Annotated in this window: 53 protein-coding genes and 2 tRNA genes (2 of these 55 cut by a window edge); 17 read left to right on the top strand and 38 right to left on the bottom strand. The window is 65.0% G+C overall.

Going from position 1 to position 57671, the window contains the following annotated elements; all coding sequences use genetic code 11:
• The 4 genes from EWU68_RS05380 to EWU68_RS05365 form a co-directional block, all read right to left on the bottom strand.
• A protein-coding gene (locus tag EWU68_RS05380) for a glycosyltransferase family 4 protein (RefSeq protein WP_129315085.1) crosses the window boundary here: on the bottom strand, positions 1-947 show its 5' end (the start). 1267 nt of this gene lie to the left of the window's left edge; 947 of the gene's 2214 nt are visible here — the first part of the coding sequence; it begins with the start codon at positions 945-947; its stop codon lies off the left edge, out of view.
• Between the two features lie 133 nt (positions 948-1080).
• The gene (locus EWU68_RS05375) at positions 1081-2064 is read right to left on the bottom strand and encodes a ribose-phosphate diphosphokinase (RefSeq protein ID WP_129315084.1); all 984 of its coding nucleotides are present in this window, start codon (positions 2062-2064) and stop codon (positions 1081-1083) included.
• Positions 2065-2067: 3 nt separating this feature from the next.
• Positions 2068-3543 (bottom strand): bifunctional UDP-N-acetylglucosamine diphosphorylase/glucosamine-1-phosphate N-acetyltransferase GlmU, encoded by a 1476-nt coding sequence (gene glmU / locus EWU68_RS05370; protein ID WP_129315083.1) that lies wholly within the window; start codon positions 3541-3543, stop codon positions 2068-2070.
• Between the two features lie 51 nt (positions 3544-3594).
• A tRNA-Gln gene (locus EWU68_RS05365) sits at positions 3595-3665 on the bottom strand.
• 97 nt (positions 3666-3762) lie between these two features.
• On the opposite strand from EWU68_RS05365, the gene EWU68_RS05360 reads away from it, so the two are divergent.
• Entirely contained in the window at positions 3763-5580 is a 1818-nt protein-coding gene (locus EWU68_RS05360; RefSeq protein ID WP_129315082.1) for an ABC-F family ATP-binding cassette domain-containing protein, read from the top strand.
• A 99-nt stretch (positions 5581-5679) separates the two neighbouring features.
• On the opposite strand, the gene EWU68_RS05355 is transcribed toward EWU68_RS05360, so the two are convergent.
• The 8 genes from EWU68_RS05355 to rsmI form a co-directional block, all read right to left on the bottom strand.
• Positions 5680-6384, bottom strand: a complete 705-nt coding sequence (locus EWU68_RS05355) for a DUF1868 domain-containing protein (RefSeq protein ID WP_162421421.1) — start codon at positions 6382-6384, stop codon at positions 5680-5682.
• Positions 6381-8186, bottom strand: coding sequence for a glycerophosphodiester phosphodiesterase family protein (locus tag EWU68_RS05350; protein ID WP_129315080.1), 1806 nt, complete (start codon positions 8184-8186; stop codon positions 6381-6383). The genes EWU68_RS05355 and EWU68_RS05350 overlap by 4 nt, the downstream gene beginning before the upstream one ends.
• 51 nt (positions 8187-8237) lie before the next feature.
• Positions 8238-9356 carry an ABC transporter ATP-binding protein gene (locus EWU68_RS05345; RefSeq protein WP_162421419.1) on the bottom strand — a complete coding sequence of 373 codons (1119 nt, stop codon included), beginning with the start codon at positions 9354-9356 and terminating at the stop codon, positions 8238-8240.
• Between the two features lie 2 nt (positions 9357-9358).
• On the bottom strand, positions 9359-11050 hold the full coding sequence (locus tag EWU68_RS05340; protein WP_129315079.1) for an ABC transporter permease: 1692 nt from the start codon (positions 11048-11050) through the stop codon (positions 9359-9361).
• A gap of 78 nt (positions 11051-11128) precedes the next feature.
• On the bottom strand, positions 11129-12136 hold the full coding sequence (locus EWU68_RS05335; protein WP_156265424.1) for an ABC transporter substrate-binding protein: 1008 nt from the start codon (positions 12134-12136) through the stop codon (positions 11129-11131).
• Positions 12137-12277: 141 nt separating this feature from the next.
• On the bottom strand, positions 12278-13144 hold the full coding sequence (gene rsmA, locus EWU68_RS05330; RefSeq protein ID WP_129315077.1) for a 16S rRNA (adenine(1518)-N(6)/adenine(1519)-N(6))-dimethyltransferase RsmA: 867 nt from the start codon (positions 13142-13144) through the stop codon (positions 12278-12280).
• 62 nt (positions 13145-13206) lie between these two features.
• A complete protein-coding gene (locus tag EWU68_RS05325) occupies positions 13207-14277 on the bottom strand; it encodes a TatD family hydrolase (protein ID WP_129315076.1) in 1071 nt (356 codons plus the stop codon).
• Between the two features lie 43 nt (positions 14278-14320).
• The gene (rsmI, locus tag EWU68_RS05320) at positions 14321-15214 is read right to left on the bottom strand and encodes a 16S rRNA (cytidine(1402)-2'-O)-methyltransferase (protein ID WP_129315075.1); all 894 of its coding nucleotides are present in this window, start codon (positions 15212-15214) and stop codon (positions 14321-14323) included.
• 95 nt (positions 15215-15309) lie between these two features.
• Between rsmI and EWU68_RS05315 the strand changes: the two genes are divergently transcribed.
• Entirely contained in the window at positions 15310-16977 is a 1668-nt protein-coding gene (locus EWU68_RS05315; RefSeq protein ID WP_129315111.1) for a dolichyl-phosphate-mannose--protein mannosyltransferase, read from the top strand.
• A 162-nt stretch (positions 16978-17139) separates the two neighbouring features.
• Here the strand turns inward: EWU68_RS05315 and EWU68_RS13260 are convergent, their stop codons facing one another.
• The 4 genes from EWU68_RS13260 to EWU68_RS13405 form a co-directional block, all read right to left on the bottom strand.
• On the bottom strand, positions 17140-18225 hold the full coding sequence (locus tag EWU68_RS13260) for a TIGR01906 family membrane protein (protein ID WP_129315074.1): 1086 nt from the start codon (positions 18223-18225) through the stop codon (positions 17140-17142).
• Positions 18226-18307: 82 nt separating this feature from the next.
• Positions 18308-19588 carry a L,D-transpeptidase gene (locus tag EWU68_RS05305; protein ID WP_129315073.1) on the bottom strand — a complete coding sequence of 427 codons (1281 nt, stop codon included), beginning with the start codon at positions 19586-19588 and terminating at the stop codon, positions 18308-18310.
• Between the two features lie 68 nt (positions 19589-19656).
• On the bottom strand, positions 19657-19959 hold the full coding sequence (locus EWU68_RS13470; RefSeq protein WP_420852873.1) for a DUF3499 family protein: 303 nt from the start codon (positions 19957-19959) through the stop codon (positions 19657-19659).
• Between the two features lie 80 nt (positions 19960-20039).
• Positions 20040-20561, bottom strand: a complete 522-nt coding sequence (locus tag EWU68_RS13405) for a WhiB family transcriptional regulator (RefSeq protein ID WP_129315071.1) — start codon at positions 20559-20561, stop codon at positions 20040-20042.
• A 178-nt stretch (positions 20562-20739) separates the two neighbouring features.
• Here EWU68_RS13405 and EWU68_RS05290 point away from each other — a divergent pair, with 178 nt between their 5' ends.
• A complete protein-coding gene (locus EWU68_RS05290; RefSeq protein WP_129315070.1) occupies positions 20740-21516 on the top strand; it encodes a TIGR03089 family protein in 777 nt (258 codons plus the stop codon).
• A gap of 63 nt (positions 21517-21579) precedes the next feature.
• On the opposite strand, the gene EWU68_RS05285 is transcribed toward EWU68_RS05290, so the two are convergent.
• Positions 21580-22185: a GtrA family protein gene (locus EWU68_RS05285; RefSeq protein ID WP_129315069.1), complete on the bottom strand. Its 606-nt coding sequence runs from the start codon at positions 22183-22185 to the stop codon at positions 21580-21582.
• Positions 22186-22453: 268 nt separating this feature from the next.
• On the opposite strand from EWU68_RS05285, the gene EWU68_RS05280 reads away from it, so the two are divergent.
• The 4 genes from EWU68_RS05280 to EWU68_RS05265 all read left to right on the top strand — a co-directional run bounded on the left by EWU68_RS05280 (position 22454) and on the right by EWU68_RS05265 (position 26977).
• Positions 22454-23596, top strand: a complete 1143-nt coding sequence (locus tag EWU68_RS05280) for a 5-(carboxyamino)imidazole ribonucleotide synthase (RefSeq protein ID WP_165162103.1) — start codon at positions 22454-22456, stop codon at positions 23594-23596.
• 35 nt (positions 23597-23631) lie between these two features.
• Positions 23632-24258 carry a 5-(carboxyamino)imidazole ribonucleotide mutase gene (purE, locus tag EWU68_RS05275; RefSeq protein ID WP_129315067.1) on the top strand — a complete coding sequence of 209 codons (627 nt, stop codon included), beginning with the start codon at positions 23632-23634 and terminating at the stop codon, positions 24256-24258.
• A gap of 83 nt (positions 24259-24341) precedes the next feature.
• Entirely contained in the window at positions 24342-25958 is a 1617-nt protein-coding gene (locus EWU68_RS05270) for an LCP family protein (protein ID WP_129315066.1), read from the top strand.
• A gap of 17 nt (positions 25959-25975) precedes the next feature.
• A complete protein-coding gene (locus EWU68_RS05265; protein WP_129315065.1) occupies positions 25976-26977 on the top strand; it encodes a lipid II:glycine glycyltransferase FemX in 1002 nt (333 codons plus the stop codon).
• A gap of 128 nt (positions 26978-27105) precedes the next feature.
• Here the strand turns inward: EWU68_RS05265 and glpX are convergent, their stop codons facing one another.
• Positions 27106-28098 (bottom strand): class II fructose-bisphosphatase, encoded by a 993-nt coding sequence (gene glpX / locus EWU68_RS05260; protein WP_129315064.1) that lies wholly within the window; start codon positions 28096-28098, stop codon positions 27106-27108.
• 214 nt (positions 28099-28312) lie between these two features.
• On the opposite strand from glpX, the gene EWU68_RS05255 reads away from it, so the two are divergent.
• The 5 genes from EWU68_RS05255 (at position 28313) to EWU68_RS05235 (ending at position 33965) form a co-directional block, all read left to right on the top strand.
• Entirely contained in the window at positions 28313-29014 is a 702-nt protein-coding gene (locus EWU68_RS05255; RefSeq protein WP_129315063.1) for a DUF4245 domain-containing protein, read from the top strand.
• A gap of 74 nt (positions 29015-29088) precedes the next feature.
• Complete coding sequence (locus EWU68_RS05250) at positions 29089-29727, top strand: carbonic anhydrase (protein WP_129315062.1); 639 nt, start codon at positions 29089-29091, stop codon at positions 29725-29727.
• A 64-nt stretch (positions 29728-29791) separates the two neighbouring features.
• The gene (locus EWU68_RS05245) at positions 29792-31198 is read left to right on the top strand and encodes a class II fumarate hydratase (protein ID WP_129315061.1); all 1407 of its coding nucleotides are present in this window, start codon (positions 29792-29794) and stop codon (positions 31196-31198) included.
• Between the two features lie 167 nt (positions 31199-31365).
• The gene (locus EWU68_RS05240) at positions 31366-32037 is read left to right on the top strand and encodes a TetR/AcrR family transcriptional regulator (RefSeq protein ID WP_129315060.1); all 672 of its coding nucleotides are present in this window, start codon (positions 31366-31368) and stop codon (positions 32035-32037) included.
• Positions 32038-32099: 62 nt separating this feature from the next.
• Positions 32100-33965: an MDR family MFS transporter gene (locus tag EWU68_RS05235; protein ID WP_156265453.1), complete on the top strand. Its 1866-nt coding sequence runs from the start codon at positions 32100-32102 to the stop codon at positions 33963-33965.
• A gap of 101 nt (positions 33966-34066) precedes the next feature.
• Here the strand turns inward: EWU68_RS05235 and EWU68_RS13000 are convergent, their stop codons facing one another.
• Complete coding sequence (locus tag EWU68_RS13000) at positions 34067-34222, bottom strand: hypothetical protein (RefSeq protein ID WP_165162101.1); 156 nt, start codon at positions 34220-34222, stop codon at positions 34067-34069.
• A gap of 475 nt (positions 34223-34697) precedes the next feature.
• Here EWU68_RS13000 and EWU68_RS05220 point away from each other — a divergent pair, with 475 nt between their 5' ends.
• Positions 34698-36443 carry a pyruvate dehydrogenase gene (locus EWU68_RS05220; RefSeq protein WP_129315056.1) on the top strand — a complete coding sequence of 582 codons (1746 nt, stop codon included), beginning with the start codon at positions 34698-34700 and terminating at the stop codon, positions 36441-36443.
• A gap of 186 nt (positions 36444-36629) precedes the next feature.
• Here the strand turns inward: EWU68_RS05220 and EWU68_RS05215 are convergent, their stop codons facing one another.
• Positions 36630-37229 (bottom strand): TetR/AcrR family transcriptional regulator, encoded by a 600-nt coding sequence (locus EWU68_RS05215; RefSeq protein WP_129315055.1) that lies wholly within the window; start codon positions 37227-37229, stop codon positions 36630-36632.
• Positions 37230-37296: 67 nt separating this feature from the next.
• Here EWU68_RS05215 and EWU68_RS05210 point away from each other — a divergent pair, with 67 nt between their 5' ends.
• Positions 37297-37935, top strand: a complete 639-nt coding sequence (locus EWU68_RS05210; RefSeq protein WP_178980172.1) for a hypothetical protein — start codon at positions 37297-37299, stop codon at positions 37933-37935.
• Here the strand turns inward: EWU68_RS05210 and EWU68_RS05205 are convergent.
• From EWU68_RS05205 to EWU68_RS05195, 3 genes are all read right to left on the bottom strand, one after another.
• The gene (locus EWU68_RS05205) at positions 37866-38351 is read right to left on the bottom strand and encodes an NUDIX hydrolase (RefSeq protein WP_129315054.1); all 486 of its coding nucleotides are present in this window, start codon (positions 38349-38351) and stop codon (positions 37866-37868) included. The two genes, EWU68_RS05210 and EWU68_RS05205, sit on opposite strands and share 70 nt — an antisense overlap.
• Before the next feature lie 63 nt (positions 38352-38414).
• A complete protein-coding gene (locus EWU68_RS05200) occupies positions 38415-38936 on the bottom strand; it encodes an A24 family peptidase (protein ID WP_129315053.1) in 522 nt (173 codons plus the stop codon).
• A 3-nt stretch (positions 38937-38939) separates the two neighbouring features.
• Positions 38940-39701 carry an isoprenyl transferase gene (locus tag EWU68_RS05195; RefSeq protein WP_129315052.1) on the bottom strand — a complete coding sequence of 254 codons (762 nt, stop codon included), beginning with the start codon at positions 39699-39701 and terminating at the stop codon, positions 38940-38942.
• A gap of 194 nt (positions 39702-39895) precedes the next feature.
• On the opposite strand from EWU68_RS05195, the gene trhA reads away from it, so the two are divergent.
• Positions 39896-40615 (top strand): PAQR family membrane homeostasis protein TrhA, encoded by a 720-nt coding sequence (gene trhA / locus EWU68_RS05190; protein ID WP_129315051.1) that lies wholly within the window; start codon positions 39896-39898, stop codon positions 40613-40615.
• A gap of 25 nt (positions 40616-40640) precedes the next feature.
• Here the strand turns inward: trhA and EWU68_RS05185 are convergent, their stop codons facing one another.
• Both EWU68_RS05185 and mca read right to left on the bottom strand, forming a co-directional pair.
• Positions 40641-41042, bottom strand: a complete 402-nt coding sequence (locus tag EWU68_RS05185) for a hypothetical protein (protein WP_129315050.1) — start codon at positions 41040-41042, stop codon at positions 40641-40643.
• Positions 41039-41956: a mycothiol conjugate amidase Mca gene (gene mca, locus EWU68_RS05180; RefSeq protein WP_238692336.1), complete on the bottom strand. Its 918-nt coding sequence runs from the start codon at positions 41954-41956 to the stop codon at positions 41039-41041. Before mca ends, EWU68_RS05185 begins: the two co-directional genes overlap by 4 nt.
• 201 nt (positions 41957-42157) lie before the next feature.
• Here mca and EWU68_RS05175 point away from each other — a divergent pair, with 201 nt between their 5' ends.
• Together EWU68_RS05175 and greA are read left to right on the top strand one after the other, a co-directional pair.
• Positions 42158-42571 carry a DUF4307 domain-containing protein gene (locus tag EWU68_RS05175; RefSeq protein ID WP_238692333.1) on the top strand — a complete coding sequence of 138 codons (414 nt, stop codon included), beginning with the start codon at positions 42158-42160 and terminating at the stop codon, positions 42569-42571.
• Positions 42572-42746: 175 nt separating this feature from the next.
• A complete protein-coding gene (gene greA / locus EWU68_RS05170; protein ID WP_129315048.1) occupies positions 42747-43247 on the top strand; it encodes a transcription elongation factor GreA in 501 nt (166 codons plus the stop codon).
• A gap of 128 nt (positions 43248-43375) precedes the next feature.
• On the opposite strand, the gene ilvA is transcribed toward greA, so the two are convergent.
• From ilvA to EWU68_RS05105, 13 genes are all read right to left on the bottom strand, one after another.
• Positions 43376-44626 (bottom strand): threonine ammonia-lyase, encoded by a 1251-nt coding sequence (gene ilvA / locus EWU68_RS05165; protein ID WP_129315047.1) that lies wholly within the window; start codon positions 44624-44626, stop codon positions 43376-43378.
• 55 nt (positions 44627-44681) lie between these two features.
• Positions 44682-46040 (bottom strand): AI-2E family transporter, encoded by a 1359-nt coding sequence (locus EWU68_RS05160; protein ID WP_129315046.1) that lies wholly within the window; start codon positions 46038-46040, stop codon positions 44682-44684.
• Positions 46041-46146: 106 nt separating this feature from the next.
• Positions 46147-46998, bottom strand: coding sequence for a Bax inhibitor-1/YccA family protein (locus tag EWU68_RS05155; RefSeq protein ID WP_129315045.1), 852 nt, complete (start codon positions 46996-46998; stop codon positions 46147-46149).
• Positions 46999-47163: 165 nt separating this feature from the next.
• Positions 47164-47237: transfer RNA gene (locus EWU68_RS05150), tRNA-Leu, on the bottom strand.
• Between the two features lie 79 nt (positions 47238-47316).
• Positions 47317-48702 (bottom strand): NAD(P)/FAD-dependent oxidoreductase, encoded by a 1386-nt coding sequence (locus EWU68_RS05145; RefSeq protein WP_129315044.1) that lies wholly within the window; start codon positions 48700-48702, stop codon positions 47317-47319.
• Positions 48703-48801: 99 nt separating this feature from the next.
• Entirely contained in the window at positions 48802-50247 is a 1446-nt protein-coding gene (locus tag EWU68_RS05140; protein ID WP_129315043.1) for a S8 family peptidase, read from the bottom strand.
• A 3-nt stretch (positions 50248-50250) separates the two neighbouring features.
• Positions 50251-51222 (bottom strand): Ppx/GppA phosphatase family protein, encoded by a 972-nt coding sequence (locus EWU68_RS05135; RefSeq protein WP_129315042.1) that lies wholly within the window; start codon positions 51220-51222, stop codon positions 50251-50253.
• Between the two features lie 15 nt (positions 51223-51237).
• Positions 51238-51840 (bottom strand): DUF501 domain-containing protein, encoded by a 603-nt coding sequence (locus EWU68_RS05130; RefSeq protein ID WP_129315041.1) that lies wholly within the window; start codon positions 51838-51840, stop codon positions 51238-51240.
• 42 nt (positions 51841-51882) lie between these two features.
• Positions 51883-52521 carry an FtsB family cell division protein gene (locus tag EWU68_RS05125; protein ID WP_129315039.1) on the bottom strand — a complete coding sequence of 213 codons (639 nt, stop codon included), beginning with the start codon at positions 52519-52521 and terminating at the stop codon, positions 51883-51885.
• 111 nt (positions 52522-52632) lie between these two features.
• Entirely contained in the window at positions 52633-53925 is a 1293-nt protein-coding gene (eno, locus tag EWU68_RS05120) for a phosphopyruvate hydratase (RefSeq protein ID WP_129315037.1), read from the bottom strand.
• 146 nt (positions 53926-54071) lie between these two features.
• Complete coding sequence (locus EWU68_RS05115; RefSeq protein ID WP_129315035.1) at positions 54072-54893, bottom strand: nucleoside triphosphate pyrophosphohydrolase; 822 nt, start codon at positions 54891-54893, stop codon at positions 54072-54074.
• Positions 54890-56131, bottom strand: a complete 1242-nt coding sequence (locus EWU68_RS05110) for an adenosine deaminase (RefSeq protein ID WP_238692332.1) — start codon at positions 56129-56131, stop codon at positions 54890-54892. The genes EWU68_RS05115 and EWU68_RS05110 overlap by 4 nt, the downstream gene beginning before the upstream one ends.
• A gap of 39 nt (positions 56132-56170) precedes the next feature.
• A protein-coding gene (locus tag EWU68_RS05105; RefSeq protein WP_129315033.1) for a hypothetical protein crosses the window boundary here: on the bottom strand, positions 56171-57671 show its 3' portion. 293 nt of this gene lie beyond the right edge of the window; 1501 of the gene's 1794 nt are visible here — the last part of the coding sequence; its start codon lies off the right edge, out of view — the gene reads right to left on this strand; it ends in the stop codon at positions 56171-56173.

The following is a 57671-nucleotide window of genomic DNA, read 5'->3' as shown; positions in this document are numbered from 1 at the left end:
TCGCGGTTGCCGCCGACGTCGGTCGCGACGACGGCCACCCCGGCCGCCACCGCGTCCAGAAGGGTGTAGGAGCAGTTCTCCCACTCGGAGACCTGCACCAGCACATCCGTCCATGCCAGCGCGGCCTCCGGCTCGAGAAAGCCCGTGAAGTCGACGGACTTTTCCACGCCGAGGTCCCGGGCCAGGGCCACCAGGTCGTCCTCGGCCGGTCCTTCTCCCGCGATGCGAAGCACCGCGGAAGGTTCCTGCGCCGCGACGACCGCGAAGGCCCGGATCACGGCGTCGATCCTTTTCTCGGGTGCGAGCCTGGACAGCGTCAGATACCGGGGCCCGCGAACGCGCGGGATCCGAGCACGTTCACGGTCCACGGCCTCACGCACGGCGGGGACGTCGATGCCGTTGCGCACCACCCGTACGTGACGCGCACGCCATGTCTCGACCATGAGGCGACGAGTCGATGCGGAGACCGCGATCGCCCCATCGGTGACGCGCAGTCTGGCCGTGTGGAACAGGTTCATGATGCGTGCTCGCCGGAAGGACGTCTGGTAGGTCGTGCCCCGGGGCGCTATGCCGTGTTCCGTGGACACGAGTGCCGGTGCCGGACGGACCCCGGGCATGACCGCGGCAAGTTTCATCCCGCCGATCACGGCCGCGGCGACGACGTCGGCATAGGCGAGGTGGGTGTGGACCACGTGAGGCCGGAGCCCACGGACGATGCGATGCAGGGTTCGCGCCGAACGGAGGAAGCCCGCTCGCGGACCGAATGCACCGGCGATGACGCGCGACCCCTGGTCGCGCAGGCGGGTTGCCAGCTCCCCCTCGGGGCACAGCACCGTGACGTCCCATCCCGGCAGACCGGCCCGGGCGACGTCGAGCACGTGCCTGGCCACTCCTCCGTACTCCGACACGGGAACAATCCAGAGGACCCGCGGCACGCCTACAGCCATGGCTCCGGCCGATCAGGAGCCGCCCTCCGGTGTCCAGATCCCCCGCAGACACACTTGTTGTGCATGTTCCCCCACCATGACACGATCAGTACCGGCGGAACGGGCCCATATCCCGTGACACCGGTCGAGCTTCCTAGCCGACTCCGCCGAACAGGCTCGTGACCGAGCCGTCCTCGAAGACCTCCTTGATGGCGCGCGCGATCAGCGGCGCGATCGAGAGCACCGTGAGGTTCTCGAACTGGCGCTCCTCCGGCACGGGGAGCGTATTGGTCACCACGACTTCGTTGGCGCCCGAGTTCTCAAGACGTTCGCAGGCGGGACCGGAAAAGACCGGGTGCGTCGCTGCGATGATCACGTCCTTGGCCCCGGCGTCCTGCAGGACCTTCACGGCGCCCGAGATGGTTCCGCCGGTGTCGATCATGTCGTCGATCAGCACGCACGAGCGGCCCTCGATGTCTCCGACGACCGTCTTGGACATGGCCTGGTTCGGCACCGAGATGTCCCGTGTCTTGTGCACGAAGGCCAGCGGTGCGCCGCCCAGCATCTCCGACCACTGTTCGGCCACACGTACGCGGCCGGTGTCCGGGGAGACCACGGTGACGTTGTTGAGGTCGACACGCGTCTTGACGTAACCGACGAGCAGCGGGATGGCCATGAGGTGATCGACCGGGCCGTCGAAGAAGCCCTGGATCTGGGCCGTGTGCAGGTCCACGCTCATGATGCGGTCCGCGCCGGCGGTCTTGTAGAGGTCGGCGATCAGGCGAGCCGAGATCGGCTCGCGGCCCTTGTGCTTCTTGTCCTGACGCGCGTACGGATAGAACGGAGCGATGACCGTGATCCGGCGGGCCGAAGCCCTCTTGAGAGCATCGATCATGATGATCTGCTCCATGAGCCACTGGTTGATCGGTGCCGGGTGGGACTGCATCACGAAACAGTCCGCGCCGCGCACGGAATCCTCGAACCTGACGTAGGTCTCGCCGTTGGCGAAGTCGTAGGCCGACGCGGGAAGAAGGTCGCATCCGAGCTCGTCGGCGACGGACTCCGCGAGATCGGGGTGCGCCCTTCCCGTCACCAGGACGAGCTTCTTTTCCCCTGGATTCGTCATGGTCTGGGTCATGGGCTAGCCTTCCTCGCTGCTGTTCGCATCGGTGTCGCGCGCTTTCCGCGCGGCTTCCGCCGCCGGCGTGCCTGCACGCTTCTTTTCGACCCAGCCCTCGACATTGCGCTGGGGAGCTTCGTTGATGACCAGGGCGCCCGGCGGGACATCCTCGCGGATCACCGTGCCGGCACCCGAATATGCACCGTCGCCCACGTGGAGAGGGGCCACGTACATGTTGTCGGATCCCATGCGGACGTTGGATCCGATGACGCTGCGGTGCTTGTTGACGCCGTCGTAATTGACGAACACCGAAGCCGCGCCGATGTTCGAGTTCTCGCCGATCTCGACGTCGCCGGCGTACGTCAGGTGAGGAATCTTGGAGCCGTCACCGATGTCGGCGTTCTTGGTCTCGCAGAACGTGCCGATCTTGCCCTCTTCCCCGAGGACCGTCCCCGGACGCAGGTACGCGAAGGGACCGACGGTCGCTCGTGCACCGATCCGTGCACCCGAGCCGTGCGTCCGGACCACGCTGGCGCCCTCACCGATCACGACGTCGGTCAGCGTGGTGTCCGGCCCCACGGTGGCACCGGTTTCGATCACCGTCTGCCCGTGCAATTGCGTCCCGGGGAGGATCGTGACGTCATTGGAGATGTGCACCGTGGTATCGATCCAGGTGGTCGCGGGGTCCACGATCGTGACGCCGTTGCGCATGTGCTTCTCGGTGATCCGCTGGTTGAGCACGCGCCCCAGTTCCGAGAGTTGCACGCGGTCGTTCGCGCCTTCGACCTCCCAACGGTCCTCGACCGTCAGGGCGGAGGTGCGGCGCCCGTTGACGCGGGCGATGGAGAGAACATCGGTCAGGTACTTCTCGGCCTGGGCGTTCTCCGTGGTGACCGCCTTGAGGGACTCACGGAGAGCGGCGGCGTCGAAAGCATAGATCCCCGAGTTGACCTCGGTGATGGCCAATTCTTCCGGGGTCGCGTCCTTCGCCTCGACGATCGCGGTCACTTCGCCGCCCTCGTTGCGCAGGATACGGCCGTAGCCACCGGGTTCCTCCAGGTTCGCGGTCAGGACCGTCACTGCGTTGCCCTGTTCGCGGTGGTACGTGGTCAGATCGCCGATGGTCGACGAGGTCAGGAGCGGCACATCGCCGTAGGTCACGACGACGGTCCCCTCGATCTCGCCCTGGCCCAATCCGTCCAGGGCGTCGACGGCGACCTCGACCGCCCGGCCCGTCCCGGGGATTTCGTCCTGGTCGACCACGAGCACGTTCTCGTCGAACCCCGTCACGTGGTCAACGACACGGTCCCGTTGGTGCCGGACGACCACGGCGAGGTGGTCCGGCTGGAGTTCACGGGCGGTGGCGATCGCGTGTTCGACCATGGACCTGCCGCCGATCGAGTGCATCACCTTGGGCAACGAGGACTTCATGCGAGTGCCGGCACCGGCGGCCAGAACGATGACCGCTGAGGGCGCTTCCTGAATACCAGAGGTCAAGAGAAGTGGACTCCTTGTTGTGGAGGCTGCCGGCGCGGATGCGCCAACTCGTTCCGCCTCTAGGATTCGAACCTAGACAAACGGCTCCAAAGGCCGCTGTGCTGCCATTACACCAAGGCGGATTGTTCCCTGGGGCGCGGCCCCTCGAACGGTTTTCTATCGTATCAAAGCATGCGCGCAGTTCTTCGCGCGAGTCAGGGAGCACGTAGGCTTAACACCGTGGCACATCTACTCGGAGGCGAAGCGCTTCACATCGAATTTCCCACCCGGACCGTATTCGAGGGAGTCACGGTCGGCGTGTCCGAAGGCGACCGCATCGGCATTGTCGGGAGGAACGGAGACGGAAAATCCACTCTCCTCTCCCTGCTGGCCCAACGCATTCAGCCGGATTCCGGCCGAGTCACGGTGCGGTCCGGCGTCCGCATCGGCTACCTGGATCAGTCCGACGTTCTCAACGATGACCACTCGGTCGGTTACGCCCTCGTCGGCGATACCCCCGAATACGAGTGGGCCTCCAACGCCAAGATCCGCGACATCATCTCCGGCCTGGTGCAGGACCTCGACTGGGATGCGCCCGTCAATTCCTTGTCCGGCGGACAACGTCGCCGCGTGGCGCTCGCGGAACTGCTCGTGGGCGACTGGGACGTCCTGATGCTGGACGAGCCCACGAACCATTTGGACGTCGGCGCCATCACGTGGCTCGCGGGCCATCTGAAGAACCGGTGGCCGAAGTCGCAGGGCGGACTGCTGACCGTGACACACGATCGGTGGTTCCTCGATGAGATCTGCACCGAAACCTGGGAGGTGCATGACGGCGTCGTCGAGCCCTTCGAGGGCGGCTACGCCGCATACATCCTGCAACGCGTCGAACGCGACCGCCAGGCCGCAGCAGCCGAGGCCAAGAGGCAGAACCTGATGCGCAAGGAGCTCGCCTGGCTCCGCCGCGGCGCACCGGCCCGCACCTCCAAGCCCAAGTTCCGCATCGAGGCGGCGAACGAGCTCATCAACGACGTCCCGCCGGTCCGCGACACCGTGAAGCTTTCCCAGATGGCCGTGTCGCGCCTGGGCAAGGACGTGGTGGACATCGAGGACGTCTCGGTCTCCTACCCCCTCCCCTCGGGTGGGGAGAAGCCCGTGCTGGACCATGTCACGTGGCTCATCGCCCCGGGCGAGCGGACCGGGATCCTCGGGGTCAACGGTGCCGGCAAGTCGACCCTGCTGGGGCTCGTGACGGGCGACGTCGCCCCCTCATCGGGTCGCGTGAAGCATGGGAAGACCGTCCGGGTCGCCACCCTGACCCAGCAGCTGGACGAGCTGAAGGATATCCAGAACGACAGGGTCTCGGACGTGATCGGCCGCAAGCGCACGAGTTACGTCGCGGATGGCAAGGAAATGACCCCCGGGCAGTTGCTCGAGCGGCTGGGTTTCACGAATGCCCAGCTCTCGACGCCCGTACGCGATCTGTCCGGCGGCCAGAAGCGCCGGCTGCAGCTCCTGCTGATCCTGCTCGACGAGCCGAACGTGCTGATCCTGGACGAGCCGTCCAATGACTTGGACACCGACATGCTCGCCGCGATGGAGGATCTCCTGGACACCTGGCCGGGAACGCTCCTGGTCGTCTCGCACGACCGCTACCTCATGGAGCGGGTGACCGATCAGCAGTTCGCGGTCATGGACGGTTCCTTCCGACACATGCCGGGCGGTATCGACCAGTACCTGCGGGAGCAGGAGCAGGCCGAGTCCAGGGACCGTGGGAAGCCCGCACCTGCTCCCTCTTCCTCTTCGTCTTCCTCCTCTGCGCCCGCGCCCACCCGTTCCGGTGCCGAGATCCGCGATGCCCAGAAGGAAATGAAGGCCATCGACCGGAAGCTGACCCGCCTCAGCGAGTCGAAGAAGGACCTCCACGAACAGATGGCCGCCCACGACCAGTCGGATTACGAGGGACTCGCCGACTTCGGACGGCGCGCCCAGGAGATCCAGGACGAGATCGACGAACTGGAGATGCGCTGGCTCGAGCTGTCCGACGTCGTCGGCTGATCAGGACGTCTGCAAACCCTCGGGCCGATGTGAGGTCGTCGGCCGATTCCCGCGACATCGAGGTTCCGCCGCCCACATGCGGGGCCGAAACGGCGAGCCTCAGAAACGCAGGATGGGCGGGAAAGAGACCATCGAGTCGATCACGCAGAAGGCAGGAGCCTCGAGGTCGAAAAGCGTGCCCTGGGGAACGTACTCCTCGACCTCGGAGTGCACGTCGAGGCTGTCACCGCTCGGCGGATCCGGTTGCTTGAGCCGATACGCGAAGGTGAGGTGGAATCGATAGTCCTCGTGTCCTTCAGGGGCCCAATCCAGCGCGGTCCGGACGGCGTCCCGGAAAGCGACCACCCGCTTTCTCTGGTCCTCCTCGGGCAGTGACAGTTCGACCCGCACTTCTCCCTTGCTCGACCCGACCCCCTCACTCCGCACGGACAGAGGGCCCACGGGCGGGGGCGACGCCGCCTCGATCCGGCGCAGGCATTCACGGTTGATCGTGAGGATGTCGTCCGCGGCGGTGAGCCACTTCGGCAGCGTCTCGGGGTTTTGCAGGTCTCGTTCCGCGAGACCCGGAAAGATCGTCATGTGAAGGCTGTTCGCCGGCTGGTAGGACCATGTTCCCGGTACGGCGTCATGGTGAAGACAGTCCATGACGTCGTCGACGTGGGAGAGCAACGGGGAGTCCTGAGGCACGTGACAGACGATCGTCCATCCCCTGAACCGCCGCGGTTCTGTGGGTGTCTTCCATTTCTGCTTGGCGTCGTCAGAGACCCACGGTCCTGGGCCCAGGGGACGATCGAGTGGTTTCATACGTCGAAGCTCCAGTGACTCCACGGATTGTCCTGTTTGTCGGTCAGCCAGAGATAGGCCCACGGGACTCCCCACGAATACCGATCCTGCCAACTGAAGGTGAGGAAGTGGCCGTCCGCATCCATGTACTGGTCTCCGGGCAGGCGCGTCCATCTGGACCGTGGGCTGTTGCAATCGTCCGTCCAATACACGTAGCTCAGGTCATCGGGTTTGGACATCAGGCATTGCTGGTCCAGCTGATTCTTGATTCTCATGTAGTGGTCGTCCACCACGGAGATCTCCATCTCCCAGGAGTACCCGGACTGTTTGTTGTAGAGACACGAAGTAGCCCAGGCCGGATGGTCTCGCCAATTGAAGATGCATACCTGGCCCTGCCAGATTGCTGACGAGCCTCCGCGCCATGCTTTGAGAGAGACCATCTGTTCGTTCGGAATGGGCATCCCGAGCAGCTGCCAGTACAACCACGATCTGCTGGCCTCGATCTGTCGCTGCGGATTCGTGACCGATTTCTTGTCCAGCACCCCCTGATCGGAAAGATATGTATGGACCGAGTCCGAGTCGTCGACCGTAAATATCCTGACCCCCATCGCACTCTGCCACGCAATGTTCTCACGGAGGTCGGACTTTTCCTGTCCGTACGGAGAGGGCGAGAGCTTGTCGGCGAGGTTGTAGCAGCACCGGCCGTCAGCGTTGTAGAACGCGTCAGTGACGTTGAACGGTCGGCGGTCGCCTCCGACATTCGGCACCGTGTATCCCGAATACGTCTTGTTCTCCCACAACATTCGGTCCGGTATCGGCACGAAATTTCCCAACGGCTTTCCGTACGAGGAGACGATGAATGCCATTGCGGCCATCGTCCCGTTCTCGGCATTGTCCGGATCTCGACTGTGCGGAGCCTCGTATGTGCCGAACGGACTGCTTTCCTGGTGCTTCTCATGCACATCAGAAGAATCCTTCACCAACACTTCCACGGTGGGAGCTTCAGCGGCCGGCGCCGCGGCCCACGCGGACAGGGACTCAATCGACAGTCCTGCGTGCCCCGATGTGTCGAGGCTCGCGGCCGTGCCGGGATTCATCATGGGGATCACCATGATGGTCCGTTTGACGCCGGCCCGGTCCAGTGACGATTTCCAGTCCGATGGCCGCGGAAACTCATTGATCGGTATCTTGAGCGCGACCCGCTGCGTCATGTGGGAGTCAGGGTGGGACGTTTCGTAATCGTCGATCACCCGGGCGATCCTGATGGCCTGGTCAGGTTCCTTGACATCCAGATGCATCAGCGTGGCGGCCTGAGTCACGTCTGCGGTCGACAACAGCTGAGTCAGGGTCGGAACTTCGAATTCCGTGGGACGCCGGTCCTTGGTCAGCAGCTTCTTCGTGACCAGGTCAGCGTAGTCCACGCTGGACAGGGCCGGATTCGGTCCTTGCCCAGTATCCGGGTCGAACCCCTGCTCGAGGGCCAAACCGGTATTCGTATCGTGGAAGAGGACCAGCTGGCCGTCCCTCGTGGTCCGCACGTCCGTTTCGATAGCCGGTTGGCACAGAGCGAAGGAGCGCCGAAAGGCTCCCAGGCTGTTGCCCGGAACGTCGGTGGAGAAGGCTCCTCGGTGCTGTACGGCAAAACCGAGACGGTTCCCGACCAGACCGTCGACGAACTGGTGATACATCTCCCGGTATCCCGGGCATGGGGCCACATCCGGCTCCCCTGCGCGTGCAGGGTTGACGCTGATCAGAGAGAGAACCATCGCGAGCGCCACCAGGAGGGCAGCGCCTGAGGCCTTGTTTCGCCGCCTCGGCTTCATTCCTTCGCGTTCGCTTCTTGCAATCCGGGTACTCAACGAACCTGCCTTCCGTCAGTCCCTGATCAGGCGGGAATCCTCGGCCACGATGGATACCCGGCATGCGTCCCCCGCGTCGAAATGATGGCCGTGGCCGTACATGCGGGATTCCAGGACCAGACCGTCGACCTCGCACTCGACGCGGACGTGGTCACCGAAATATTGGTATCCGCGAACGCGGGCCTCGACGTCGTGGGCACCGGCGGATGCTTCATCCTCGTGCCGGACTCGCACCGACTCCGGTCGGATGAGGACCTTCCACGAGTGGGACGGGTCCCAAGGCCTGCCCGTGGTTCGAATCGGCATCCTGGTGCCCAGGACCGGCACGAGCACCTCGTTGTCTCCTGCGCCGAGCTCCACGGCGGAAGCGTCCACCTCGAGAAGGTTCGAGGAACCGATGAAATCCGCGACGAATGCGTTGGCCGGCTCCTGATAGATCTCCTGAGGGTTGCCGACCTGTTCGATCCGGCCGTCTCGCATCACGACGATGCGGTCGGAGATACTCATCGCTTCCTCTTGATCGTGAGTCACGAAGATCGAGGTGATACCCAATTCGGACTGAATGCGGCGGATCTCCGTCCTCATCCGCACCCGTAGCTTGGCGTCCAAATTGGAGAGCGGTTCGTCGAAGAGGAGCACTCGGGGCTCGGTGACTATCGCGCGTGCCAGGGCCACCCGCTGCTGTTGGCCACCCGACAGTTCGTGCGGGGCCCGCTTCGCGTACTGGCTGATATTCATCGATTCCATCGCGGAATCGACGAGTTCCTGGATCTTGTCCTTCGGTTCATGCCGCAACTTGAGGCCGAAGGCCACGTTCTCCCGAACGTTCAGGTGCGGAAACAGGGCGTATGACTGGAAAACCATGGAGATCGGGCGCCGGTGGGGCTCGATATCATTCACGCGCCGGCCCGCGATGGTCAGCTCGCCGTCGGTGATCTCCTCGAAGCCGGCGACCATCCGCAGTGTCGTTGTCTTGCCGCATCCTGAGGGGCCGAGGAAGCTCACGAGCTCTCCGGGTTCGATCGAGAGGTTGAACCCCTCCACGGCAGTGACGGACCCACGTCCGGTTTTGTAGCGTTTGGTGATGTTCGTGAAGCGGACCGACGACGGTTCCGCATGCAGGTCGATAGTCATGGTCAGACAGTTTCCTTCGAGGTGTGCGATCGGCGGCTGACCAAACGGTTGAGCAGCTCCGTCGCGATCAGAATGGCCAGTACGAGGCCGATAAGAACGGTGCAGTATGCGAAAGCGTTTCCGAATCGGCCGGCGTCGACCTCGTCGAGGATCTGGCCGGCCATGACCTTGGTCTCGGGCGTCACGATGAAGATGATCGCGGTGATCACGGTCATGGAACGCGTCACGGTGTAGGTGAAGCCGGTGAGCATCGACTGAGCGATCAGCGGCGCCGTGACCTTCCTCAGCACGGCCATCGGACCCGCTCCCAGGCTCGCCGCCGCCTCTTCGAGGCTGACGCTGACTTGTCGCAGAGCAGCGATCGACGACTGCTGGCTTGCCGGCACGCCACGGGCGACGTAGACCATGATGATGCCCACGGCCCCGCCCAGGACCGAGCCGCCGGCGGCAATCGCGGGCAGCAGCTGATGGCCGAACAGCCATGTTGGCGAGGAGTACGCGATCGCGTACCCCAGACCCAGGATTGTGCCCGGCACGGCCAACCCGAGAACACCGATCAGGTCGAGGATTCCCGCGCTCTTCTTGAGCCGACGCACCACGAGCCAAGCGGTCAGAGAACCAATGATGACCGCGATGGGAGCAGCAACCAGGGTCATGCTCACCGTCGTGGTGATCGCATCAGACCCCAGCCGGAAAATGAACCGGTAGTGCTCCAGGCTGAGCGTGTTGTCCACACCCAGGATGGAGGCAAAGCCGCCGACGGCGATCGTCACGTACATCAGGACGATCAAGGTCATCCAGGCCCCGGCCAGGACAGCGATCGGAGCTTTGATCCACGGGGAGCTCAGAGGCCTGGGTTCTCCTGCCGGTTTTCCGGACACGGAGACCACGGACTTCTTGCCGACCCAGTAACGCTGGATGAAGAACACCGAGACCGAAGGAATCAGCAGTGCCAGCGCCACCCCAGCCGCATATGCCACGTCCCCGTTGCCGGCCACCGCAAAGTAGATTTCGCTGGCCAGAACGTGGAAATCCCCGCCCAGGGCCAAGGGGTTGGCAAGGTCCGCCGCGGCTTCCACGAAAAGCAACAGAAAGGCCGTGGCGAAGCCCGGCAGGAGCATCGGAAGGATAACTTTGGTCAACGTCTTGATATGGCTGGCACCCAATGATTGAGCGGCTTCTTCCAGCGTCGGATCCAAATTGCGGATCATGCCGCAGAAATTCATGTAGGAGACCGGCGTGAAGCTCAGTGCCAACACGATGACCAACCCCGGCAAGCCATAGACATCGACTTCCAGGCCGAGCAGCTTGTCGGTAATGATTCCGCGTTTGCCGAAGAGAGTCACCGTGGCCGTGGCGATGGCGAAGGGCGGCGAGATCAGCGGAAGCATTGCGATCCAGTGGAAGAGTCGCTTGCCGCGGAAATTCAATCGGGTGCGTGCCATCGCCAGCACAAATCCCCCGATCATTCCGAGGAGACCAACCAGCACGCCCAAGATGACGGTGTTCAGCAGAACGTTCTGGTCGCCTTGTCCGCCTTGGAGCGACGTCGTGAACCCTTCCAACCCGCGCGAGCTGAAGGCCTGACCCAGCAACCGGAGCGTGGGGAACAAGACGATGAAATACAGCGCCAGCACGACGGCGGCCGTCAGCGCCCAAACGTGCCAGCTGCTTCTGGTGATGAAATTTTTCATTGTTTCTACCGATCGGTGTCGGCCCACCCTTCGGTGGTAACGAGGGCGAGCCGACACATCAGATGGGTGATCGGCCCCCTACTTCGCCTCGCCCGAGCTCTTGACCTCTGATTCGAAGAGCGAGTTCAGCTCCTGGCGCTTGTCCGCGGCCTGAGAGACGTCCCAGGTCACCTTGTTGACGGACTTCTGGTCCGGGACATCCTCGCCGAGCTTCGCGTCCGGATGGGTCGGCGCCGCGAACGAAGGAACGTCACCGAATTGGTCCTGAGTCTGCTGGGAGAGGATCCAATCGAAGTACTTCTTGGCCTGCTCGACGTTCTTGGCCCCCTTGAGCAAGGACACGGCGCCAACCTCGTAGCCAGTACCCTCCGAGGGGTAGGTGTTCTTCAGATCGGAGAAGCCCTCGTGCTTGGCCTGGGCACAGTCGGAGTCCAGAGCGATACCGACCGCGGCCTCCCCGCGACCGACCATCTGGGTGCTGGTCGCCGCCGACTTGGAATACTGAACGATGTTGTTGTTCAGCTTCTTCATGAAATCGATGGTCTTGCCCTGGTCGCCGTCGAACTTCTGAAGAACCGTGTAGAGGACCATGTATCCCACCCCTGCTGTCGCCGGGTGAGGCATCGAGATCTTGCCCTGGAATTTCGGGTCCAACAGGTCATCCCACGATGTCGGAGCCTCGGCTCCGATCCGATCCAGCTCCTTCTCGCTCGAGCAGAACCCGATGGAGTCGGTGTAGAACCCGGACCACGCACCGTCCCCGCTGTTGAACTCAGCAGGCAGCTTCGACGCGGCATCAGAGACGTACGGTTCTACATTGCCTTCACGCTGGGCGATCAGATGGTTCTCCGCCTGACCGCCGGACCACACGTCGAACTCGCCCTTGTTGGTCTTCAAGCGAGCAAGAACCTCACCGGCCCCCAACCGGACGTGGTTCGCCTTGATCCCCGTTTCCTTGGTGAACGCCTCCGTCATCTTCTGGCAGAAGGCTTCCTGCTGCGAGCAGGCGATCTTCAGTTCGCCGCTGCCACCGGCCGACCCGCCGTTGCTCTGCCCCTCGGGCGCCCCGCACGAGCTGAGAACCAAGGACGTTACCGCCGCCACTAGCACAAATGCCGTTTTCTTCACAATGCCCCCAAACACTGTCGATCAATAAAGCCAAGTGGACTGTACAAAATCGCGTGAGAAAAGGCACACTTCGACCCCAGGGGTCGTCTTTTTGACGGATTATTTCGTTGCGTCGGGGTGGATGTCCGCGGCCTGGGCGATCCGGATGAATTCCTCAATGCCCAGCTTCTCCCCTCGCAGCCCGGGGTCGATGCCGGCAGCCTCCAGAATCTTGCCCGAGCGCTCCGAGGATCCGGCCCAGCCGGCGAGCGCGGCCCGAAGTGTCTTGCGGCGCTGGGCGAAGGCGGCGTCGATCGCGGCGAAGAGGGTGGTCCGGTCGACGTCGGCCAGGGGTTCCGCACGGCGGGCGAACGAGACGAGGCCGGAACGGATCTTGGGGGCGGGCCAGAAGACGTTCGTCCCGATGATTCCCGCTTTTCGCACGTCGGCATACCATGCGGCCTTGACCGACGGAACCCCGTAGATCTTGGACCCCGGTTGGGCGGCGAGCCGGTCTGCGACTTCGTCCTGGACCATCACGAGCCCGTGGCGTATCGAGGGAAAACGATCGAGCAGGTTCAACAACACCGGCACGGCAACGTTGTACGGAAGGTTCGCCACGACGGCGTCTGGGGCCACGGGCAGCTCTCGGACCTTCAGCGCGTCGGCAAGGACGACGTCGAGCCGATTCGCGCTCTCTGGGCGGTAGCGGGCGACCGTGTCCGGCAACTGCGCGGCCAACGGCGGATCGATTTCGACGGCGACCACGCGTTCGGCGACGTCGAGGATCCCCAGAGTGAGCGACCCGAGCCCGGGGCCGACCTCGAGCACGGTCTCCCCCGGACCGATCTCGGCGGTCGCGATGATCCTTCGGATCGTGTTCGGGTCGATCACGAAGTTCTGGCCGAGAGTCTTGGTCGGTCGGATACCGGCCCGGTCCGCGAGGTCGCGAATCTCGGCGGCACCCAGGAGAGCTGTTTCGTTCACCCGAAGGATTCTACAGGTGCCGCGTCACGGGTCATCGGTTCCCGGGCTACCCCATCGGGAGCTCAGCGGCCCCGGTCAAAGCCGGGTATGCCCCAGGAGCCGTAGACGTCCAGGGAATTCTCGCGAATGCGGTCGCACAGGCCGGCCAAATCGTCTCCCCGACGCTCGGCCATGTACCTCACCGTGTAATTGGTCATGTAGGAGGCATTCGGGCGGCCCCTGTACGGGTGCGGGGTCAGGAAGGGAGCATCCGTCTCGGCCAGAATGAGTTCGGGCCGGGCCATCTCCAACGATTCCTGGATCCCGTGCGAGTTCTTGAACGTCACGGTCCCGGAGAAGGACATGTACCACCCGTTGCGGTTGCAGATCTCCGCGAGGTCCGGACCTCCGGAATAGCAATGGAAAACAGTCCGGTCCGGGGCTCCTTCCTCCCGAAGGATTGCGACGACGTCGTCGTGCGCGTCCCGGTCGTGGATCTGAAGGGCCAGCCCCAGCTTTTTGGCGAGCCGGATGTGGAGGCGGAAGCTCTCCCGCTGGGCGTCGCGTCCGTCCTCGTCGGTACGGAAATAGTCCAACCCGGATTCGCCGATCGCGCGGACTCTGGCGGATCCTGCCATGTCCTCCAGCATGTCCAGGGCATCACCGAGCCCGCCCTCGGCCGCAACCCCGGGAGCCTCGTTCGGGTGGATCGCGACTGCGGCGAGTACGCGGGGGTCGGTTTCGGCGGCCGTGACTGCGTAGGCCGAGGACTTCAGGTCGCAACCAACCTGCACGATGGCACCGATCCCCGCGGCCGCCCCGGTGTCCAGTGCGTCCTGCGCGGAGATCTCGACCTCGCCGTCGAGCAGGTCCATATGGGTGTGGTCGTCCACGACCGGGGACGGCAGGGGCTCCGGGGCCGGGGGAAAAATCAGGTTCCGCGAGCGACCGTCGTCTCCTGAGGCGCTCCGACGTCGCGTACCCTCCCCGGACGCCTCGTCAGCGATGCCCGTGTACCGCTCGGCCTCGTAAGCCGGTGGGGTCTCCCCCGGAACGAATTCAGGACGTGCGCTCGGCTCGGGCCAGAGGGACCTGATCAGCTCCTGCGCGTCGGGCGCGAGGTCGTGCCACGTGGGGTTGGCATGCGTGCACATGGGTGGTGTTGCTCCTGGTGATCGGGGGTGGTGACGGTGGGCTTCAGGCATCGTCCTCGGCGCGGCGCGCGAGCACGGCCTCGTAGAGTTCCCGCTTGCTGACCTGGTGGGTGGCAGCGATCCGGTTCACGGCCTCTTTGAGACGCACGCCGTCGGCCACGAGCTGTTCGGCCTCGCCGGTCAGCGAATCGGCGCTCTGGGCCTCGGGTTCCGGGGCACCCTCGACGACCACGGCGATCTCGCCCCTGACCTGGTGGTGGTCGGCCCACATGAACAGTTCGCCCAGCGTTCCGCGGATGACCTCCTCATGCAGTTTGGTCAGTTCGCGGGCGACGACGCCGCGTCGCTCGTCCCCGAAGCTCTCGACCAGTGCGCCCAGCATCGGGGCGAGCCGATGCGGAGCCTCGTAGAAGACCATGGTTCGGCGTTCGTCGATCAGTTCGGCCAAACGAGCCCGGCGCTCGGATGCTTTGCGGGGAACGAAACCTTCGAACGCAAAACGGTCCGACGGCAGACCCGAGACCGCGAGCGCGGAGAGGACCGCCGAAGGCCCAGGGGCACAGGAGACCGTCAGGCCTTCCTCGACGGCTCTTTCCACCACCCGAAATCCCGGGTCGGAGACCGTGGGCATCCCTGCATCCGACATGAGAAGAACCGTCTGCCCCGACCGGACGGCCTCGACGAGTTCCTCGGCACGACGCTGCTCATTGTGGTCGTGGTTGGTGACGATCCGGCCGTGGACGCTCACCCCCAGCCCGCTCGTGAGCTTGCGGAGTTTGCGCGTGTCCTCCACGGCGATGACATCGGCACTGGTCAGGTACTCCTTGAGTCGCTCGCTGGCGTCCTTGAGATTGCCGATGGGCGTGGCGGCCAGAACGAGGATCCCCGCATCGGACGTGCTCGGGGACGGTTCGGAGACTTCCGGTTTCGTGTTCACCCGTCCAGACTAGCCAATACGCGGCCGCGGCGAGGTGCCGGAACCCGCGAGGCATCATCATGGACTCCCCCCTTTCCCGGGGCCGCTCCCGTACCATGGGTCGGGTGAGAAACACCGACTCAGGGACCACGGACCCCGGATCCACCGCTTCCGCGCACCGCCACGTCGACCGCGACCCGGTGTTCCCACGCGGTGCGTTCCGCCTTGATGCACTTCTCGACCGGCTCCGGGTGGCCCCGGTCCATCTGCCTCGGTACTGGTGGGTTGCGCCCGCCGTCGTCCTGATCCTGGCCGCTCTTCTGCGGATCGTGGGCCTTGCGCACCCGAATGCCATGGCCTTCGACGAGACCTATTACGCCAAGGACGGCTACTCGTTGCTGCATTTCGGCCACGAGCGCCAATGGCCCCGGGATGCGAATGCCTCGTTCCTTTCGGGCGACCCCGTCCAGCCCTCGGCGATGGCCGAATATGCGGTGCATCCTCCCCTGGGGAAGTGGATGCTCGCCCTCGGAATGCTGCTCTTCGGCGACGACAACCCCTTTGGGTGGAGGTTCGCCGCAGCGCTCTTCGGAACGCTCTCCATTGGCCTGCTCATGTGGGTCGCATGGATGATGTTCCGGTCGATCACCCTGTCGAGCATCGCCGGATTCCTGATGGCCATCGACGGGCTGCACATCGTCCAATCGCGTCTGGCGCTGTTGGATATCTTCCTGATGTTCTGGCTGGTCCTGGCCTTCGCGTTGTTGGTGGCCGACCGCATCTCGACCCGGCGCAAGCTCGCGCGCGCGGTCAGTCGTGCCGGAGGCGACGGACCCTCCGGTGCACCTTCCTCACGGTTCCTGGCCTACGGCCCCTGGCTGGGGATCAGGTGGTGGCGCATCGCCGCCGGAGTCGCCTGCGGCGCCGCCGTGGGGGTGAAGTGGAATGCCCTATTCTTCGTGGCCGTGTTCGGCATCCTGACGGTCCTGTGGGACATTTCCGCGCGACGCGTCGTCGGGATCCGCGGATGGTTCACAGGCGCGTTGCTCAAGGATTCCTGGCCCGCCGCCCTGTCGGTCCTGGGCATCGGACTCATCACGTACCTGATCACCTGGACGGGCTGGTTCGTCTCCGACGACGCCTACGACCGGCACTGGGCCGAAGAGCACCCGGGCGAGGGCGTGACGTGGCTGCCTCCCGCCTTGCGCAGCCTGTGGGAGTACCACGGGCAGGCCTACAGCTTCCACACGCACCTGGATTCGCCGCACACGTACATGTCCCCGGCGTGGCAGTGGCTCATCCTCGGGCGCCCGACGTCCTACTACTACGAATCCTACGATTCGGGCCAAGCCGGCTGTGCTGCCTCGCGCTGCTCGGAGGCCATTCTGAACGTGGGCAACCCCCTGATCTGGTGGGCGGCCGCCGCCTCCATGCTCTTCGTCCTGATCTGGTGGATCATCAAGAAGGACTGGCGCATGGGTGCGATCTTCATGGTCTTCGCCGTCGGATATCTCCCGTGGTTCGCGTATCCGGATCGCACGACGTTCTACTTCTACGCCTTGTCCTTCCTGCCCTGGCTGATTCTGGGACTGACGGCCGTCCTGGGTCTCGGCCTCGGCAGGCCCGGGGACTCGGTGCGACGACGACGCCTCGGGCTGGCGGTGGTCGGAACCTTCCTCGTCGCCGCGCTGCTCATCACGAACTTCTTCTGGCCCATCTGGAGCGGGCAGATGGTTCCGTACGAGCACTGGCGGTGGCGCATGTGGTTCGACGCCTGGATCTAGCGGGCGTCGCGCGTCGAGGTGGCAATCGTGTGCGATTCATCCCGCGAGGTGGCACCCACGTGCAGTTTTGGGCGCCAAAACCGCACGTACTTGCCGCCTCGGCCCGAAAACCGCACGTGGGTGCCACCTCGAGCCCAGGGGCCGACCGAAGAAGGCAGCGAGTCAGCGGCTCAGGCGGTCGCGGATTTCCTGCCGATCGTGGGCGGCCTTGAGTGCGCGCTGACGCCGGTAGGCCGTGGGCCAGGTGCTGATGAGCAACACGGCACTGACCACGACGCCGAAGATCGCGATCCCCACGGCGGCGTCGACCCAGAACTGCTCGGGGAACAATCGGATGAGGCTGTCCGACTCTCGGAATGCCCAGTTCCCTCCGGAGAAGAAGACCTCGTGGAAGCCCGTGAACAGGGCTTGCCATCCCAACGCCCCGAAGATTCCGAGAACCACGAGCACGACCAGGGTCAACCAGGCGCCCCAGAAGATGCTCTTTCGGATCGCCCCTGGGGCACGGCGCCTGAGGCCCTTCATTCCCACCAGGGCAAGAAGGCAGAACAGGACGACGCCGACCAGGGCCCACAACATCACGTGCTTGACGTCCGTCATGTGCGAGACCTCGGCCGGGATGAAGATGGACTGCCCGTCCGGCGTCGTCAGGTCGCCGAGGTAACGGCTCGGCGCCGTATTGAGAACGTATTCCAGGCCGTAGGACCCGTAGGTCATCCGGTCGTCGGTCGAGAACCCGAAGGAGTCCTTCGGGAAACCCGGCCGATGGTACTCGAGCCACAGGAAGGCCGGCGTCGCGATCGCACGGACGCCGAGCATGAGGGTGGCCAGCGGAACCGCGATGGTTATCAGGGCCCGGCGCAACCCGAGGGCTCGGGGCCTGTCCTCGATCGCCGCGTCGTGGGCGGCCGTGGCCCGAGCCTCCGTCCCCCGCTGAGCCTCCGTCCCCCGCTGAGCCTCCGTCCCCCGCTGAGCCTGCGCCTTGTTCTGCCGCGTCGTCTCGCCGTGGCCGGCGGGCTCCAGCAGTCCGTTGCCACGGTGGCCCTCGCGCCCCGCAGCCGCAGCGTCCCTCCGGATCCCCGCGGCCCCCTGCTCCTCAGAAGCCCGCCTTTCATCGGAGGACCGCCGGGCCTCAGGAGCATTCGTCGCGGCCTCCTGGGAGACGGCGGGGAGAAGGTTGTCCCAGTCCTGCTCGGGAGATTCCGCCCAGGGTGTGTCTTCTCCCTGGGGCCGGGACGTGGAGGACATGCTTCTCCTTACTCGATATGCGGCGGCCGGCAGGCCTCACACGCCCGGAATCCAGGTCCGCTCGTGTGAGGTCTGCCCGGGGTCACCAGTTTCCGTGCCAGCTGGTATCCGTGTAGTGCTCCCACGGGATGTTCCAGTCCCCGTACCCGTTGTCGGGGTTGGCCTGGCCATAGTCGGTGTTCTGGGTTTCGACGATGTCTCCGACCTCGAACGTGTCGTAGAAGAATTCGGCGTCGTCGGGCAACAGGCCGATGCAACCGTGGGAAATATTGGCCACGCCAACCACGTTGTAGGCCGAAGGCTCCGCCTGGTGCACGAATGCGCCGCTATCAGTCAGGCGACTGGTATTGGTCGCCTCGAAGGGCTCGTACCAGTGCTCGTCGCCCTTCTTGAGCCCCAGGGTCTTCGCATCGAACTTGTATTTCTTGGCCTGCTCGAGGATCACCAGCTTGCCGGTCACGGAGGGCCAGTCCTTGCTGCCCAAGGTCACCGGCGCTTCTCGCACCATGTTGTCGTTGACGTACATCTTCATGCTCTTCGTGTTGTTGTCCACGAAGGCATAGTGCTTCTCGCCGATCTTGAAGGTCACCTTGTAGTTCTGGTTGCCGATCTGGCCGTTGCCGAGATCCTTCCCCAGAATGTTGGCTTCGATGGTCACCTCGGAATTCGGCGCCCAGAGGTCCTGCGGGCGGTACCGGACCATGGTGTCCGAGTACCAGCGGAAAAGGCCGGGCGCGGCCCCGCCCCCGGTGACCGTGATGGACTTCTCGATATCGTCCTTGTTGGTCACGGGCTCCGAGAAATCGATTTGGATGACCTGGCCGGTGCCGTAGGTCTTCCCCTCCTGGACGTTGATCTTGGCGTCGGCCTCATTGGCGGCCACGACGGTCGCGAAGGAACTCTGCGACTGGTGCTCGCCCTTGTCACCGGTCACCGTGTATTTGATCGTGTAGTTCGTGTCGAACTCGAGATTGCCGTCTGAGGTCCAGGTCTTGCCGTCCTCCGACACGTGGCCCTTGACGTCGTCCTTGCCGCCACTGATCTTGACCTCGGACATCCTGCCCTCGGCGGTCGTGACGCTCACCGGCACCACCGGGTTGACCTCCTTGGCATTGGCCTCCGGGGTGACCGTGACCTGAGGGGAGAAGGTCTTGGACGGTGACGCACTGGCCGAGGAATCCTTGGATGCCTGCTCGTTTCCGGAGCAGGCACTCAGTACCGCTGCGCTGAAGACGCCGAGGGCGCCTCCCGCGAGAGCTCGGCGCCGCGTCAGACCGAAGGATGCCCCGTCATTGTGGGCGGTTCGGTCATGTGTGGCCCGGCCGAAGCCGGACCCGTGGTTCTTTGGAGTAGGTTCGGTCACTCTGACAATGTTCCTTCCGACGTGCGGCGCGAGCGGTCTACCGCGTCCCCCGACGCGGCCCTCAATTGTTATGAAGAGCGCGGGCCGAGCCCGCGCAAGAAGTGAAGATTTGTCACATTGTCCGGCACCGTGGCGGCATTGTCCATTCCGACCGGAGACGCCTCAGCGATGCCCTCTCCCTCAGGCATAACCGGGCTTCCTTCGCCGTCAACTCGGACAATGTCCCAGCCACGCGGAGCCGTCAGTTTGGACGCGTGAAAAGTGCACATGTCGTACGCGTGCGGTTCCACCCTGGTGGCCAACGGGCCAATGACCACGGTGGATTGCGAATAGGCATACGTCAAGGTACATGAGGCTTCGCGACGGCACATCATGCGCGAGCACATACGAAATTTCTCAGTCATGGGATCCCAAAAATACTCTCACCGGCTGTGAGGGCGGTGTGAGCCGCTCAGCTTGCTCTCTTGCGAAGACGACGACGTTCCCTTTCGGACAGCCCGCCCCAGATTCCGAAACGCTCATCCTTGGCCAGGGCGTAGTCAAGGCATGCCTCGCTGACCGGGCACTCGGAGCACACGCGCTTGGCGTCGCGGGTCGATCCGCCCTTCTCGGGGAAGAACGCTTCGGGATCGGTCTGGGCGCAGAGAGCATCCGCCTGCCACGCGAGCTCGCCCTCTTCGTCATCGGTACCGTACTGGCCCGCCGCGGCCTGCCACATCTTCAGGATGTCGGGATCGGAAGAGAAGAGGTCCACACGGCCCTCGTCGGCCTCGCGCGGGGAGGAATGCGCCGCTTCCCTGCGTTCTGCCGCCTCGAGAAAAGCCGTGGCCTGATCGTCCAGGGACACCGAGGAACCTTGACCTGGCCCGGCCGAATCGGCAGGATCGACGTACCAGTCGGACGGAACGGAAGAACTGATGCCCTTCTCGTCGGAAGCGGGTGATGTGCCTCGGCGCCGCAATGCTTCGCCCATGCTCGTCCTTCCTTGCGCTTCCTGCCGCGCGATACTCGTAAGAATTCCACTCATAATTACAACGGTGTAAGCCCGTGACGTCAAGCTCGAATGCTGTTCAAAAGTCAAGGACCAACGTTGTTGTCCAGCTCACGGCGGCATGTCGTGGTCTCGGGACGCCGTCGTTAGACTCGGCGTCATGACACCTACCGTCGCGTCCCAGAATTTCGCAAATCTCGAAACCTTCAGTCGCCTTCTGGCGTCCTCCCCCAGGCCCGCCCTGATCTGGTACGGAGCGGATGGGGAACGGGTCGAACTGTCCGGCAAGGTCACGGAGAACTGGATCGCCAAGTCCGCGAACCTCTTCGTGGACGAGCTCGACGCGACCCACGGCGATTCCATTCGACTGGCCGCCACCCAGCACTGGCGGAGCATCGTGGCCGCGCTGGGCGCTTTGCGCGCGGGATGTGTCATCGACCCCGAGACGGACCGGCCCACCTTCTGGTTGGGGTTCGACATCGATGAGCGCGCGGATCAGGCCGAGGTGGCCGTGATCATGGACCGTGCGGCTCTTGCGACCCGCTACGGTCACGGCACCGATGACTGGCCCGACGACGCGATCGACTACTGCGCAGAGATCAGATCGTTCGGCGATCTGTTCGACCCGATCGACGCCGTCCCCGGGTCCCACGGGATCGGACTGGCGACGACGGACGGTCAGGCCACGACCGTCACCCTGAGCGAGTGGCTGGAGGAAGTTGCCGCGTGGTGCGATCGCGCGAGCGGACTCGGCGAGGAGACCGACGGCGTCGTCGTGGTGCCGTCCGGCGAACCTCTCGATCTGGACATGCTGGCCAGGTCCTGCGGCATCATGGCAGCGGGCAAGGCCGTGGTTCTGGTGGACCCGCAAGCGGCTCGGAACGCGGAGAGCTTGTCGAGCATCTCGGACGACGAACGTGCCGTGTCCATGGACTGACGGCAACCCCCGGACGCCCCGAAACGGGGACGCCGCCGAAGCGGGGACTTGGAGCGTCTCGAGTCAGCCCTCGTTCGATGCATCCGATGGGCCTCGGCCCTTCGAGCGACGCACCACCTCGTCCGCGTCGAGGGATCCCGTGACAATTTCCGTCGCTTCCGTGACGAACCTGCCGACCTGCTCCTCGCGGGTCATGTGGTCCTGGTCCTGGTCGATGTCCTTGCGCTGCTGTCCGCCGTAGACCCAGTACCTGTAGGCGAAGTACCGGACGATCGTTCCGAGCACCGTGCCAACGATCGTCCCGGAGACGAAGGAGGCTTCCTTGGACGTCAGTCCGAGGACGTAGAAGGTGAACATGACGCAGCCGGACTCGACGCCGATCCCGATCAGATTGACGACCGCGAACTGAACGGCCTCGCGGAACTTGTTTTCCTGGCGCTTATGACGGAACGTCCAAAGACGGTTCACGATCCAGGAGAACAGGGTGGCGACGACGCCCGCAATGAACTTGGCCTTGGCGTGACCCTCGTCCTGGAACCAGGTATTCATCAGAAGCAGGGTCACGGACGCGTTGACGACGAACGCCAACGCACCGACGATCCCGAACTTCAGAACCTCTTTGAGGAACAGGTCCCAGAGCCCACGGACTTTCTCAGCAACGGTCGACACTCATACTCCACGAATTCGGGGTCAGGGGAAGCCGCCGCGTCATTCGCACGGCGCACGGGAACAAAGTGGCACCGTCCGCAAACACATCGGCTCGCGGATGCGGCGCGTGTGGCCCAGTGTGCGAGTCTACCCGTGCGCTGCCCGATTCGAATGCACAAATGGCGGCGAAACTGTCACTCGTCGGTTGATCACCGGGTACGCTGAAGGGGTGAAATCTCCCAGTAGAGCTCCTGTTGTCGGTGTAATTGGCGGTGGGCAACTGGCCCGCATGATGGCCCCCGAGGCCAGCGAACTCGGGATAAGTCTGCGAGTTCTCGCAGAATCTCCTGAGGTGTGCGCGGCGCAGGTGGTCCCGGACTCCCCCGTGGGCGAGTACACGGACCTCGAGACACTGCGCGACTTCGCGCGGGAGTCCGACGTCCTGACCTTCGATCACGAGCACGTTCCGACCCCTCACCTCGATGCGCTCATGGCCGACGGCGTGGCCGTGAACCCCCGGCCGGAAGCCCTCGTCCACGCGCAGGACAAGATCGAGATGCGACGCGCCGTCGATCGTCTGGGGTTGCCCAATCCGCTGTGGGAAGCCGTGACGACCCCCGAGCAGCTTCGTGCTTTCGGCCAACGGGCCGGGTGGCCCGTGGTGCTCAAGACTCCCCGCGGTGGATACGACGGCAAGGGAGTCATGCTCGTGGACGAGCAGTCCGTGGACTCCGCCGAGGTCCTCGAGTGGTTCGAGAAGGCCGTCCAGGCCGGATGGACCGACGGCGCGCTTCTGGCCGAGGAGAAAGTCGAATTCTCCCGCGAGCTGTCCGCCCTGGTCGCGCGCAGGCCGGAAGGTGAATCCCGAGCCTGGGACGTCGCCGAGTCCATTCAGGTCGACTCGGTGTGCAATGAGGTCATCGTTCCGGCGCCGAACCTCGCCCCGGACATCGCCGAGTCTGCCCGGCGGGCCGCTCTGACCATTGCCTCGGAGCTCGGCGTCACCGGAGTGATGGCCGCTGAGCTCTTCGAGACGCCCGGCCGCGGGCCGGGCTTCCTCATCAACGAGTTGGCGATGCGCCCCCACAATTCCGGTCACTGGACCCAAGACGGCTCCGTGACCAGCCAATTCGAGCAGCACCTCCGAGCTGTCCTGGATCTGCCCCTCGGTTCCACGGACCGCGTGGCGGAGGCCACCGTGATGAAGAATGTTCTGGGAGGCGAGAACCAGAACCTGTACGGGGCCTTGCCCGAAGTCATGGCCGAGTATCCCGAGGCCAAGGTGCATCTCTACGGCAAGTCCGTGCGCCCCGGTCGCAAGGTCGGTCACGTCAACGTGACCGGCCCGTCCGAGTCCATGGACCGCTTGCGCCAGGTAGCGAACGAGGCGGCTGCGGTCATCAGAGACCATGGAGCCGCAGAGAACGCCTGAACCCCCAACGGGTCGATCAGCGTGAAGGAGAAACAATGAATGAGTCCCTGGAAAGCCCGCTCGTCGGTCTGGTCATGGGGTCCGATTCCGATTGGCCGACGCTGGAGCCGGCCGCAGAGATCCTCGAAGACTTCGGCGTGTCGTACGAGGCCGACGTCGTCTCGGCACACCGAATGCCCGAGGACATGATTCGGTACGGCAGGACCGCGGAGGAGCGAGGCATCCGCGTCCTCATCGCCGGCGCCGGGGGTGCGGCCCATTTGCCGGGCATGCTGGCTTCGGTGACATCCCTGCCCGTGGTCGGGGTCCCCGTCCAGCTCAAGACCCTCGACGGCATGGATTCGCTGCTCTCGATCGTCCAGATGCCCGCCGGGGTCCCCGTCGCGACCGTGTCCATCAATGGCGCGAAGAACGCCGGTCTCCTCGCCCTGCGCATACTCGGGGCCGGGGACACCAAGGAGGCGGAAGAACTCCGCGGGCAATTGGCCGAATACGCTGAAGGTCTCAGGCAGACGGCCCAGGACAAGGGTGTCGCCCTCGCCCAGAAGGTACGGTCACGGAAGCAGGACATGGACGGGCCGGACGGCAACCCCGCATCCGGCCGCACACCCGAGGCAGCGGAAGATTACGACGACGATCCCCCGGCCGGCTACGCCCCCTAATCTGAGCGCCCGCTCAGACTTCCCCCAACTCCCCCGGCAAAGCCACGTGTTTTCGCTGGTCAGACTGTAAGATCGGGTCGATCATGACTACTCCCCCAAGCAACCACGACCCCTCGGACGACATCGAGGCAGCCCGCGGACTTGACGAACGGGCCGGCAGCTCGCGCATGACGGACCCTTTGCGCAACCCCCGGTCCGGCGGGTCGGTCACGCGTACCAAAAGGGCCTGGCTGCTGCTGATCCTGACCACCGTGATTCCGGGATCCGCCCAGCTCGTCGCGGGCAACCGGAAGGTCGGGCGCGTGGCGCTGACGGTCACCCTGTGCGTGTGGGCTCTGATCGTTCTTCTGCTGCTCACCTGGCTGGTCCATCGGGCCTGGGTCATTGAGCTCGTCACCGGCCGGTTCATTTCGTTGGTCCTGGTGATCGTGCTCATCGCCCTCGCGATCTTCTGGGCGTTGCTCTTCTTCGACACGTTGCGTCTGATCCGACCGGTTCTTCTCGCCAAGGGAATGCGTCCGGCCGTGATCATCGGCTTCGTGGTGCTGCTGTTCGTCACGGCCGGCGGCGTCGGCTACTCGGCCTACCTGGTCAACGTCGGCCGCGGAGCCGTCAGCGGTATCTTCGCCCAGGGGCCCAAGATGAAACCCGTCGACGGACGGTACAACTTCCTTCTGATGGGCGGCGACGCAGGCGACGATCGCGTCGGTCGTCGCCCCGACTCGATGACGGTCTTCAGCGTGGACGCGAAGACCGGTCAGGCCGTCACGATTTCCCTGCCCCGCAATATGCAGAACGCCCAGTTCGCCAAGGATTCACCCCTGTGGGACGTCTACCCGGACGGCTACAACTGCGGCGACGAGTGCATCCTGAACGCGCTGTACCCCGACGTCGCCAACGACCACAAGGATCTGTACCCGCATTCCAAGGACCCCGGAGCCGAGGCCATGAAGGACGCCGCGGAGGGGATCACCGGCCTGCCGATCCAGTCGTATGTCCTGGTGGACATGGACGGATTCTCCAAACTGATCGACGCGATGGGCGGGATCGATATCAACGTGGGTGGTCGTGTTCCGATCGGTGGCGGCCACGACGAGATGACGGGCGAGCAGAACCCGATCGACGGGTACATCGAACCGGGCAAACAGCACCTGGACGGCTTCCACGCGCTCTGGTACGGACGGTCCCGTGAGGGCGCCTCGGATTACGACCGCGAGGCCCGCCAGAGGTGTGTCCAGTCCGCGATGCTCAAGCAGCTCGACCCACAAACGGTCCTCACCCGTTTCCAGGACATCTCGGAGGCCGGGCAGAAGATCATCGAAACCGATATCCCCGAGAACCAGTTGTCGAGCTTCGTCGATCTGGGTCTCAAGGCGAAGGATCACGACCTCATCCAGTACGGCATGGCCCCGCCGTACTTCCCCGAGGAATTCCCGACCTACCCCGATTACGATGAGTTCCGGTCCTCGGTCGACAAGGTCATCAGTGACTCCAAGGACGGCAAGACGCCGGAGCCGCAGGCGGCGGGCGAAGCCGGTGGCGGCAAGACCCCCGTCGCCTCGGTCAACCCGCTCGTGATGGCCCAGGTTCTTGGCCTGAGCGACCAGTCCCAGGCGACCGACGACGCGGGCACCACCAAGTCCTTGGACGTCCAGCAGGCCGCCGAGCTGACCGAGAACGGCACCTGCTCCGTCCCCTGACTCCTAAGATAGGAAGAATGAGCACAATTCTGCAGTCCGACGCGTGGGCAACGTTCCAGCGCGATCTCGGCCATGAGGTCTTCCAGAAGAGCGGCCAGGGGTACTCCTACCTCGCCACCCTGGAGGGAGGGCGCACCGGGCGCTACCTGTACTGCCCGTACGGGCCGATCGCCGATTCCCCCGAAGGTTTCACGCGTGCTCTCGAGGACCTCCGCGTGCTGGCGGCGAGCAAGAAGTGCTTGTTCGTGCGTCTCGAACCCACCCGGGACGAGATGTTCCCGGAGGGCGCGGACCAGGTCGAGGACCTCAAACACAGAGGCATGCATTTCGCGCCGCGCCAGATCCAACCCAGCCACACGTGGATGGTCGACCTGACGCAGGACGAGGACGCGATCCTCAAGGGGATGAAGTCGACCAACAGGAACTTGCACCGGAACATCCACAAGAAGGGTGTCACCTTCGAGGAGTCCCACGATCCGGCGGACGTATCGGTGTTGCTGGAATACCTGAACAAGACGGCAGAGCGGGTCGGCTTCAATCGTCAGAAGGACGATTACCTGACTCAAGCAGCCCGTTCCCTCATGCCGCTGGGCGCGGCTTCCCTCTACCTTGCCCGGGTCGACGGCGAAGCGATCGGCGCGGCCCTGGTGTACGACTCGGAGGACACCAGGACCTACGCGCACGCCTCCATGTCCTTCGAACACCGCCGGCTCAGCGCCAACAATCCTCTCGTGTCCACGATGATGCTGGACGCCAAGGCCAAGGGGCTGAAGCGATTCGACATGTTCGGCATCGCGCCCGAAGGCGAACCGAATCACCCGTGGGCCGGATTCACCGGCTTCAAGAAGTCCTTCGGCGGATACCCGGTCACGCTCCCCGGAACCTGGGATCTTCCCGTCCACGCCCTCCCCTACAAGGCCTATCGATGGGCCTATTCGGCGCGGGACACCGGCGTGCCGGCGATCAGGAACTCCGTGTCGGCCACGGTGAAGCGGCTGCGGGCGGCCGTCAAACGGTAGGGAACGGTTCCTGACAACGGTTCCTGGAACCGACGGATGGTCAGGCTATTGAGAGTACGGAAACGGCCCGGCGGGCCGGGGATGCTCCCCCGGACCCACCGGGCCGTCACTGTGCCTGGCGACAAGGTCTACCGCTGGTATTTGTCCCATTTCTCGGCAATGTGCTCGGCTTCGACCATGCGCACGGTGCCGGACTTCGACCTCATGACGATCGACTGCGTGTTGATGCGGTTGCCGGAGTAACGCACGCCCCGCAAGAGGTCGCCGTCGGTCACGCCCGTCGCCGCGAAGAAGCAGTTGTTGCTGGTGACCAGCTCGTTGGTGGTCATGACCGCGTCAAGATTGTGGCCCGCGTCGATGGCCTTCTGCTTCTCTTCGTCGTCCTTCGGGGCCAGACGCCCCTGGATGATGCCCCCGGTCGCCTTGATCGCGCAGGCGGCGACAATCCCCTCGGGGGTACCACCCGTTCCGAGCATGACGTCCACGCCGGTGTTCTCCCGGCAGGCCGCGATGGCACCGGCGACGTCGCCGTCCAGAATCATGCGGGTCCGTGCGCCGGTGGCCCGGACTTCCTCCACGAGCTGCGCGTGCCTCGGGCGGTCGAGGATGCAGACGGTCAGCTGGTTGATGCGCTTGCCTTTGGCCTTGGCGACCAAGTGCAGGTTCTGCTTGACCGGAAGGCGCAGGTCCACGAGGTCCGCGGCGTCGGGACCCGTCACGAGCTTCTCCATGTAGAAGACGGCCGAAGGATCGAACATCGATCCTCCGTCCGCGACCGCGATCACGGACAGGGCGTTGTTCATGCCCAGAGCCGTCAAGCGGGTTCCGTCCACGGGGTCCACGGCGACGTCGAGCGCGGGGCCGTCCCCATCACCGAGCTGTTCGCCGTTGAACAGCATGGGGGCCTCGTCCTTCTCGCCCTCGCCGATGACGACGGTTCCGTTGAAGTGGACGGTCGAAAGCATGTTGCGCATCGCGTCCACGGCCGCGCCGTCGGCCGAGTTCTTGTCACCTGCCCCGACCCAGTTGCCTCCCGCAATGGCCGCGGCCTCGGTGACCCGGACCAGCTCGAGCGCTAGGTTGCGGTCAGCCTGGTTGTTCTGTTCGTTCGCTTCCGACACAGAGATCCTCGCCTTCGAAGTTGTCGTGCTCGGCGCACCGTCCTGCGGAGCGCCTCGCGGTGTCCGTGGACAATTCTGCCCGACACGGGTGCTCAACCCAGCTTACTTGTTCGATAGTCCGCCGACACAAGATCGACTGTGCAGAACCGTGGAAGATCCCCCGAGTTCGTTGGGTCAGCTTTGAGCACGATCCCGCCTGCGGCAGAATAGCCGGGTGAGCGAATCCAACCACGAGAACCACGAAGACACGTCAGACCGGGCGACGTCCACGGGGTCGACCGCCGCCGGCGACGAACTGCCCGTGAAGCCTCAACTCACCGAGTCACAGGTCAAACGGCTCAACACGCCGGTCAGGGCCATGGTCTTCTCGATGATCGCTCTCCTGCTCATTCTGCTTCCCTTCCTGTGGCTCGTGCCCAGGCCGGACAACGACACGTATCGTCCCGACGTCGACCTCACCAAGACGGCCCGGGAGGCCAGCGAGACGGCCGGTTACCCCGTGGTCGCTCCCCGACTGAATGACGACTGGCACGCGAATTTCGCTCGATGGAATTCGGGGTCCACGGACGGTGTGCCGTTCTGGGAGGCCGGGTTCGTGACCCCGTCACAGGGCTTCATCACTGTGACCCAGACCAATAAGGAAAACCCGACCTGGGTTTCCCAGAAGACGGATGCGGCCCCTCCCACGGGCAAGACCGATATCGACGGCGTCACCTGGAGCACCCGCGTCAAGCAGGACAAGAAGGACGGCGATGGGACCACCGCCTACGTGGGCGAGGTCAATGGAACCACGCTCATCCTGTCGGGCGACGCGGAAAAGGACGAATTCGTGAAGCTCGCCCACGAGTCCGTGGCATCCCTCCAGGACGGCGGTGCGGCGTCACCGACCGAGAGCCCGTCCCAGAGTGACGGCTGACCCGGGCTAGTATGGTCCAAAACGTGGGTCCGACACGGATCCGCGGCACCCAACCACGAAAGGCCGCGCGAAACATGTCCGACAGCCAGGCTCGTATTACTCCGCAGGAAGCATGGAAGCGTCTCGCCGACGGCAACGCACGGTTCGTCGAGGGCAGGCCCAATCACCCGAACCAGGACGCGACGCGACGCGAGTCCCTCGCCGAGGGCCAGAATCCCTTCGCGGTGATCTTCGGGTGCTCCGATTCCCGCCTGGCCGCCGAAATCATTTTCGACTTGGGTCTCGGGGACACCTTCGTGGTCCGCACCGCGGGCCAGGTTCTCAGCAGCGCATCCTTGGGTTCACTGGAATACAGCGTCGCGGAACTGGATGTGCCCCTCATGGTCGTGCTCGGACACGACTCGTGCGGTGCGGTGACCGCCGCGAGCCAGTCCTACGACTCGGGCGAGATGCCTCCCGGCTTCGTGCGCAACCTCGTCGAGGAGATCATGCCGGCCGTCGTCGAAACCCGCCGTTCGGCAGGCGACGACGACGCCTCGCTCGCCGACATGGTCCGGACGAACACCCGGCAGGTGGCCGAGCGCATGATCGACCAGTCGAAGATCATTTCGGCCGCCGTCGAGGAGAACCGCACGGCCGTCGTCGGCATGTTCTACAACCTGCGCGATGGCAAGGCCGAGCTCGTCTTCTCCTCACACGATTTGGATTCATAGACGCATCTCTCCCGCTCGTTCGTTCGGAGCGGTAATACAGGCGCCGGCGTCCTAAACTGGCGGTATGGCTGAAAATACAGAATTCCGCATCGAACACGACACCATGGGCGAAGTCCGCGTCCCCGCCGACGCCCTGTACCGCGCGCAGACCCAGCGCGCCGTGCAGAACTTCCCGATCTCCGGCAAGACCCTGGAATCGGCACACATCGCCGCTCTCGCGCGCGTCAAGAAGGCCGCGGCCCAGGCGAACCTGGAACTCGACGTCCTGGACCGTGACCGGGCAGAGGCCATCCGCAACGCCGCGGACGAGGTCATCTCCCACGAGTACGACGCCCACTTCCCGATCGACGTGTTCCAGACCGGCTCCGGCACCTCCTCCAACATGAACACCAACGAGGTTCTGGCGACGTTGGCAACCCGCGCCCTCGAGTCCCAGGGCATCGAGGTCCACCCGAACGACCACGTCAACGCCTCGCAGTCCTCCAACGACGTTTTCCCGACCTCGGTTCACGTGGCCGTGACGGGCGCCCTCATCAATGATTTGAAGCCCGCCCTCGACCAGCTGGCCACCGCGCTCGAGAAGAAGGCCGAAGAGTTCAAGGACGTCGTCAAGTCCGGTCGCACCCACCTCATGGACGCGACCCCCGTGACCCTCGGGCAGGAGTTCTCCGGGTACGCCGCACAGATCCGTTACGGAATCGAACGCATCGATGCGGCTCTCCCCCGCGTCGCGGAGGTCCCCCTCGGCGGCACGGCCGTCGGAACCGGCATCAACACTCCGGACGGTTTCTCGGCCCGCGTGATCGAATTGCTCGCCGAGGAGACGGGTCTGCCCCTGACCGAGGCGCGCAACCACTTCGAGGCCCAGGCGAACCGCGACGGCCTCGTCGAGGCGTCCGGGCAGTTGCGGACCATCGCCTACTCGCTCATGAAGATGTGCAACGACATCCGGTGGATGGGCTCCGGCCCCAACACTGGCCTGGGCGAACTTCGTATCCCGGATCTGCAGCCCGGCTCGTCGATCATGCCCGGCAAGGTCAACCCCGTGATCTGCGAGGCCGTCATTCAGGTTGCGGCACAGGTCATCGGCAACGACACGGCCGTCGCCCTGTCCTCGACCAATGGTGCGTTCGAGCTCAACGTCGGCATCCCCGTCATGGCCGCGAACCTGCTGGAGTCGATTCGTCTGCTCAGCAACTCCACCCAGGTCATGGCCGAGAAGATGATCAACGGGCTGGAGGCCAACGAAGAGCGTGCCCGCTTCCTGGCCGAGGCATCGCCGTCGACCGTGACGCCCATGAACAAGCTCATCGGTTACGAGGCCGCGGCGAAGATCGCCAAGCACGCGGTGGCGCACAAGACCACTGTGCGCGATGCCGTCGTCGAGCTCGGCTATGTCGAACGCGGCGAGGTGACGGAGGAGCAGCTCGACGAGGCGCTCGACGTGACCAAGATGCTCGGCAACAACTAGGCTCCACACCACGCGCCTTTGCGCGCGATCCGGCCGGCGCCGTCGTGAACTTCCCACTTCCCACGACGACGCCGGCCCTTTTCTGTCTGTGCCCGCCTGCACCCTGTAGTCATAAATCACAGAGCATCTGATTGCACGAAAGGGCAGGCAGTGCAAAAATACACTTTGTGACAGAAAGTGAACCTTCGGACAAGGATTCCAGGACCGAAGGGCTCCGGGAACGCAAACGCCAAGAAACACGCCGCTCGATCCACGAAGCATGCCTGGACCTCACCGAGGAGCACGGACTCAACGGATTCACCGTCGACGAGGCCGCCGCCCGGGCGGGCATCTCGCGCAGGACGTTCTTCAACTACTTCTCGAGCAAGGAAGACGCGATCTTCGATCTGGAGGGCGAGGCCATCCAGGACAGCTATCGGGAGAAGTACCTGGCGGGGGCGTACCGGTCGCCCGACAGCTCGGTGGTCGGCGAGATCATCGCGCTGCGCGCGGACATCGAGCGGTCTCGCCTGGACTCCGAACGGCCCGCGCTGATGCGTCGTATCCGTACCGTCCTGACCGAGAACCCCAAACTGATCGACCATTTCGTCAAACGTGCCGAAGCCAACTTCCAGGAGCGTTCCGAGCTTCTCAGGCAGCGTCATCCGCACCTGACGGATGCTGAGCGGGCGATCGCGCTCAAGACCGTCGAAGCGGTCCACCACATTTACATAGAACATCTGGCCGACACCGCGGGATACGGACCGGACCAGCTCATACAGACCTACGACGACGTCGCCCGCTTGGGCTTCCTCCCCATGGACGACGCGTCGGACACGACCTCAAAGGAGACACAGTGACCAGTACCTCCGCGCAGAGCGCGGCCCCGGCGGCGGGCAGGACGTCGCGACGCGATCAGAAGCTGACGAATGCCGACGGCAAGTTTCTGCTGACCAAACGGCGCATTTGGACCATCTTCGCCGCACTTCTGGTGGCCATGTTCCTGGCCTCCATGGACCAGACCATCGTGTCGACGGCCCTGCCGACCATTGTCGGTGACTTGGGCGGCGTCGAGCACCAGACCTGGGTCACCACGGCCTATCTGCTCGCCTCGACCCTGGTCATGCCGATCTACGGCAAGTTCGGCGACACCCTGGGGCGACGCAATCTCTTCCTGATCGCGCTGGTGATCTTCACCGGTGCGTCCCTCGTCATTTCCCTCGCCACGAGTTTCTGGTTCTTCGTGATCTTCCGCGCCGTCCAGGGCCTGGGTGGTGGCGGGCTGATGATCCTCGCCCAGGCGATCATCGGCGACATCATCCCCGCCAAGGAACGCGGCCGGTACATGGGCGTCATGGGGTCGGTCTTCGGCATGTCTGCCGTGATTGCTCCCTTGCTCGGCGGCTTCTTCGTCGACCACCTGAGCTGGCAGTGGTGCTTCTACGTCAACGTCCCGCTCGGGGTCCTCGCCCTGCTCGTGGCCGTCGTCTTCCTGCGCCTGCCCTCGCACCGCCCGGAGAACCGGATCGACGTTCTGGGCGTCATCTTCCTCTCGATCACCACGACGTGCCTGATCTTCTTCACCGACTTCGGCGGATCGGACAGCCACGGCTGGCAGGCGATGGAGACCTGGATGTGGGGCGCCGGAGCACTCCTGGCCGGGCTCGTCTTCGTGCTGATCGAGTCCAGGGCGAGCGACCCCATCATTCCGCTCTCCCTGTTCACGAACCGCATCTTCATCGTGGCCACCGCGATCGGGTTCTTCCTCGGCATGTGCATGTTCGCGGCCCTCGCGTTCATTCCGACCTTCCTGCAGATGTCCACCGGAACCTCCGCCGCGGCATCGGGCCTGCTCATGCTCCCGATGATGGCCGGTCTGATGCTCACCTCGATCCTCTCCGGAAATCTCATCTCGAAGACGGGGAAGTACAAGGCCTACCCCATCGTGGGCACCCTGGTGACCTCCATGGTCATGATCTGGATGACCACGTTGAGCGCCGACACCCCGGTGTGGGTCGTCTGCTCGATGCTGTTCTGCTTCGGATTCGGCCTCGGGCTGATCATGCAGGTGGTGGTCCTGGTCGTTCAGAACTCGGTTCCGTTCACCCAGTTGGGCACGGCGACGAGTGCGAACAACTACTTCCGCGAGATGGGATCCTCGGTGGGCGTGGCCATCTTCGGTGCCATGTTCACCTCCCACCTGTCGACCAAGTTGACCGACGTCTTCAACTCGCTTCCGCCGCAGGCTGCACAGGCCGCCGCCGCTGAAGGCGGAGGAGCCGACTCGGCGTCGTCGTTGACCCCGCAGATGCTCGACGACATGCCCGATTTCCTCAGAGACGGGATCGTCACGGCCTACGCCGATTCCTTGGCGCCGGTGTTCTGGTACCTGTTGCCGTTCATGGCTCTGGCCTTCGTCCTGGCGTTCTTCCTCAAGGAGATCCCGCTCCGCTCGGTATCCGGCATGGTCGCTCGTGGCGAAGCCGTCGACGGCGAGGAGGCGGAAGCCGCCTACCAGCAATTGGCCACGGGAGGCTTCCCGGTCGTGACGGCGTCGCAACCGATCATCCACTCCTCCGACGATGACACTCGGGCCGATGATCCGGAGGGTCAGCCTGCGGACGGATCGGCCGACGCGGCCTCCGGCTCGGCCGACGCCGCTACCGGTTCGGCCGACGCCGCTACCGGTTCGGACGCGGATGCCGGCTCGGCCGAGGACGCCGGCTCGGGTGGGTACCGGCCGCGCCACGCCGCTCCGGCCGAGCACGGCGAGCACCACTCGGGCTAGGAGGAACGTCCTGGGCGCCCCCCCCCCTCTGGTTGCCCCCCTCCATGAGGTGACTAGGGCTTTTGGGGAGGGGCGTGCCCGGGACGGGTACACACCGCACCTCATATCGAGGCATGACGCCGGTGCCGGTGCTGGTACTGGTACTGGTACTGGTACTGGTACTGGTACTGGTACTGGTACTGGTGAGGATGGTCCCATTTGGCGCCGACTCCCGGTTCCGTGGTGGTTACCCGACTCAGAGGGGGTTGCCGGAACAAAAACCCATTCGAAAGCTGCGAATGGTTCAAGGTTCGGTGGCCCTTACCCGCTTTTGTGGCCTTTCCCGTCGTTAGGTGGCGGTCACACCGCCACCTAACAGGGGCAAACACCTCCGATTCGGGTAACCCCCTCGTAAAAGCGCCCCACCATCGCCCCGCCATCGCCACCACCACTCGAAGTGGCAGTTTCGTGCAGTTTTCCGCCCGAAAAGCGCACAAAACTGCCACTTCGCGCCGCCCGCACCACCTTGCGCGCCGCCCGCGCCGCCCGCACCACCTCGCGCGCCGCCGGCACCACCTCGCGCGCCGCCCACCCGCGACGCCGCGCGTCCCCACGATGGCTCCGGTTCACACACCCTTGTGATTCCACCCTCAAGCGCGAAAAAAGCGGAATAGTGCGTTTTGGACCCTGGTTGAAGTGTGCAGAAGCGTGATTGAGTTAGGTCGAATCCGATCGACAAGGAATCGAGGAACAGTGAAACTCGCAGAACAGATCGTGAAGCAACTGATCGAGGCCGGTGTTCACCGCATTTACGGCATCGTCGGGGACTCCTTGAACCCAATCGTGGACGCCGTGCGCGCCACGGGCGGTGCACGCAAGGGCGGTATCGACTGGGTTCACGTGCGCCATGAGGAAGCCGCCGCATTCGCTGCCGGCGCGGAGGCGCAGCTGACCGGTGAACTCGCGGTGTGTGCGGGTTCCTGTGGTCCGGGCAACCTGCACCTCATCAACGGACTCTTCGACGCCAACCGCTCGCAGGCTCCGGTCCTCGCCATCGCTTCCCACATCCCCAGTGCCCAGATCGGTCAGGGCTACTTCCAGGAGACCCACCCGGACCGCCTGTTTGAACAGTGCAGCGTCTACAACGAGCTCGTCTCCACCACCGATCAGGCTCCGCGGGTCTTCTCGACCGCCATTCGCTACGCCGTCGGTCGTTCGGGCGTCTCCGTGGTGACGCTCCCCGGCGATCTCGCCGATGAGGACGCATCGGTCGACGCCCCCGCCATCGGCACCCTGCGCCGCTCGCCCAAGGTGCCTTCCGAGGCGACGATCGCGGAATTCGCCGCCGAGGTGAACAAGGCGTCCAAGATCGCTCTGTTCGTCGGTGCCGGTGCCAAGGGCGCCCACGACACCGTGATCGAATTCGCCGACAAGGTCGCCGCCCCCATCGGGCACTCGCTCCGCGGCAAGGACTTCATCCAATACGACAACCCGTTCGACGTCGGCATGACCGGCCTCCTCGGGTACGGCGCGGCCGCCGAGGGCATCCACGACGCCGACCTGATGATCATGCTCGGCACGGACTTCCCCTACGACCAGTTCCTGCCGGACACCAAGACCATTCAGGTCGACATCGCACCGGAGCACATGGGTCGCCGCACCGACGTCGACCTGCAGATCGAGGGCAGCGTCCTCGAAACGCTGGAGAAGCTCCTCCCGTTGGTCGAACGGAAGAAGGACCGCAAGTTCCTCGAGAAGCTGCTCAAGCGCCATGACACGATCATGAACAAGGCCGTCGGCGCCTACACGCGGAACGTGGAGAAGCACAAGCCGATCCACCCGGAGTATGCGGCCTCGTTGCTTGACCAGGTCGCCGACGACGACGCGATCTTCACCGCAGACACCGGCATGTGCAACGTCTGGTCCGCTCGGTACATCAACCCGCTCGGGACCCGCCGCCTGCTCGGCTCGTACCTGCACGGCTCGATGGCGAATGCCTTGCCGCAGGCAGTCGGCGCGCAGGTCGCGTTCCCGAATCGTCAGGTCATCTCGATGTCCGGCGACGGCGGTCTCTCGATGCTGATGGGTGAGCTCGCGACGGCGGCCATGTACCAACTTCCCCTGAACATCGTGGTCTTCAACAATTCCACGCTGGGCATGGTCAAGATGGAAATGATGATGGACGGCCTCCAGGACTTCGGCGTGGACGTTCCGGACATCAACTACGCCGATGTGGCCAAGGCCATGGGCTTCCACGGGGTGCGAGTGACCGACCCCAAGAAGCTTCAGAAAGCCTACGAAGAGGCTCTGGCTCACAAGGGCCCGAGCGTCGTCGAGATCATCACTGATCCGCAGGCCCTGTCGATCCCGCCGCAGATCAACAACAGCATGGTCTTCGGGTTCGCGACGGCGATGTCCAAGATCGTGTTCAATCGCGGTGCGGGTGAGGCCGTGTCGATGGCACGCTCGAACATGCGCAACATCAACGCGCTGAGGTAGACCCCCGCGTAAGGTTCACTGATCCCGGTCGACTACCGAGTTCGCTCTCGGAGCCGGCCGGGATCTTGTGTGTCCGGGACCCGGTCGTCGGGCACGTTTCTCCCCCAACGGTGGGCTCGGCATTCCCCGGGCAACGATCCGAGCGGCGAGGGCTCTCGCCCCCTCGCCGTCGCCCCGCCCGACCCTCTACGTCTCGGCCAGCGTATCGATCTGGGCGCGCACGATGGCCAGAGCCTCCTCCTCGGCGGCAGGATCCACCAGAAGATGCAGTGCCAGGCCGTCCGCGAGCGCGTGGAGCGTCGCGCCCCGACGCTGATCTCCCCGCCCGGCCAGGGCCTCCTCGAAGCTCACGGTGTTTCCCCTCACTCGCTCGGCCAGCCGGACGCAAGCCGCCCGCAGTGCCCGGGTCGCATCGTCGCGAATGCCCCGCAGTTCAGGCAGGGCAGGGGTCTCGGCGATCAGCGCGAGATTGACCTCCAGCTCGGCGCGCCGCTGCGCGTCCAACGGCAAGAACTGGGAGAGGGTCTCCACGGCGTCGGCACGCTCGTCGCCGGTCGGTTCGAGGCCGGCCACGCGGTCAGAGACTTTGTCGATCATGAGCCGGGCGGAGAATTCGATCAATTCCGCCCGGGTGGGAAACACGTGTCTCAGAGAACCCACCGCGACGCCGGCCGTTTCGGCCACCGTACGCACCGAGACCGCTCCGATGCCCTTCTCGACGATGGTGTTCCACACGGCTGCGGCCAGCTGTTCCTTGCGGGCTTGCATATCGATTCTCTTCGGCACGTTCCTTATGGTAGTACATCTGTGCTACTTTCGGAGTAGCACGGGCGTACCACCTCAAAGGGGCTTTATGATCCTGGCCATCATCATCGCCTGCGAGATCGGGTTCTGGGTGTTTCTCCTGTCCGGTCTGGCGCTGCGATATCTTGCGCGACAACCACGATGGGGTCTGGGGCTCATCGCCATGGCTCCCCTCGTCGACTTGGTCCTGCTGGGTGCCACCGTCGTGGACCTGCGCTCCGGCGGCCATGCCACCTCCGCCCACGCACTGTCCGCCTTCTACATCGGATTCTCCGTGGCCTACGGTCACCGGCTGATCACCTGGGCCGACCGCAAGTTTGCCCGTCGATACGGGTCCGACGAACGCCCCGGTCCCCCGCCCAAGCTCTATGGCCGGCAGTACACCGCGTACTCATGGCGAACGACCCTGTTGACGTGGATCGCCGCGGCCGTGGCGTCTGCGCTTCTGGCGGGCATGATTTGGCTCGTCGGAGACCCGGAGAAGACCAAGGCCCTGTCCCAGAGCTTCCACGTGGTCCGCATTGTCGTCGTCGTCGACCTCATCATCACGATCAGCTACACCATCTGGCCTCCTCGTGCCCCTCGCACGGAGGAGAACGGAGAAAGGTCGACCGACGGTCAGGTATCCAGCCCGTCGAGCGAGAACCATGTCCTTCCCGAGAATTCGGACGCCGACCGCAACCGGTAGAGCATGCGATCGTTCATCGGGGGCAGGTCGTCGAGATCGGCCCACATCATGTCGCTGGATTCTTCATCGTTCACCCGTGCCTCGCCGGAAACGTATCTGCACCGGAAGGTCAGGTCGAGGAATTGGGCCTGGTCCCCGTTGGGGAAGGTCTGCGGCGGGTTGGCCTTGACCGAGGCCAGGCCTTCGACCTCGATCACGACGCCGGCCTCCTCCTCCGCCTCGCGCACGGCCGTCACCGCGGGTTCCTCTCCGGGGTCGACAATGCCGGTGATCGGGGTCCAGGCACCGTTGTCGGACCGACGGCACAGCAGCACCTGGCCGCCTTCGTTGAACACCACGGCCGTGACGCCCGGCATCCACAGGGGGTCGTGCCCGATCTTCTCGCGCAGGGACAGAATGAATTCCGGGGTGGGCATGGGTCCGTACTCCTTGGGCGGCGACGTCGGCATTCGTGCCCACCTTACCCGCGGGAGGGGACGTCAGGTCGGCGGCAGCGCGAGCCAGACCAGGGTCGAGCATCCGCTCATCCATGGACCCATCGCGATGCGATCGTGGGGCCGGGCACGGCGGCTGAGCACGAGGAACGTGCCCCAGGCCCCGCACGCGCCAAATGTCAGCACCACTGCCGCCACCGCGTGGCCCGGCGCCACGAACCCACAGGCCGCACCAAGGGCCGGCGCCAGGCGGACGTCTCCCCTGCCGAGCCAGCCCGGCGACAAGGCCCTGACCGTGCCGTAGAGAAGTCCCGTCCCCAGCGCACCGGCCGCCGAGGTCAGCACACGCGCAGGCTCACCCGCACACAGCGCGGAAGCGGGCAGACCCAGCCCCAGGACCAGCGTCAACTGATGGACCCATGCCCGGGGCAACCGGTGATGGAGGACGTCGACGATGCTCAACCGGCCGACGCAGAGCAAGTACATGACCACGCAAGCCGACCCCAGGGAAGCCGACAGAAAGCCGCGCGCCCCTTCGTGCCACCACGAGCCGATCAGCGCGACCACGGGTCAGGATCCGAAGCGGCGCTGCCGTCCCGCATAGTCGCGCAGCGCGCGGAGGAAGTCCACCCGCCTGAAATCGGGCCAGAGCGCCTCACAGAAATAGAATTCGCTGTATGCGGACTGCCACACCATGAATCCGGAGAGCCGCTGCTCCCCCGAGGTGCGAATCACCAGGTCAGGATCCGGTTGACCGCGCGTGTAGAGGTAACTGGAAATATCGTCCGCGGTGAGGCTTTCCGCCACCTCGGAGATGTCGCGGCCCTCCCGCGCGGCGTCGCTCAGGAGTTCGCGGACAGAGTCGACGATTTCCTGCCGCCCGCCGTAGCCGACCGCGATGTTCACGTGCAGGCCCTCGACGTCGGCGGTCTGCTCGGTCACGCTCGCCACGGTCTCCGGAAGTCCGTCGGGAAGAAGATTCAGTGCCCCGACCGGCTGGAGCCGTGCGATCCGGCTTTCCCCGAGCTCACGCAGCAGATCGTCGATCACGCCAACGAGGTCACCGAGTTCGGAAGCGGGGCGCTTCAGGTTCTCGGTCGAGAGCATGTACAACGTGACCACATCGATACCGAGTTCACGACACCACCCGAGGAATTCGATGATCCTCTCGGCACCCTTCTGATGACCGTGCTTGGTGGTCTGGCCCATGAGGGCCGCCCACCGGCGGTTCCCGTCCACCATCACTCCGACGTGGTGCGGCAAGCGCTCGGAGGGGATCGAAGCCGCCAGGTTGCGCTCGTACACGCTGTACAGAGGCTTGACTAGCTTCATAATGGTCCTTTGTCCGAGGCGGCATATGCTGGGACCCCCTGCCACAGGGATGATTGGCCGGAATCCCTTTGTGACTTAACCGTACCTTCTCCTGGTGACCTCCGAGATCCGTGTCCACAGCCTCACAGGTGGTTCGCAACCGTTGCTCATAGACTGCATATCACTAGCCCGTTCATGAAAGGACCCCAGCAGCCATGGATCCCTCGCGCTACTCCACCGTGCGGTCGGCCACGGACAAGGCCGAGGGCGTCGCCAATGCGGCGGCCGAGCGCTTCCATGAGGCCGTCGAGCGCAAGCCCCTGTGGCGCGGGCTGCTCCATTCCTCGTTCGCCCCGGTGGCCTTTGCGGCCGGAATCGTCCTGATCGTTCTGGCAGGCGGAGGCGCCCGCTCGGCCGCGTGTGCCGTGTTCGCCCTGACCAGTGTGGTCCTCTTCGGTGTCTCCGGGATGTACCACCGCGGCTACTGGCGGGAGAAAGCACGGATGTTCTTCAAGAGACTGGACCATTCCAATATTTCTCTCGTGATCGCCGGGACGTACACGCCTTTGGCCGTCACGATGCTCGGCCCTCCGAAATCGGAGATCCTGCTCTGGACCATTTGGGGATGTGCGCTGTTGCTCGTGGTGTTCCGCGTGTTCTGGACCGGCGCCCCGAGGTTGCTCTACACCCCGTTGTACGTGGTGATGGGCCTCATGGCGCTGTTCTTCCTCGGTGACTTCTGGTCGGTGAGTCCCGTGGCCACGCTGCTGATCTGCGCAGGGGGCGTTTTCTACATCGCCGGAGCGGTCTTCTACGCGTTCAAACGGCCGGTGCTCTCCCCCAGGGTCTTCGGGTTCCACGAACTGTTCCACGCGTGCACGATATTGGGATTCGCGAGTCACTACACCGGCGTGGTGTTCTCCCTGTACGCCTGATACGCATCCGCCACGCGGGCTCGTGTCAGTCCCTCGGGCCGCGGCCCGTTCCGTTCGCGGCGTCGTCGTTCGGTGAGTCCTTCACCGATTCGTCGACCGCCGAGACATCCCGGGCGGAGCCACCGGTGCGCGTTTCGGAAGCCTCGCCGGACCGGCCACCGTGTGCTTCCGCCTCACGCTCTGCGGCTTCGCGTTCCTCCTGCTCACGAGCCATGGCGTAGTCGAACCGGTTCTTCAGCCGCCGCTGGCGACGGGTGTGGTCGAGCGCCACGAAGATGATGAGCACCGCCAGCAGAAGGGTCAGCAGGAAGCCGATGACCCCCGGCGAGACCTGATTGGCATCAAGACCGGGCTTGAGACTTGGGGACTCGCCGTCGGCGAGGATCCGGGTGGTTGCGTTGAGAACGGTGTGGCTGACGAGCATCATGCGGTCTGGTCATTTCCTCTGCGGGTCTCCGGCGTCTGGCGGTAATCAATGCCTTCTGCGAAGTCGTACTCCGGAAGGTTCGCCTCGACCCTGCTCGCGGCCAACACGTAGTCCTCGTACGGCCAGATCTCGCGCTGGAGGTCGTTGCTGACGGCAAAGAAGAAACCGTCCGGGTCGACCTGCGACACGTGGGACTTCAAGGCCTGATCACGCACGTCGAAGCAGTCGGCGCACGGAATGCGGGTCGTGGTCTGGTGGCGGGACACCGGCGGCGCACCTTCGGGCTCCGACTCGGCGAACCTGGCAATGCGTTCGGCGAACGGCGAGTGCATGCCTCGCGTTTCCAGGGCCTCGTGCAGGGCCTTGAAACGGGCGACGTCGAAGGCGCGGTCGTAGTAGAGCTTGAGCGGCTCCCAAGCGTCCCCCTCGGCGATGTAACGGCGGGGATCGCCCGCAGCCTCCCACGCCTCGACGGCGACCTTGTGGGCCATAATGTGGTCGGGGTGCGGATACCCACCGTTCTCGTCGTAGGCCAGAATAACGTGCGGCCGGAATTCCCGAACGATGCGGACCAACGGCGCAGCGGCACGCTCGAGCGGGGTCTTCGCAAAGCATCCCCAAGGCAGAGGCGGCAAGGGATCGCCCTCGGGCAGCCCGGAGTCCATGAATCCCAACCACCGGTGCTCGACGCCGAGCGCCTCGCGGGCTCCCGCCATCTCACGGTGGCGCAACCCGGCCAGGTCCCAGTGGGACCTTCGGTTTTCCTCGACGCCGGGGTTGAGAATCGATCCGCGTTCCCCTCCGGTGCACGAGACAACCATCACGCGGGCACCACGTCGAGCATAAGCGGCCATCGACGCCGCACCCTTGCTGGATTCGTCGTCGGGATGGGCGTGAACCGCAAGGATCCTCAGGCCCGTGCAGTCCGAGTCGAGCTGGTGCTGCGCCGAGCCCGTCGGTTGCGTCGCGCCGGATTCCTGAGCGCTTGTCACGTACTGACACCTCATTCTTTTCGATACAGTAGAGAGTAATTCCCGGCCGCCGTTCGCCGCGCTCCACGTCCGTGCGCGTGCCGGCCGAACGGTCCCGCAGACTATGAACAGGTTCGTCGAAAATTGACCACTCCCACTCTAGACCAGCGTTACGGCAAGGGCCGTTCTGCGCGTCACCTCTCCAAACGCACGTGGTGGGCCGTCACGGCCCTTGCGGTGGTCGTGTGCATGGCGTTCGTGGCATGGCTGGCCTACGGCAATTCCCACGCCCCCTCCTACAAGGAGGTCAGCTTCGACGATTCTCGTGCCGACTCGGTGACCATGGACTTCGAGCTGACCAAGGACGACAACGAGACCGTGACCTGCGCGATCCAGGCCCTGAATGACCAGCACGCGATCGTCGGGTGGAAAGAGATCACCATCGGCAAGGTTCCCGCGGACCAGCTCAGCAACGACACGTCGTCCCATCGGGTCAACCTGCGCACCACATCCCAGGCCCACACCGCGACCGTGGAATCCTGCTGGTCAGCCGGCTGAGTCGGCAGGTTTTCAGTTCCGTACGTCACTAGCTACAATAGAATCTTGACGTCTCCCGCCACGGGTTTGCCCGGGCGGGTTTTATCTATCCGTACAGACGCCGCGCAGGAGGGAATTCGCCCGCTGGAACCACCACGGAACGTCCGTGGCTGCGGCGTCGCACCAAGGAGACATCATGTCAGAAGAAACCACCGAAAACGGCACGTGGCTCACTCAGGAAGCCTACGACCGCCTGCAGGCGGAACTCGATGAGCGCGAGGGCCCCAAACGCCAGGACATCGTCGATCGCATCGAAGCCGCTCGCGACGAGGGCGATCTGCGTGAGAACGGTGGCTACCACGCGGCCAAGGAAGAGCAGGGCAAGAACGAGGGCCGCATCTCCCAGCTGCGCTACCTCCTCGAGAACGCCGAGGTCGGCGCCAAGCCCGCGGACGACGGCGTCGTCGAATCCGGCATGCTCGTGGAGGCCGAAATCGGCGGCAAGAAGCTGACCTTCCTTCTCGGAAGCCGCGAGGTGGCAGAGACCCTCGTCGGCGACCAGGACATCCAGGTCTTTTCCGAGAAGTCGCCCATGGGCCAGGCCATCCACGGCCACAAGGTCGGCGACGAACTGTCCTACAAGGCCCCGAACGGCAAGGACATCCCCCTCAAGGTTCTGTCGGCCAAGCCCTACTGATCCTTCGATCCGGACGTCATACAAAAAATCCGGTCCCGCCAGGTGCGGGACCGGATTTTTTTGCTTCGGGGAGAAACTGCGGTAGATCGCGCGATCCGCATGGACCGCGCCGGCCGCCGACGGGTTTCTCAGCCGACGACCATCGGGGTAAAGCCTTCGGCTTCGAGGGCCTGGAGGACCTCGTTGCTGTGCTCCTCCCCCTTGGTCTCCATGTCGATCGTGATGGAGACGTCCCCCATCGACAAGGAACCGCCGACGCGGGTGTGGTCCACACCGGTCACGTTGGCGTCGCACTCCGAGATGATTCGGGAAATGTCCCTCAGCTCGCCGGGGTGGTCGGTCAGCATGATTTTGACGGTCAGGTACCGTCCCGCGGCGGACAGACCACGCTGGATGACTTTGAGCATCAGCATGGGGTCGATGTTTCCGCCCGAAAGGAGGCATACGGTCGAGCCAAGATTGCCGAACTTCTCGTTGAGCTTGCCGTTCATGAGGGCCGCGACGCCGACCGCTCCTGCCGGCTCGACCACGAGCTTGTTGCGCTCGATGAGGAAGATCAGGGCCCGGGCCAGGTCGTCCTCCGACACGGTGACGACGTCGTCGACCAGTTCCTTGATGATCGAGAACGGCATCTGTCCGGGGCGTCCCACGGCGATGCCGTCGGCGATGGTCGATACCTTCTTGAGAGGAACGAGAGCATCCGCGGCCAGGGACGGCGGGTATGCGGCCGCGTGCTCGGCCTGGACGCCGATGACGCGAATCTTCTTTCCTGTCCTGGCCTCGTGGCTCTTGGCCGCGACGGCGACGCCGGCCAGCAAACCGCCGCCGCCCACGCCGGTGATGATCGTGTCGACGTCCGGGACCTGTTCGATGATCTCGGCGCCCAAAGTCCCCTGACCCGCGATGATGTGCTTGTTGTCGAAGGGATGCACGAAGACGGCGCCCGTCTCGTCCGCGTACCGCTGCGCTTCGGCCAGGGCCTCGTCCACGGTGTCGCCATGGAGGATGACTTCCGCCCCGTGGTCCTGGGTCGCCGCAATCTTGGGGAGGGCCGCGCCCTGGGGCATGTAGATGCGCGCCGTGATCCCCAGTTTCGACGCCGCCAGGGCAACGCCCTGAGCGTGGTTGCCGGCCGAGGCCGCGACGACTCCTGAGGCCTTGTCTGCGTCGCTGAGTTGCGCTATCCGGTTGTACGCCCCACGGACCTTGAAAGAACCCGACCTCTGGAGGTTCTCGCACTTGAAATGGACCGGGGAACCGATCTTGCGTTCCAGCGCCCGTGAGTGCGCAATGGGGGTCTTCTCAATGGTTCCCTCCACAAGCCGTGTGGCCTGTTCGATGTCCTCGACGTGGACAGGAAGATCTTCCAAGGGAGTCACTGATTCATCCTTACTGCGGACGGTAGAGGTAGTGGGTTGTGGCCCACCGTCCAGGCTACTGCTCGGTCGCCGAGCCGGTCGAGCGGCCGGCGCGGTCGTCCGAGTTCTGGACCTCGGGTGCGTCCTGGTCCGGGGACCCGGCCCCGGCAGAGCCGTCGTCCGGTCCGTTGCCCTGGTTCTTGCCCACCGACGAGAACTTGTCCTTGACCTTCTGGCCGGCCGACTTCTTCTGCGCACGCTGTATCTCCCAGTCGAAAGCGTACGGCGTGGTGCGGATGTTCGGGTCGGTCTCCCACTCCCGATTGGCCAGATAACGGACCACGGTATTGACGACCGCCAGCACGGGAACCGCGAACAGGGCTCCGATGATGCCGAGCACCATGGATCCCAGGGCGACCGCGAGCACGACGGCCAAGGGGTGGAGGGAAACGGCCTTGCCCATGACCAGCGGCTGCAGAATATGCGACTCGACCTGCTGCACCAGCAACACCGCCGCGAGCATGATCACGGCATTGATCGGCCCATTGGCGACGAGGGCCAGGAGCACGGCCACAGCACCCGAGACGAGCGCTCCCACGACCGGGATGAACGAGCTCAGGAACACGAGCACGCCCAGGGGGAATGCGAGCGGCACGCCCAGAATCAAGGCCGCCAGGCCGATCCCGACGGCGTCGACGAAGGCCACCAGGACCTGGACACGGGCGTACGAGACCAGGGAATGCCAGCCGCGGCGTCCCGCACCGTTAACAGCGGTTCGGGCCTTTCTGGGCACGAATTTGAGCAGGAAGAGCCAGATCTTCTCTCCCTCCAGGAGAAAGAAGATCAGGGTGAAGAGCATGATCAGCAATCCGGTGCCGACCTCGCCGGCGGTCGAGCCGACGGCCGCCGCCCCGCTCATGAGCTGACTCGAGTTCTCCTTGACCGTGGTGGTCAGTGAGCTGACGGCGTGGTCGATCTGGTCGACCGACACCTGCAGGGGCCCATCCGACAGCCAGCTCATGAGCTTCTGATAGCCGACCACCACTTGGTCCGAGAGCTCCGTGAATCCTTTGATGAGCTGCTGTCCCACGAGCGTCAGAAGCCCCAGCACCACCAGGATGCCGCCGAGCTCGACGATTGCGGTGGCGATCCCGGCCCGGACCTTTTTGCTGCGGAACCAGAGCACGAACGGCGAGAGCAGCCCCGCCAGCAACGCGGCCACGAGAACGGCCACGATGACCGTACTGACCGAGCGGCACAGGTAAACGAGAGCGGCGGCCATAGCCAGGATCACGATGACCCTCCACGACCACGCGGCCGCGACATTCAGCGCGAAGGGAATGTCCGGCGCGCCGGACGGACGATCGGACGAGTCCTTCGCGTCCAGGTGGACTTCCGGAATGTTGTCTGCTGTCACGTTCGAACGAGAGCTCATGGATTTCATCATACGGGCGGGCTGCGATCAGGGGAAACAACAACGAGGCCCCGCCCAAAGGGCGAGGCCTCGCGCCAGGGGACGATGCGCCCCGAAGATGATGCGGCTAATTTCGTGGCATGAAATAGCTGAGCAGACGCAGAATCTCGACGTACAGCCACACGAGGGTCACGATGAGGCCGAAGGCCAGTCGCCACGATTCCTTCTGCGGAACTCCCGCGCGGAGGGCGTTGTCGATGTTCTGGAAGTCCTGGATGAGGCACGCGCAGGCCATGACCACGGCCAACAGGCCGATGATGATCCCGAGCGGAATCCCGAAAACGGTGACGTCCCGCATCGACGAACCGGTGAAGGCCCCGAAGATGAGGTTGCCGACGATGAACACGAGGTAGGCAACCATCCCGATGGCCAGGACCTTCGCCGCCTTGCCGGTAATGCGGACCCCGGCCTTCGCATACAGCGCGAGCATTCCGAGGAAGACGACCAGCGTGGAGACCACGGCCATCAGCACGATGCCGCCGAATTGGGTTTCGAAGACCCGGGAGATGCCGCCGAGGAAAAGTCCCTCGCAGACCGCGTAGCTCATCACGAGCGCGGGCGAGGTCTTGCGCTTGAAGATCACGACCAGGGCGAGCACGAAGCCGATGATTCCGAAGAGGGCCGCAATGCCGCCCAGGAACCAACCGACCGCACCGCCGACGGCGATGAGGCCCAGCATGCTGAGGGTCTTGACGACGACGTCGTCCATCGTGGCCCGCTGCGTGTCGGCAGGGGTGGCCGAGGGTGCGTTGTACATCTGGTTCAGGGAGGCTGCGCTCGGAGCCTGCCCGTATGCGGCGTCACCGCCGCCGTGCGGAGCGTTGGGATTCCGGCCGTACTGCGACTGGCCGGCATAAGCATGGTCATTTCGCTGCGCATCATTGTTCATGCGCCTGATCAGGGGATTTCCACGTCCCATGGGATTCCTCGATTCTCAAGCGGTGGACTCCCGAACTGCCCGACACTGCGAGCTGCTCGGCCCGTGCGAACCCGGGATTTTCTCCATTCTACAGATTTCCGCCAGTCGGCGGCAGGCGAGAGCCCGGGATTCCGCTCTCGGGCGAGAGCGTCGAGCGGTGCGCGGTGCCCCAGGTGGGACTCGAACCCACACTGAACGGATTTTAAGTCCGCTGCCTCTGCCGATTGGGCTACTGGGGCGAAACGCACCCCGCACCTTCCTAGGAAAGTGCGGGGTGCATAGTTCAGCTGTCGATCGTCACGAGGACGGGATCATGGATCAGATGCGCGCCTTTTCTTCCTTCGGCGCAATACCCGTGGCCTCCTCGAAAGGCCGGCGCGGGGTCCGCTCGTTCCGGATCGGCGAGGTGTCCCGGCCGAAGACCGTGCTGAGCACCCAGTTCGCTGCCACGCGCGTGGTCCGCTCGACGGTCGGGATGGCCATCCCGTGGTAGCCACGGTGCATGAGCCATGCCAGGGGCCCCTCGAAGGAGCGGCCCTTGATGTTGGCCACGCCCTTGTAGGCACCCAGTCCGGCGACCGCACCGAGGTTCTCGTGGTAGTAGTCCTTGAGCTCTCCGCCATTGCGGGCGGCCATGATGTTCTCGGCCAGGGTCACGGCCTGACGCGAAGCGTGCTGGGCGTTGGGAACGCAGAAGCCGCCGACGCCCTTGCCGGTCAGGTCCGGAACGGCGGCGTTGTCGCCTGCCGCCCAGGCACCTTCGACGACGCCGTCGTCTCCGGTCACACGCAGGTCTGCGCCGACCCGGACACGTCCGCGCTCGTCGATCGGCAGCGTCGACTGCTTCAGGAACGGTGCGGCCATGACTCCGGCGGTCCAGATCAGGGTCTGAGTCTCGACCTCGCCCGCCGGGGACTTGTCGCCCATGTTGATGAGCTTGCAGGTGTCCCCGTCGACCTCGCCCAGGGAGGTGTTGAGCAGAACCTCGATGCCGCGGGAACGCAGGTGGGCGACCACGGACTCGGCGCGGTCCTCGGGGACCTCGGGCATGATGCGGCCCATGGCCTCGACCATCACGAAACGGAGGTCGGACACCCGTAGACGCGAGTTGCGCGCTACCGCGGCCCGAGCCATGTCCTCGAGCTCGGCGATGGTCTCGACACCGGCGAAGCCGCCGCCGACCACCACGAAGGTCAGTGCCCGACGCCGAGCGGCCTCATCCTTGAGCAAGGATGCGGTCTCGATGCGGTCGAGGACCCAGTTGCGGACGTGCACGGCTTCCTCGATGCTCTTCATGCCGATCGCGTTCTCGGCCAGGCCGGGGATCGGGAAGGCGCGGGTCACGGAGCCCGCACCGATGACCACCTGGTCGTACTTGAGTTCGTAGGTGTCGCCGTCGTCGTTGCCGCGCACGGTGGCCGTCTTGGACTCGTGATCGATCTTCTCGACCTTGGCACCCAGGATCTCGCAGTCCTGGAGGTGCTGGCGCAGCGGCACGGTCGCGTGGCGCCCCTCGACGTTTCCGGCGGCCACCTCGGGCAGGAAGGGAAGGTAAGTCATGTAGGGGTTGGGATCCACCACGGTCACGACGCCGCCCGAAGCCTTGATGGCCTTCTGGATCCTGCTGGCAACGGTGAAGCCGACGTACCCGCCGCCGACGATGAGAATACGAGGGCGGTCATTCGCAACTTGGTTAAAAGACATGGTAGAAATGCTACTCCCTTGGATACACGTGGACTGCGAGGGTCTCGACTCCCAATGTTGTCACCAAAGACCTTACGCCGCCATTCTGATTTCACCGATTTATTGCCTCGGGCCCCAGAAATCTGACCTGCGTTCTTTCTTTTCGCCGCGTTCGGCCTTCGTCCGCCGCCGGGTCCAGCCCAGACTCTCGGCCAGAATGCGCATCGGCGGGTGGGGTGGCGACCCCAGCACGCGACGCAGCCGAGCGACCGTTCCGGAGGCCAGCAACCACATCCATCCGGCCACGGCAGCGATGAGGCCGACCGGCAACAGCAGATTCACGTGGTTTCCCGGCGCGGGCTCAGGGGCTGCCACGGGGGCTATGCGCTCCCCCGCCCGGTGTTCTTCGGCAGGGGGCTCGCTGGGTTCGTCCGTCGGATCCGCCCGGCGATGGACTTTGGCCCAGGACTCCACGGATCCCAGAGGATTCTTGCGTGTGCCGGACACGTCCTCATCGCGCGACAGGGCCGCCATCGGGTCGACCATCCCGTATCCGTACTGCGGGTCCCGGCCTTTGTCTCCGCGGTCCTCGGCCGTGTCGATGAGACGCCGAATGATCTGCGCGGACGACTCGTCGGGGTACTTCTGCCTCATCAGCGCCAGAACACCCGACACCATCGGTGCCGAGGCGGAGGTACCGGACCAGAGACCGTACTTGTTGTTCGGCAGGGCACCGATGAGGTCTTCGCTCGGTGCCGCAACGGCCAGGGAGATCCCTTGCGCCGAGGAGTCCCAGGACGTCTTGCCCTGGCGGTCCACGCCGCCCACGGAAACCACCCCTGGGATGGTCGATGGGGCGCCCACCTGCGTCACACCCGACCCCCGGTTGCCCGCCGAGGCGACCACCACGACGTCGTGGTCCTGGGCGTACTGGAATGCCTTGTCCCAGGACTCGGGCCAGTCCGTCTTCGACGAACCGACCGAGAGGTTCACAACCTTCGCCCCGGAGTCGACCGCTTCCTCGACGGCCCGGGGAATCTGGTCCTCGACCGACACGTTCCCCGGATTCTGCGTGCCCAGCCAGACCGAGATCGGGACGACGGTCGCCTCGGGGGCGATACCTATCATTCCGAGTCCCTGGCCGGGCTCGCCTCCAGTTTGCGCATCGCCCCCATGCCCGGCGTGGCCGTGTCCGGCGATCATCGATGCCACGAGGGTTCCGTGCTCCGGTTCGGCGCCGACCGGCTTCCAGCCGTCCGGGCTGCCTCCCCCGGAGACGTCCTTGCCGTCCAGAACATTGCCGGAGAGGTCCTGGTGATTGCCATCGACGCCCGTATCGATCACCGCGACCTTGACCCCTTTGCCGGTCGCTTGTTTCCACGCGGAACGGATTCCCAGTTCGTCGAGCCAGTACTCCCGCTTCCTGACTTCTTCGTCCGTGCGGTCGGACGACGACGGCGCGGAAGGTCCCGACTCAGCTTCGGCGGCCGCGACCGGAACGGTCGAGGCGATCGTGACGACCGCCAGAGCCGCGAGCCACCGAAGGGCCCAACCGTGCCGCATCATGGTTCAGGTCCGTTTCCGTGCCTCGGCCACGGACAACGCGATGCCGTCCAGGATGTCGTGCTCGCTGGCGAGACACGTGGTGACCGCGCCGTCGGTGATTTCGGCGACCCGTTCGGCGATCCGCGCCCAGATCTGCGCGCCCGCCCCGATGACATCGGCACGTCCCTCGTGCATGATGCCGAGGTCGGCCCTCTCGGCACGGGTCATGCGAGTCAGGGCCTCGGCGGCCGACGAGACGGCGTCGATACTCAGCTCGCTGCCGTGGATGCGCTCGGCGTCGTATTCGGAGAGTCCGAGGGCGTAGGCCGTCAGGGTCGTGACCGATCCGGCCACGCCGACCAGCCTCGTGGTCGTGCGCACGGGGACGGCTTCGAGAACGGACGTGACCGCGACGTCGACGTCGCCCAGAAGCATGCGCACTTGGCCGTCCGTCGGTGGATTCGAGCTGAGGTGGCGTTCGGTCAGCCGCACGCAACCGATATTGACCGACCGTGAGGCGAGCACGCCCGAGGCGTCCCCGAGAACGAACTCGGTGGAACCGCCGCCCACGTCGACCACCAGGTCCCGGCCCTCGCCCACGGGCCCGATGGTTGCGGCCGCGCCCCGGAAGGACAATTCGGCTTCCTCCGATCCCGAGATCACCTCGGGAACGACGCCGAGTCGCTGGTTGATCCCTTCGACGAACGCGTGACGATTCCCCGCATCGCGGGTCGCGCTGGTCGCGACCATCCGCACGTGCTTGACCTTGTGCTTCTCGATCAACCGCGCGTATTCCTCGGCAGCCGCAAAGGTGCGGTCCAAGGAGTCCTGGGCGAGCCAGCCCGTGGCGTCCACCCCCGCCCCGAGACGCACGACGCGCATCTCGCGGACGACGTCGGTGACGACGGGCGGTTCCCCTTCCGAGGACGCCTTCTTGACGTCCGCGATGAGAAGGCGAATGGAATTCGTACCGCAGTCAATGGCGCCGACGCGCATGTTCTCTCGTACTCCTCAGGACTCGTTCGGCAAATCTTCGTCACGGCGCCACGCGGGGTCGCACGCGCAGCGTTCCGGGGTCCACCACTGTTCGATCGCGCGAAAGGTCTCGTCCCCGAAAGGATTGATGCCCGTGCCGACCGAGAGCGTGTGCCCGAGGACCGCGTGCAGGCACTTGACCCGTTCGGGCATCCCTCCGGCGGAGATCCCCTCGATCTCGGGCACGGGATCCGTACCGGACGCGAGACGGACCCTCTCCCGCTCCGCCAGATAATTCCGGTGCGCGGCCTGGTAGGCGTCCGCGACCTCGTCGTCCTGTGCGATCCGGTCGGTCATCTCGTACATCAGCCCCGCGGCCTCCAACCGTGAGGCGGCCTGCGTGATGACCGGATGGGCGAGATAGAACACGGTGGGAAACGGGGAACCGTTGGACAAGCGGGGGGCCGTGGCGGCAACCAGCGGATTTCCGCACACGCAACGCGCCGGGATCTCGACGACGTCGCGCACCGGACGCCCCAGCTCCCGGGAGAGGACCAGCAGGTCCGTCTCGGTCGGTGCGAGGGTGTCCCGGCTCGCGCCGAACCCTCGAGGCTGGTGAGGGGCTGGATTCTGAGTCACCGGATTCCTTCGCGGGATAGATCGTTCACGGTTGCCAAGGGATCACTCGGCGGATTGGGACAGCGAGGACCAGAGATTCTCGCCCCAGGAGGGTGGGCTCGAGATGACCGCCTCGGCCGACGAATCGTCCGCCTGATCGCTGGTCTTGTCCTTGCCCGTCACGATGTACGGGGTTTCGCCGGGGCTGACGTAGGACAGGCGCTCCCGGGCCTGCTGGCGAACGTAGTCGTCGTCGTTCCAGCGGTCCTTCTGGTCCTTGAGGTCCTTCTGCTCGTCCTTGAGCCCCGAGATCTGCTGTTCCAGGCTGTTGATCTCGGCCTGCTGAGCAAAATAGCGGTGCACCGTGGGCGCCAGGGGGACGACCAGCGCCAGCACGATCAGCAGAAGCAGAACCGTTCGTCCCGAAAAGGACCTGGCTGCGACGGGTTCTGGGGCCTCTTCGACGTCGCTCCAGTCCTCGCGGCCCATCTGGTTCTCGTCAGACGTGGCGGCGTCCTCCTCGTCCGCACGCTCGACCACGCGGCGCTGCCGCCACGAGCCGAATCCGAACGGCTCCTTCGCCGTCGACCCGCCCGCACCCGGTGTCTCCGGGTCCTGGGCCGGGTCCCCCGTGGAGGTCCCCTCGGACCGGGCCTGCCCGGAACGGAGGCGGCGCGATACCGCGGAGAAGGGATTCTTCATAGCGATCGAACCTCTCGGAGCGGGGGAAGAAGCTTTCGAGCCCTTACTCTACCGAAAGACGCCCCGCCGGGCGGAACCCGGCGGGGCGTCGGAGCGGTCATCCCGCAGGAATCACTTGGAGGCGTTGAAGCGCGGGAAGGCAGCCGCGCCCGCGTACTTGGCGGCCGCACCGAGCTCTTCCTCGATGCGCAGGAGCTGGTTGTACTTGGCCACGCGCTCGGACCTGGCGGGCGCGCCGCTCTTGATCTGGCCCGAATTGGTCGCGACCACAATATCCGCGATGGTCGTGTCCTCGGTCTCCCCGGAACGGTGCGAGACCATGCAACGGAACTCGTGGGTCTGCGCCATGCTGATGGCGTCGAAGGTTTCGGTCAGGGAACCGATCTGGTTGACCTTGACGAGCAGGGCGTTCGCGGCGCCGGATTCGATGCCCTTGCTGAGGCGCTCCGGGTTGGTCACGAAGAGGTCGTCGCCGACGATCTGGACCTTGGTGCCCAGCTGTTCGGTGATCGTCTTGTAGCCTTCCCAGTCGTCCTCGTCCAGCGGGTCCTCGAGCGAGACGAGCGGGTAGGCGTCTACGAGCTCGCCATAGTAGGCGGTCATCTCTTCGGCGCTCTTCCGGCCGCCTTCGAAGGAGTAGGTGCCGTCTTCCTTGTTGTAGAACTCGGAGGAGGCGGCGTCCAGCGCCAGAGCCACGTCCTTGCCCGGAGCGTAGCCCGCCTTCTCGATCGCTTCGACGATCAGGTCGAGTGCGGCGCGGTTGGAGTCAAGGTTCGGGGCGAAACCGCCTTCGTCTCCCAGCCCCGTGGCCAGGCCGCGATCCTTCAGCACGGACTTGAGGCTGTGGTAGACCTCGGCACCGTAGCGCAGCGCCTCGGCGAAGGTCGGGGCGCCGATCGGGGCGATCATGAATTCCTGGATGTCCACGTTGGAGTCCGCGTGAGACCCGCCGTTGAGGATGTTCATCATCGGAACCGGCAGAACGTGCGCATTCGGTCCGCCGAGATACTTGTAGAGGGGAAGGTCGGAGGCTTCGGCCGCCGCGCGCGCCACGGCCAGGGAAACTCCCAGAATCGCGTTGGCTCCGAGCTTGGCCTTGTTGTCGGTTCCGTCGAGCTCGAGCATTGCGGCGTCCACGGCCCGCTGATCGGCCGCGTCCATGCCGATGACGACCTCGGAAATCTCATCGATGACTGCCTTGACCGCGTCCAGAACGCCCTTGCCGAGGTAGACGGATTTGTCCCCGTCACGACGCTCGACCGCCTCGAACTCACCCGTGGAGGCGCCGGACGGCACGGCCGCGCGGCCGAAGCTTCCGTCATCGAGCAGAACCTCGACCTCGACGGTCGGGTTGCCTCGGGAATCGAGGATCTGGCGCGCGTGGACGTCGATGATGATAGCCATCTGAATGCTCCTAGAAAATCGTGAAGGATGAATTGGCTCTTCGATACCGAGCCTAGTGAGTTTGTGGGAAATTCTGAACTTGTCCCCCGTGACGGCACCGATACCCAGGGCCATCGTATCGAATTCCCACACAATCGGACATGAAGTCAGGCATTCCCACGGTTCTGCGCCACGTACTCCCTGACGGCACGCCGCAGGGCCCGTTCAGGATCGACCCCGAGATCCCGCGCCTCGGCCACCATCCGCAACAGATCACGTCCCATCCGCTGCTCTGCTTCGTCGGCGGACCCGGGGACCACCGATTCCGGTGAAACCTGCCGCGCAGGCCGCTCGCCCGGTTCCTGTGTCCTGGGTTCCCGCACCGGTTCCACGGGCGACGCCGGGGCCGCGTCCGTCGGAAGGGCAAGCCCTGCTTTGGCGGCCTTGTTGAGCGTCTTTTCTCCCAGGGCGAGCGCCGGCAGAGCGGGAGGGATGCCGTCGAACGGGTCCTTGCGGTCCGGCTTCTCGACCTTTTTGATCTCGTCCCACCGTCGAGTCAGGGCTTCCAGGCCGTCGTCGTCCGAGGTGCCCGTCTGGGCGCCGTCCGTGGTTGCCCGTTCTTCGAACACGTGCGGGTGCCTGCGGACCATCTTCGCGTTCAGGGCTTCGATGACGTCCACGATCGAGAAGCCGTCCTCGGCTTCTTCGGCAACCCGTGCGTGAAAGACGACTTGGAGCAGGACGTCGCCCAGTTCTTCGAGCAGCAGCGCCCGGTCGACGCCGCCCGGCGTCTCAATCGCTTCGACGACCTCGTAGGCTTCCTCGATCAGGTACCGCACGAGGGACTCGTGGGTCTGTTCGCCGTCCCAGCGGCACCCTCCGGGAGACCGGAGCCGGTCCATGAGCACCACCAGGTCGGCGAAGGCAGACCCGGCCGTCGGCCGGTCGTCTCCGGAAGCTGCCTCGAAGCGGTGGTCGGTGCGCGTCATGACCCGACCACCGGGGCATCGGAATAACCGGCCATCACGCGCTCGATGAGATCGTCACGGTCGCCGGCCGAGAGGAACGTGGCCTCGGCGGCGGTCACGGTCAGAGCCAGGAAATCCTCGCGGTCGTATCCGAAGACCCCGGCCAGTTCCATGAACTCGTGGGTCATGGAGGTCCTCGACATCAGTCGGTTGTCCGGATTGACCGTCACCGCGAATCCGAGTTCCCTGAGCAGCTCAAAGGGGTGGTCCGAGTATTTCTTGGCCCTGGGCCGCTCCCCCGCCGGGTAGTCCCGGCCGATCGCGTCGAGGCTCGGGGCGGCGTCGGTCTGAAGGTTGGAACACGGGCACAGTTCCAGGGGAATTCTCCGGTCCCTGACCCAGGACGCGAGGGGTCCGAGGGCATAGACCGCCGTCGCGGGCGGCGGCGAAAGATCGCGACGGCGGGGCAACCGGGAAACGTTCTCTCCCAACGTTCCGCGCGGCTCGCGGGGGCTGAGGTCCTCCGCGATGCGCACCCCGTGACCGATCCTCAATGCCCTGCCGTCGAACAAGGCCTGTTGCATCGATGCGAGCCCGTCCGCCTCGCCGGCATGCACCGTGACCGGAAGGAAGTTCTGCGCGCAGTGCTCGAGTGCGGCCCGATGCTCCGAGGCTGGGAAACCGGCCTCGGGACCGGCCAGGTCGAATCCCACGACGCCGCGGTCCCTGTTCCGCACCGCCGCTTCCGCGACCTGGAGCGAACGATCGTTCTGCCTCATCGCGCAGATGATCTGACGGATCGAAATGCGTCGACCGCGGTCGGCGGCTTCCGCCTCCCCTGCGCGAAGGCCCCGGTCGACCGCCTGAATCGCGGTGTCCAGATTCAGATCGGAGCCCAGATGCTGCTCCGGCGCCCACCGAACCTCGCCGTGGATGACGCCGTCGGTCGCCGAATCCAGAACGTACTCGCGGGCGACACGCTCGAGCGCCGACACGGACTGCATGACCGCGACGGTGTGTTCGAAGGTCTCGAGGTACCGCGCGAGAGACCCCGAATCGGCTGCCTCTGCGAACCATTGCTCCAACCCGGCCGGCTCATGGCTCGGAAGCTCGTGCCCGATCTCGGCCGCCAGCTCGATCACGGTTGTCGGGCGCAGCGCGCCGTCCAGGTGGTCGTGGAGGCAGACCTTCGGGAGGGACGCGAACCATCCCTCATCGTGGGCCGGTTCCGGCCACGGCGTCACCACCTGGGCGCTCACGGGACGAGCCGCCGAGTCATCCGCACGGTCATCCTCGGGTCAGAGGCTCCACTGGGTGAGCGCATCGGTCATGTGCTCCGGGATATTCGCACCCGTCCGCGGGAACATCCGCAGCTCCTCGATGTACTGCTGGGCCGGCAGGCGGTCCTTGTACTTCACGAAGCTCTCCTCGTCCTCGTAGGAGAAGGAGACCTGCGGCGGAACGCCGGGAGTGAAACGGAACATCATGGCGATCGGCGATCCCGCGCCCTCCTGGTAGGAGTCCGACTTGAGCTCCAGGATGTGCAAGGCTTCTTCCGGGATGAGGTCGAAGGTCTTCCGCTGGTCCCAGAATCCGTTGCGGCGCACGTGGGTCAGGGCGTCGTAGTAGGACCCGAGTGCGCGCACGCGGATCAGCACGGTCGACACGTCCCTGGCCGTACCGTTCGGGCCGAAGAGGGTCTTCTGAGCCTCTCCGATGCGCTTCAGCACGTCGGCCTCGGTCAGGACGAGGTTGCCGGGAGCCAGCTGGGTCGTCGAGGGCTTCTGCGGCCCGGTCTGCTCGGAGCTCGAGTACGAGGGTGCGACGTCGGTCTGATCGGCCGTCGAGGGGACGGAATCCGGAAGATCGGCCGCGACGTTCGACGACGACGCGGAATCCGAGCGGCCGTCCTCCCCGTCCCACTGGGAGTCCTCGACGACGTCGGGAACCGGTTCGGATGCATCCGGGGTCCCGCTCTTCCCCGATGCGGCGGCGGCGGAGTCCTCCGAGGGCGACGCGGAGGACTTGTTCGTTCCGGATCCCGCGGAAGCGGCCGCGCCGCCCGCCACGGCACCGGCAGCGACACCACCGGCAGCCGCACCGCCCACGGCGGCACCGCCCGACGTCGCGTCCTTGCTCGACTTGTCGGCGGGCTGTCCGCCCTTGGCGTTGGCTTCGGAGAAGGACGAGGTCGTGGCCGAGTCCGCCTCGTTGGAGGCCCCGGCCTCCGTGCTCGGAGCATCCGTCACGGCACGAGACTTCTCGGTTCCCGAAACGACCTGGGTCCTCGAGTCGTTCGAGTCCACGCTGTCCTTCGACGAACCTGCGTCCTCGGGCGTGCCCAGGACCGCGTTCGCGTCGTCGCGTCCGGATTCATTGGTCGCATCCGACTTGCGTGCCTCGGCGTCGTCCGCCACGGCGTCGAGCGCTTCGCCGCGCTCCTGGTCGGTCGAGGTGGAGGCGCCCTGCTTCGGTCCGCTGGCTGCCGTTCCGGCTGCGGCTCCCGCCGCGCCGCCGGCGGCGGCGCCCGATGCGGTCGCGGTCCCCGCCTTGCTCGCGGACGTCGAGCCGGATGCCTCCTCGGACCCCGAGGCGTCGGATTCTCCGCCGCGGGAGAGCGTGGTCGGCAGGGTCTGCGTGTAGGCCTCGCGAACCTGCTCGTCGGAATTCGGGTAGGTGTACTCGACCTCCACCGAGCGTCGGCCCTCGCGCACCGAGGAGATCATGATCTCGGCACGGCGCCAGGGGCCGTTCTCGCTCGCCTGCGCCGCCGTGTAGAGCTTGGCGACGGCGTCGAAC

The sequence above is a fragment of the Rothia koreensis genome, assembly GCF_004136575.1.
Lineage (GTDB): Bacteria > Actinomycetota > Actinomycetes > Actinomycetales > Micrococcaceae > Rothia > Rothia koreensis.
Note: the sequence above shows the minus strand (reverse complement) of the source record. Positions and strands in the feature narration are given on the sequence as shown.

Excerpts from the sequence above, each read along its gene's own strand:
- EWU68_RS05375 (WP_129315084.1), bottom strand. The coding sequence starts at position 2,064 with ATGACCCAGACCATGACGAATCCAGGGGAAAAGAAGCTCGTCCTGGTG.
- EWU68_RS05355 (WP_162421421.1), bottom strand. The coding sequence starts at position 6,384 with ATGAAACCACTCGATCGTCCCCTGGGCCCAGGACCGTGGGTCTCTGAC.
- EWU68_RS05350 (WP_129315080.1), bottom strand. The coding sequence starts at position 8,186 with ATGAAGCCGAGGCGGCGAAACAAGGCCTCAGGCGCTGCCCTCCTGGTG.
- EWU68_RS05345 (WP_162421419.1), bottom strand. The coding sequence starts at position 9,356 with ATGACTATCGACCTGCATGCGGAACCGTCGTCGGTCCGCTTCACGAAC.
- EWU68_RS05340 (WP_129315079.1), bottom strand. The coding sequence starts at position 11,050 with ATGAAAAATTTCATCACCAGAAGCAGCTGGCACGTTTGGGCGCTGACG.
- EWU68_RS05325 (WP_129315076.1), bottom strand. The coding sequence starts at position 14,277 with ATGTGCACGCATGCCAACCCCACGTGGCACGACCTCGCGCCCGACGCG.
- EWU68_RS05315 (WP_129315111.1), top strand. The coding sequence starts at position 15,310 with ATGGGTCGGGTGAGAAACACCGACTCAGGGACCACGGACCCCGGATCC.
- EWU68_RS13260 (WP_129315074.1), bottom strand. The coding sequence starts at position 18,225 with ATGTCCTCCACGTCCCGGCCCCAGGGAGAAGACACACCCTGGGCGGAA.
- EWU68_RS13470 (WP_420852873.1), bottom strand. The coding sequence starts at position 19,959 with ATGTGCCGTCGCGAAGCCTCATGTACCTTGACGTATGCCTATTCGCAA.
- EWU68_RS13405 (WP_129315071.1), bottom strand. The coding sequence starts at position 20,561 with ATGGGCGAAGCATTGCGGCGCCGAGGCACATCACCCGCTTCCGACGAG.
- EWU68_RS05290 (WP_129315070.1), top strand. The coding sequence starts at position 20,740 with ATGACACCTACCGTCGCGTCCCAGAATTTCGCAAATCTCGAAACCTTC.
- EWU68_RS05280 (WP_165162103.1), top strand. The coding sequence starts at position 22,454 with ATGATGGCCCCCGAGGCCAGCGAACTCGGGATAAGTCTGCGAGTTCTC.
- purE (WP_129315067.1), top strand. The coding sequence starts at position 23,632 with ATGAATGAGTCCCTGGAAAGCCCGCTCGTCGGTCTGGTCATGGGGTCC.
- EWU68_RS05270 (WP_129315066.1), top strand. The coding sequence starts at position 24,342 with ATGACTACTCCCCCAAGCAACCACGACCCCTCGGACGACATCGAGGCA.
- EWU68_RS05265 (WP_129315065.1), top strand. The coding sequence starts at position 25,976 with ATGAGCACAATTCTGCAGTCCGACGCGTGGGCAACGTTCCAGCGCGAT.
- EWU68_RS05250 (WP_129315062.1), top strand. The coding sequence starts at position 29,089 with ATGTCCGACAGCCAGGCTCGTATTACTCCGCAGGAAGCATGGAAGCGT.
- EWU68_RS05245 (WP_129315061.1), top strand. The coding sequence starts at position 29,792 with ATGGCTGAAAATACAGAATTCCGCATCGAACACGACACCATGGGCGAA.
- EWU68_RS05210 (WP_178980172.1), top strand. The coding sequence starts at position 37,297 with ATGATCCTGGCCATCATCATCGCCTGCGAGATCGGGTTCTGGGTGTTT.
- EWU68_RS05205 (WP_129315054.1), bottom strand. The coding sequence starts at position 38,351 with ATGCCCACCCCGGAATTCATTCTGTCCCTGCGCGAGAAGATCGGGCAC.
- EWU68_RS05195 (WP_129315052.1), bottom strand. The coding sequence starts at position 39,701 with ATGAAGCTAGTCAAGCCTCTGTACAGCGTGTACGAGCGCAACCTGGCG.
- trhA (WP_129315051.1), top strand. The coding sequence starts at position 39,896 with ATGGATCCCTCGCGCTACTCCACCGTGCGGTCGGCCACGGACAAGGCC.
- EWU68_RS05185 (WP_129315050.1), bottom strand. The coding sequence starts at position 41,042 with ATGATGCTCGTCAGCCACACCGTTCTCAACGCAACCACCCGGATCCTC.
- greA (WP_129315048.1), top strand. The coding sequence starts at position 42,747 with ATGTCAGAAGAAACCACCGAAAACGGCACGTGGCTCACTCAGGAAGCC.
- EWU68_RS05160 (WP_129315046.1), bottom strand. The coding sequence starts at position 46,040 with ATGAGCTCTCGTTCGAACGTGACAGCAGACAACATTCCGGAAGTCCAC.
- EWU68_RS05155 (WP_129315045.1), bottom strand. The coding sequence starts at position 46,998 with ATGGGACGTGGAAATCCCCTGATCAGGCGCATGAACAATGATGCGCAG.
- EWU68_RS05145 (WP_129315044.1), bottom strand. The coding sequence starts at position 48,702 with ATGTCTTTTAACCAAGTTGCGAATGACCGCCCTCGTATTCTCATCGTC.
- EWU68_RS05140 (WP_129315043.1), bottom strand. The coding sequence starts at position 50,247 with ATGATGCGGCACGGTTGGGCCCTTCGGTGGCTCGCGGCTCTGGCGGTC.
- EWU68_RS05135 (WP_129315042.1), bottom strand. The coding sequence starts at position 51,222 with ATGCGCGTCGGCGCCATTGACTGCGGTACGAATTCCATTCGCCTTCTC.
- EWU68_RS05125 (WP_129315039.1), bottom strand. The coding sequence starts at position 52,521 with ATGAAGAATCCCTTCTCCGCGGTATCGCGCCGCCTCCGTTCCGGGCAG.
- eno (WP_129315037.1), bottom strand. The coding sequence starts at position 53,925 with ATGGCTATCATCATCGACGTCCACGCGCGCCAGATCCTCGATTCCCGA.
- EWU68_RS05115 (WP_129315035.1), bottom strand. The coding sequence starts at position 54,893 with ATGACGCGCACCGACCACCGCTTCGAGGCAGCTTCCGGAGACGACCGG.